We start from the raw sequence: 57,671 nt of genomic DNA on the forward strand, positions 1-57,671 counted from the left end.
TCATCTCGTCGGCGTGTGGTCCGTAGGGCAGGCTCCACCAGGTTTTCTGCTCGGTGGTGCCATCCGCTTCAATGCGCATCCAGGTGGCCGGCGCCAGTTTTTCGATGCCCGCCAGCAAGGTGCGTGGCGCGGGGACCACGGCGTGGAAGTTCAAGTAGTGATTGAGCGCGACCGGATCGAGGATCGGGTTGATGTCGCCGCCCTTGAGCAATGCCGGCAGCGACGAGGCGAAGCGCAGGCGCTGGCCGGTGAGCGACAGATACAGCGGCTTCACGCCGAGGCGGTCGCGAGCAATGAACAGACGTTTGGCATCGCGATCCCAGATGGCGAACGCGAACATGCCATTGAGCTTGGGCAGCAGCGCTTCACCCCAGGCGTGAAAGCCCTTGAGCAGCACTTCGGTATCACCGCCGGAATAGAAGGCATACCCCAGGCTTTCCAGCTCGGTGCGAAGTTCGGGGAAGTTGTAGATTGCGCCGTTGAAGGCCAGGGAAAGTCCCAGTTGATGGTCGATCATCGGCTGCGCCGAGCGGTTCGACAGGTCCATGATTTTCAGGCGTCGATGGCCCAGGGCAATCGGCCCCTGGCTGTGAAAACCCCAGGCGTCAGGACCGCGTGGCGCCAGGTGATGGGTGATTCGCTCAATGGCTGCAAGGTCTGCAGGTTGATCGTCAAAACGTAACTCGCCAGCTAATCCGCACATAATTTCCTTACCGGTTTTTCCGTTGGGGAGGGCAATCGATACCGCGCCAAATCAGCGGGTACTCAGAAACTGACCCGCCTCGGTAGTGGGAGTTTTAGACCGATCGGTTATAAGCAGGCGTTGTCGGACAGGCACAGGCGCGCAGGGCAGTGGCGGTAATTTATGATGTGATGCATGGGAATAGTTGCTTGGATGGGCTCCGATTCGACCCGGTATTGGAATTATCAATCGGCGGCCGAGCTTCATAAACTAAACGGCCCTCAACGCAATAAGGACATTGCTCATGGAGTCCACAACACCCAAGGCTGCCCCTGCGGCGGTACCAATGACACCCGGACAACGTTTGGAAGCGTTGTTGGAACACACAGGCGATCTGGACAAGGCCGAGGTGCTGCAAGCGTCCATTCCGGAATGGCTGGCGAATGCGGATCTGAACGGGGTGCAGGCGCTGAAATCCGCGTTTGAGCAGTCTTTTCTGGCTCAAGCCAGGGCCAGGACGGCGCTCGAAAAGCTCAAGCCGCTGGACGAGTTCTGCAAGGAGCAACTGACCGCTTTCCTCAACGGGACTGTTCCCTATCGGCTACTTGAACAACGCAGGCACTCTCTCACGCAGCTTGCTCCACGCGACCATGGAAAACTTCACTTCCGGGGAAGCGAAGATCGGTGGGATGGCGGCGGGATCAGTGATACGAATCGATGCCAAGTCTCAATCAGACACTGTGATTACCCCTGAAAAATTCGCGACGCTCTGTCGCGAACTCGACCTGGGTGCCCGTTATCAGCGCCATATCGACGAGGCCCTGGCGTTGCCGGCCAAACCGGTAAAAGGCGCACCTGTCGATGATCGAGCTTCCGCCGCTGACATCCGGCGTTTGAAGGTGCTGGACATGCAAGTCGCCCTTCACATGGCCTACCTGAAAAAGCACATCACCCAGGCTGCCTGCACGATGCTGCTGAGCGCAATCGAACAGGACGCCCCTGCGCTGCAGAAGCATCTGCTGAACTATCGACTTACATCAGTGGCCGCACGTTCTGGAGCGAATTCTTCGCGACAGCACCATGGCAAACAGTTCAACGACCCGACTGCGCCTTTTCACGTGCGGATGGAGACAGCCGCTGAAAACGCCCCGACGTTTGGCGTGGACTACCTAACAGAAGTGGGCAGTATTGCAGCCGAACAAAACAGGGCTGAGAACGCCTTGTTGAAGCGTCTGACCGAGGCAGCCATGCAGGCTGACGCGTCGAAGACCTGCTTTGCGCTGGATTGAACGTCTCAGGCCTTGCCTCGAATCAAGCGGCGCAAGGCAAAGCGGTTCGGATGACAGGCCTCTGCCACGGTCCTGGGCAATGGCAGCGGTTCGTTATCCAGCCACGCAGCGATCAATTCGCCTGACAACGGCGCGGTGATCAGTCCTCTGGAGCCATGGCCGCTGTTGACGTACAAGCCGTCCAGCCATGGGCAAGGGATGTCCGGGGTTTGCCGGGCATCCTTGCTCAAGACGCTGTAGGCGTCGACGAATGCCGAGCTGTCGGCCAAGGGGCCGACAATCGGCAAGTAATCCGGGCTGGTGCAGCGAAACGCTGCGCGACCTTCAAGTGCTTCAGGCTGCAAGGTGTCCGCGCCGAGCCGGGCGACCAGATCCAGCGAGATTTCTTCGAGCATCTGCAAGTTGCCGGCATGCTCGGCCGCTGTAGGTGTCAGGTCGTCATTGTTGAAATCGAAACTGGCACCCAGCGTATGTTCACCCAATCGTGCCGGAGCAACATAACCTTCGGCGCAGACCACGGTACTCAGGCTTTGGCTTTCAAGTGTCTGGTGCAAACGAGTGATCTGCCCGCGAATGCGTTTGAGCGGCAACTCGCTGCTGTACGGGAAGCGTTTGATCTCGGCAGCACCGGCCAATACCACCACAGGAGCATCGGCCAGTAACCTGTCGCCATCCCACGCTTGCCACCGCCCGTCCAAACGGCGCAGTTCCAGCACTTCGTGATGCGTCTGCAACTGAATGTTCGATTGCGCCGCCTGCCATTGGCACAAGGCAGGCGGATTTACCCAACCGCCTTCGGGGTAAAACAGGCCACCTGATGGCAGCGCGATACCGGCGCGAGCCTCGGCCTGGGCTTGATCGAGCCTGTGCAGCAAGCCTTCGGGAAAGGCTGCCGCCAATTGCGCCTGACGTTCGGCTTCCTTTTCGTTGAACGCCAGTTGCAAGACACCGCAATCGTCCCAATCCACGCCCCGTTGCAACTGCTCGAGCAAGCGTCGGGTGTAACCGAATCCACTGACAATCAGTTGCGACAACGCCGTGCCATGGGCCGATAGCTTGAGGTAAAGCACGCCCTGAGGGTTGCCCGAGGCTTCCTGCGCCAGTGCATCGTGACGCTCCAGCAGATTCACTTGCCAACCCCGTGCAGCCAGACTGGTCGCTGTCGCACAGCCGGCCAGGCCGGCTCCGATCACCAGTGCTCGACGTTTACCGGCCAGCGGCGCCGGGCGCGCAAACCACGGTTTGGCCACGGCAGGTGCCGGGATTTCTGCAGGCCAGCCGATGAACGTGCCCCGCAGGATTTCCCATTTGTGGCCAATGCCCGGCGTACGTTTCATCTTGAAACCGGCGGCGTTGAGCAAGCGCCGTACCCAACCGGTGCTGGTGAAGGTGCTGATGGTCGATTCGGGCGCCGCCAGCCTTGCCAGTTCGGCAAACAGTTCGGCGGTCCACATGTCCGGGTTTTTCGCCGGGGCGAAGCCATCGAGAAACCAGGCGTCGATTTGCGCATCCAGTTGTGGCAACTGCTCCAGTGCATCGCCGATCAGCAGGGTGAGGGTGACGCGACCGCCATCGAGCACCAGCCGCTGAAAGCCTTGATGAATGGCTACGTACTGCGCCAGCAGCTGGTCGGCAAACACCTTGAGTTCCGGCCACAACGCCAGCGCCCGTTGCAGGTCAGGCAGGCTCAACGGGTACTTTTCGACGCTGACAAAATGCAGTCGCGCATCGGTCGCCGCATGTTGTTCGAACACTTGCCAGGCGCACAGAAAATTCAGCCCCGTCCCGAAACCGGTCTCGCCGATGACCAGGCGACCGCCTTGCGGCAAGGCGGCAAAGCGCTCGGCCAAACGGTTCTGTTCGATGAACACGTAGCGGGTTTCGTCCAGCCCCGATTGATCGGAGAAGTACACATCATCGAACACTCGCGAATACGGGCGTCCCTGGTCGTCCCAGTCGAGCTGGGCGTGGGGCATTACAGGTTTCATGGCAGGCTCGGCAACGGCAAGGTGGCCATTCTAGCCGATCGCGGGCCAGGTGCCTGATCCCGTAGGAGCAAGCTTGCTCGCGATGGACGTTAACGATGACGCGTGCTTACTGAATAAACGCACCGCTCTTGAGTTCATCGCGAGCAAGCTCGCTCCTACAGGGTCTATCCGCTAGTCTTCTCACATCTGGAAGGGAGCCATCCATGTTCGAATCCGCCGAAATCGATCACGCCATCGACAAAGAAACCTACGAGGCCGAAGAGCCGGCCCTGCGCGAAGCCTTGCTCGAAGCACAGTTCGAACTTCAGCAGCAGAAACGCTTCCCGGTGATCATCCTGATCAACGGCATCGAAGGTGCCGGCAAGGGCGAGACGGTCAAGTTGCTCAATGAATGGATGGACCCGCGTCTGATCGAGGTCCGCACCTTCGATCAGCAAACCGACGAAGAGCTGGCGCGGCCACCGGCCTGGCGCTATTGGCGAATGCTCCCGGCCAAGGGCCGCATGGGGATTTTCTTCGGCAACTGGTACAGCCAGATGTTGCAGGGGCGGGTCCATGGGGAGTTCAAGGACCCTCGGCTGGATCAGGCGATCAATGCCGCCGAACGCCTGGAAAAAATGTTGTGCGATGAAGGCGCACTGATTTTCAAGTTCTGGTTCCACCTGTCAAAGAAACAGATGAAAGCGCGCCTCAAGGCGCTGGCCGATGATCCGCTGCACAGCTGGCGTATCAGCCCGCTGGACTGGCAGCAGTCGCAAACCTATGACCGGTTTGTGAAGTTCGGCGAACGGGTACTGCGTCGCACCAGCCGGGACTATGCGCCCTGGCATGTGATCGCGGGAATGGATGCGCACTATCGCAGCCTGGTGGTGGGGAAACTTTTGCTCGAAGGCCTGCAAGCCGCATTGCAACGTCCGAAAATCCACCCGGAAAAAGTCAGCGCCGCACCGGTGCTCCCCAGCGTTGACCAAGTGAGCCTGCTCGACAGCCTCGACCTGGCCTCGTGTCTCACCAAGGACGATTATGAAGAACAGTTGATCACCGAGCAGGCGCGGTTTTCCGGGTTGATGCGCGACAAGCGCATGCGCCGCCACGCACTGATGGCGGTGTTCGAAGGCAATGACGCGGCGGGTAAGGGCGGAGCGATTCGCCGGGTGGCGGCGGCACTGGATCCGCGCCAGTACAACATCGTGCCGATTGCCGCGCCGACCGAAGAGGAACGGGCTCAACCGTACCTCTGGCGTTTCTGGCGGCATATTCCGGCGCGGGGCAAATTTACCGTGTTCGATCGCTCCTGGTATGGCCGGGTGTTGGTCGAGCGCGTCGAAGGCTTTTGCAGCCCGGCGGACTGGTTGCGCGCCTACAGTGAAATCAACGACTTCGAAGAACAGGTCACCGACGCCGGGGTGATCGTGGTCAAGTTCTGGCTGGCCATCGACAAGCAGACGCAACTGGAGCGCTTCCAGGAGCGCGAGGAAATACCCTTCAAGCGCTTCAAGATCACCGAGGACGATTGGCGCAATCGCGACAAATGGGATGACTATCGCACCGCCGTCGGCGACATGGTCGACCGCACCAGCACCGAGATCGCGCCGTGGACCCTGGTGGAAGCCAATGACAAGCGCTGGGCACGGGTCAAGGTCCTGCGCACGATCAACCGTGCGCTGGAAGAAGCCTTCGAAAAGTCCGACAAACAAGCGCGCAAGGGTAAGAAGTGAGGCGATGGTTGCGCATACGCGGGGTGAATGATTGTCGCGGTCGGTAATTGGGTGGGCTTATGCTCGGTTCACTCTAAACCGACAACAACAATGAGGTATGCCATGCGTGAAGTGGTGATCGTCGACAGCGTGCGGACCGGCCTGGCCAAATCCTTTCGCGGAAAATTCAATCAGACCCGCCCGGACGACATGGCCGCGCACTGCGTCAATGCATTGCTGGCGCGCACCGGCATCGATCCGGCCAGCGTCGAGGACTGCATCGTCGGTGCCGGCTCCAACGAAGGGGCACAGGGCTTCAACATCGGTCGCAATGTCGCCGTATTGTCGCGACTGGGTATCGGCACCGCCGGCATGACGCTCAACCGTTTCTGCTCGTCGGGCTTGCAGGCGATTGCTATCGCCGCCAATCAGATCGCCTCGGGTTGCAGCGACATCATCGTCGCCGGCGGCGTCGAGTCGATCAGCCTGACCATGAAAAGCGTCAACACCGACAACCTGATCAACCCGCTGCTCAAGGAGCAGGTGCCGGGTATCTACTTCCCGATGGGGCAGACGGCCGAAGTCGTCGCGCGCCGCTACAACGTCAGCCGCGAAGAACAGGATCTGTACGCCCTGCAAAGCCAGCAGCGCACCGCCCAGGCGCAGGCCGCGGGGTTGTTCGACGATGAAATCGTGCCGATGGCGGTGAAATACCGTGTCGAAGACAAGGCTACCGGCCAGGTGCAGATCCTCGACGGTATCGTTGATCGCGATGACTGCAACCGCCCCGACACCACGCTGGAAAGCCTGGCCGGGTTGAAGCCGGTATTCGCCGAAGACGGTTCGGTCACCGCCGGCAACTCTTCGCAGCTGTCTGACGGTGCTTCCATGACGCTGGTGATGAGCCTGGAAAAAGCCCTGGCGCTGGGCTTGAAACCCAAGGCGTTCTTCCGCGGGTTCACCGTGGCGGGTTGTGAGCCGGATGAAATGGGCATCGGTCCGGTTTTTTCCGTGCCGAAGCTGCTCAAGGCCAAAGGCTTGCAGATCAGCGATATCGACTTGTGGGAACTCAACGAAGCGTTCGCTTCGCAGTGCCTGTACGCACGCAATCGATTGGAGATCGATAACGACAAGTACAACGTCAATGGCGGCTCGATTTCCATTGGCCACCCGTTCGGCATGACCGGTTCGCGTCAGGTCGGGCACATCGTTCGTGAATTGCAGCGGCGCAATCTGCGGTACGGCATCGTGACCATGTGCGTGGGCGGTGGGATGGGGGCTACGGGGTTGTTTGAGGCAGTGCGGTAACACCTTGAGCTTTTGCAGCGACTGACAAATAGCTTTCGCGAGCAGGCTCGCTCCCACAGGGATCTGTAGTGCGACAGAGATCCACTGTGGGAGCGAGCCTGCTCGCGAATGCAGACGCCGCGATCTACCTGTTCATACTCAAAGACTGCATCCGCGCGATATAAGCCTGGACTTCCCGCTCAGCTATCTCGGCATTCACAAACGGCCCCTCCAGCGTGTTTTCCCGGGTGCTGAAGTACAACTCCCCATTCACCCGACATAACCGGTCACTGCGAAAACGCGTGGCGGGGGCGTTGTCCTGGGCGCGCTTGCCGTACATGGCGATCTCCTGCTGGAGGTTGCGGTGAGTGGATCCAATGAGCTTATGCATGAACCGCTTGCGATGCCTGGTTATCGGATCGACGGCGTGTCGCCAATTTTATGTTGCGACCTGCACAGTTTCATTCGCGGCGAGGCGCGAACTGTCCCTGTGTGCCACGCGGCAGTGCGCCTAGAATGACGGTTCTTGACACTTGGCTATGGGGTTCGCATGCACATTTCATCCGGTCGCTGGGTTTACGGTCTGTTCCTGGCCTTGCTGACCGCGCTGCTGTGGGGAATCCTGCCGATCAAACTCAAACAGGTGTTGTTGGTGATGGACCCGGTCACCGTGACCTGGTTTCGCCTGATGGTCTCCGGTGGCTGCCTGTTCATTTACCTGGCCGCGACCAGGCGCTTGCCGAGCCGCAAAGTGCTCGGGCCGCGCGGCGGCTGGCTGGTGTTGATGGCGGTGCTCGGCCTTGTGGGCAACTACGTGCTGTATTTGATGGGGCTGAACCTGCTCAGCCCCGGTACCGCGCAACTGGTGGTGCAGATGGGGCCGATCATGCTGCTGATCGCCAGCGTGTTTGTGTTCAAGGAGCGTTTCAGCCTGGGGCAGGGGATTGGCTTACTGGTTTTGCTGATCGGTTTCGCGCTGTTTTTCAATCAGCGTCTGAGTGAGCTGCTCACCTCGTTGACCGATTACACCGCCGGTGTGTTGCTGGTGCTGTTGGCGTCCACGGTCTGGACCTTTTATGCGCTTGGGCAAAAGCAATTGCTGACGGTGTGGAATTCACTGCAGGTGATGATGGTGATCTACCTGTTCTGCGGGTTGTTGCTGACGCCGTGGGTGCATCCGCTGCAAGCGCTGCAACTGAATCCGCTGCAAGGCTGGCTGCTGTTGGCGTGCTGCCTGAATACCCTGATTGCCTACGGCGCCTTTGCCGAAGCCCTGGCCCACTGGGAAGCGTCCCGGGTCAGCGCGACACTGGCGATTACACCGCTGGTGACCTTCGGCGCCGTCGCCCTGGCCGCGTGGTGGTGGCCGGATTTTGTACATGCCGAGACGATCAATGGCCTGGGGTATGGCGGGGCCATACTGGTGGTGCTGGGGTCGGCGCTGGTGGCGTTGGGGCCGTCATTGATTGCGGGGCTCAAGGCCCGGCGGATGCGGATGGCAATAGGTCGCTAGACCGCGTCATCGTTCATCGCGGGCAAGCCACGCTCCCACAGGTTTTGTGTCGTTCACTGACATTGTGACCGGCACAAAACCTGTGGGAGCGGGCTTGCCCGCGAAGACTGACTCTCAGGCGCTACAAAAACTCAGCCCTTGGCCCCGGCGTCCAGCATATTCTCCGGCCTCACCCAGGCATCAAACTGCTCATCGGTCAGATATCCTAACTGCAACGCCGCCACACGCAACGTCAGCCCTTCGCTATAAGCCTTCTTGGCAATTTCCGCTGATTTGTCATAGCCAATATGCGGGTTCAGTGCCGTCACCAACATCAAGCCGCGTTCCAGATGTTCAGCCATTTGCCCGGCGTCCGGCTCGAGGCCGGCGATGCAATGCTGCTGGAAGTTGCTGCAACCATCGCCCAGCAGGCGAATCGATTGCAGCAGGTTGTGGATGATCACCGGTTTGAACACGTTCAGTTGCAAGTGCCCCTGGCTCGCGGCGAAACCGATGGTGACGTCGTTGCCCAGGACCTGACAGGCCAGCATCGACAGCGCTTCGCACTGGGTCGGGTTGACCTTGCCCGGCATGATCGAGCTGCCCGGTTCGTTGGCCGGCAGCTTCACTTCAGCGAAACCGGCACGTGGGCCTGAACCGAGCAGGCGCAAGTCGTTGGCAATTTTCATCAGGGCCACGGCGAGGGTTTTCAGCGCACCGGAGAGGGTGGTCAGCGGCTCATGGCCCGCCAGCGCGGCAAACTTGTTCGGTGCGGTGATGAAGGGCAGGCCGGAAAGCGCCGCCAGCTCGGCAGCGATCGCCTCACCAAAGCCGTGGGGCGAGTTCAGTCCGGTACCCACCGCCGTGCCGCCCTGGGCCAGTTCGCAGACCGCCGGCAGCGCCGCGCGGATTGCCCGTTCGGCGTAGTCCAGTTGCGCGATGAACCCGGATACTTCCTGGCCGAAGGTGATCGGTGTCGCGTCCATCATGTGGGTGCGCCCGGTTTTCACCAGTTTCATGTGCCGCGCCGACAGCTCGGCAAGACCCCCGGATAGCTCGGCGATGGCCGGCAGCAAGTGTTGCTGCACGGCCTGGGCCGCGGCGATGTGCATGGCGGTGGGGAAGCAGTCGTTGGAGCTCTGGGAGCGATTGACGTGATCGTTGGGGTGTACCGGGGACTTGCCGCCACGCGGGTTGCCGGCCAGTTCGTTGGCGCGCCCGGCGATCACTTCATTGACGTTCATGTTGCTCTGGGTGCCGCTGCCGGTCTGCCAGACCACCAGCGGAAACTGGTTGTCGTGGTTGCCGTCGAGCACTTCGTCGGCAGCCTGTTCGATCAGGCGGGCGATATCGGCGGGCAGGTCGCCATTGCGGTCGTTGACCCGTGCCGCGGCTTTCTTGATCAGCGCCAGGCCATGCAGCACCGCCAGCGGCATGCGTTCGCTGCCGATGGCAAAGTTGACCAGCGAGCGTTGCGTCTGAGCGCCCCAGTAGGCTTCATCCGGGACTTCAACCTGGCCAAGGCTGTCGGTTTCGATACGGCTCATCGGTCACACTCCTGTAGGTCTGAATGCGCAGTTTAGGCCGTGATCGACGGCCGGGGTTCCATCAGTCTCGATTCTGTCCATTGAACCCCTCTAAATCAGGCCCGACAAGGCTTGGGGTTGAGCGACACACTTTTTTAGGCGCAGAATGGTCGCCCTTGGGGTTTTACCTCGCCTGCTAGAAAAGGAAACTCGATGACTCGTCTTCGTGCCATCTGTACCGCGGTTGCATTGGTTTGTGCCAGCGGCCAGGTTTTTGCCGATACCGCCAGCCACAACGCCAGTGCCGAGGCTTTCCTGACCCTGGCACATGCTGACAAACTGGGCACTCCGGTGTACATGCAAGTCCAGCAGATGTTTGCTCAGCGCTTCCAGCAAACCAAAGCGCCGGACTCGAAAAAAGCCGTACTGGAAACCTACCAGGCCAAGGCCAATGCCGCCCTGGACCAGGCCATCGGCTGGAACAAGCTGAAACCGGACATGGTCAAGCTCTACACCACCAACTTCACCGAATCCGAGCTCAAGGACCTGGTGGCGTTCTACCAGTCGCCACTGGGCAAGAAAGTCCTGGAAAAAATGCCGCAGCTGACTCAGCAATCGGCCCAGATGACTCAGGCCAAGCTGGAAAGCGCGGTGCCTGTGGTCAACAAACTGCTGGCTGACATGACTGCCGAGCTGACGCCGAAAGACGCAGCAGCTCCAGCCAAGAAAAAGCCTTAAGCGGAGTCCGGTATGACCATGCAACAACGCATCGAATCGACGCTGGGCCTGCTTCAGCCCCAGCATCTGGAAGTGCTGGATGAAAGCCACATGCACAGCCGCGGGTTGCAGACCCATTTCAAGGCCGTGGTGGTCAGCCAGCAGTTCGAAGGGCTCAATCGCGTCAAGCGTCACCAGAAAGTCTACGGCACGCTTGGCGAGCTGATGGGCGAATTCCATGCGTTGGCGCTGCATACCTATACGCCTGAAGAGTGGGCGCAGGTCGACGCGGCTCCGGCCTCGCCGACCTGTGCCGGCGGCAGCAAGCACTGACACGCCGCACCGCTTGCTCCTACAGAGAAGCGTTTAATTTTGTTAGACTATGAAACGCGCCGCTAACCCGGCGCGTTTTTTTTCGCATCCGGTTCACCCCTTACGAGGGTAGCCACCTGGAGATTTACCCATGACACAACAGATTGTCGTGGCGGCACTGTATAAGTTCGTCACCCTGGAAGATTACGTCGCCCTGCGCGAGCCACTGCTGCAAGCGATGGTCGACAATGGCATCAAAGGCACGCTGCTGATTGCCGAAGAAGGCATCAACGGCACCGTGTCCGGCAGCCGTGAAGGTATCGACGGGCTATTGGCCTGGCTCAAGAACGACCCGCGCATGGACGACATCGACCACAAAGAGTCGTACTGCGATGAGCAGCCGTTCTACCGCACCAAGGTCAAGCTCAAGAAAGAAATCGTGACCCTCGGCGTTGACGGCGTGGACCCGAACAAAAAGGTCGGTACCTACGTTGATCCGCAGGACTGGAACGCGCTGATCAGCGATCCGGAAGTGCTGCTGATCGATACCCGCAACGATTATGAAGTGTCGATTGGCACCTTCGAAGGCGCGATCGATCCGAAAACCACCAGTTTTCGCGAATTTCCCGACTACATTAAAGCCAACTTCGACCCGGCCGTGCACAAGAAGGTTGCGATGTTCTGCACCGGCGGCATTCGTTGCGAAAAGGCGTCGAGCTACATGCTCAGCGAAGGCTTCGATGAGGTCTACCACCTCAAGGGCGGTATCCTGAAGTATCTCGAAGAAGTACCTCAGGAAGAAACCAAGTGGCAGGGCGACTGCTTCGTGTTCGATAACCGCGTGACGGTTCGCCACGACCTGAGCGAAGGCGACTACGATCAATGTCATGCCTGCCGCACACCGGTCAGCGTCGAAGATCGCGCATCCGAACATTATGTAGCCGGTATCAGTTGCCCGCATTGCTGGAACTCGCTGAGCGAGAAAACCCGCCGCAGCGCCATCGATCGGCAAAAACAGATCGAATTGGCCAAGGCTCGCAACATGCCTCACCCGATCGGCTACAACTACAAACAAGCATCCTCCGAGGCCTGAACCATGAACGCTGCGCGCCTGCTCTATGTGATGGACCCGATGTGTTCCTGGTGCTGGGGCTTTGCGCCGGTGGCCAATGCATTGGTCGAGCAGGCGGCTGCCGCGGGTGTGGACGTGCATCTGGTGGTGGGCGGTTTGCGCACCGGCAGCGGCTCGGCGCTGGAACCAACGACCCGGCGCTATATCCTTGAACACTGGCAGGCGGTCACCGAAGCCACCGGCCAGCCGTTCAAACTGGAGGGGGCCTTGCCCGAGGGATTCGTGTACGACACGGAACCTGCGTGCCGGGCACTGGTGACGGCACGCAACCTGGCGCCGGACTGTGCGTGGAAACTGCTCGGGCTTATTCAACATGCGTTTTACGCGCAAGGCCGGGATGTGACCCACGCCAGTGTTCTGGTTGAGCTGGCAGAACAGGCGGGTTTGCCGCGCATCGAATTCGCCGCCGCGTTTGATCGTGCCGATATGCATGCCGCAACGGCCGCCGACTTCACCTGGGTCCAGGATCTGGGCATTGCCGGCTTCCCTACCTTGCTGGCTGAGCGAAATGGTCAATTGGCATTGCTGACCAACGGCTATCAGCCGCTCAGTGTGCTGTCTCCACTGCTCGGCCGCTGGCTGGAGCGCGCCGCCTGTGCATGACCTGCCCGACGACGTTCCAACCGCAAAACGTGTCGACCGCTTGAGCTGGGCGGAAATCCGCCGTCTGGCCCTTCATCACAAGAAATCCCTGTGGATCGCCAACGGCGTGGCCGTGCTGGCGACCCTGTGCAGCGTACCCATCCCGTTGCTTCTGCCGCTGCTGGTGGACGAAGTGCTGTTGGGGCATGGTGACGCGGCGCTGAAAATCATGAACCTCGCACTCCCCGAGGTCTGGCAAAAAGCCGCAGGCTACATCGGCCTGATGCTGCTGGTGACCCTGGCCCTGCGTTGCGCGGCATTGCTGTTCAACGTGGTGCAGGCGCGGTTGTTCGCCGCACTGGCCAAGGACATCGTGTACCGCATTCGCATCCGCCTGATCGAACGGCTCAAACGCATCTCGCTCGGTGAATACGAAAGCCTCGGCAGCGGCACGGTGACCACCCACCTGGTGACCGATCTCGACACCCTGGACAAATTCGTCGGCGAAACCCTCAGTCGCTTCCTCGTGGCGATGCTGACGCTGGTCGGCACCGCAGGGATCCTGATGTGGATGCACTGGAAGCTGGCACTGCTGATTCTGTTGTTCAATCCGCTGGTGATCTACGCCACCGTGCAGTTGGGCAAAAAGGTCAAGCACCTGAAGAAACTCGAGAACGACAGCACCTCGCGTTTCACCCAGGCACTGACCGAAACCCTGGATGCCATCCAGGAAGTCCGCGCCGGTAACCGCCAGGGCTTTTTCCTCGGCAGACTGGGACTGCGCGCCAGGGAAGTTCGCGATTACGCGGTCAGTTCGCAGTGGAAAACCGACGCTTCGAACCGTGCCAGCGGCTTGCTGTTCCAGTTCGGCATCGATATTTTTCGCGCCGCCGCCATGCTCACCGTGCTGTTTTCCGACCTGTCCATCGGCCAGATGCTCGCAGTGTTCAGCTACCTGTGGTTCATGATAGGTCCGGTGGAGCAATTGCTGAACCTGCAATATGCCTACTACGCAGCCGGCGGTGCGCTGTCGCGGATCAACGAGCTGCTATCCCGCGCCGATGAGCCGGAGTACCCCAGCGGCGTCGACCCATTCCACGGCCGCGAGACCGTGGGCATCGAGGTTCAGGGGTTGAGCTTCGGTTATGGCGACGAGTTGGTGTTGAATCAGATGAACCTGTTCATCGCCCCGGGTGAAAAAGTGGCGATCGTCGGTGCCAGCGGTGGCGGCAAAAGTACGCTGGTGCAGTTACTGCTGGGTCTGTACACGCCGCTGGCGGGAACCATCCGCTTCGGCGGTTCTACCCAGCAGGAAATCGGCCTGGAAACCGTGCGCGAAAATGTCGCCGTGGTCCTGCAGCACCCGGCACTGTTTAACGACACCGTACGCGCCAACCTGACCATGGGACGTTTACGCAGTGACGAGGCCTGCTGGCAGGCCCTGGAAATTGCGCAACTGCATGCCACGATTCGTGAACTGCCCAACGGTCTGGACAGTATCGTCGGGCGTTCCGGTGTGCGTTTGTCCGGTGGCCAGCGGCAACGCCTGGCCATCGCGCGGATGGTTTTGGCTGAACCGAAAGTGGTGATCCTCGATGAGGCCACTTCAGCGCTGGATGCCGCCACCGAATACAACCTGCACCAGGCGTTGTCGCGTTTCCTGAGCAACCGCACCACGTTGATCATTGCGCACCGGTTGTCAGCGGTTAAACAGGCCGATCGGGTACTGGTGTTCGATGGCGGGCAAATTGCCGAAGATGGCGACCATCAGCAACTGATTGCTGATGGAGGGCTGTACGCCAAGCTGTATGGGCATTTGCAGCAGCACTGACAGATCTCGCGCTGTCTGCTTTTTTGCAATTGTCGTATCGTGCCATCGATTTTCAGGGCTGTTGTTTGCATGGTAGGCCTTCTCTTGTATTGTTTTGGGCGGTTCCCTGCGGCTCTGCAAGGGGGATCGCTACCGATTACAACGACCAGCAAGAGAATCCGTGCGGTACAGGTATATTGAGTGGGGGCTCAAGGATGGATTTTTATTCATCCCTCGGTCGCTCGCTGGTGACGACAGGTTCTTACTTGCCGGGACTTGGAACGCAACCTAGTCTCGTTGTAGCGATTTCGTCCGGAAGACGATCAGGCAGTGCTAATGCAAGGGAACTCATGAATCAAACGCGGACTCTCGGAACGCCCCGGTTGTTGGGCATCGTCTGGCCATTTATCGCCGTTGTGGTGTTTCAGGCCTTGTTGGGCGGTGTCAGCCTTTATGTTCTTTCGGCTGTTCGTGGCTACGTTGCCGGCGAAAGCCTATGGTCCAAGGGCCAGAAAGACGCCATCTATTATCTCAATCTGTATGCCGACAACGGCGATGAAGCTATTTTTCATAAATACCAGAACGCCATTGCCGTGCCCCAGGGCGGTCACGAATTGCGTGTGGCACTGGATCACCAGCCACCGAATATCGAAGCGGCACGCGCGGCGATCCTCAAGGGCGGCAACCATCCCGATGACGTCTCCAGCCTGATCTGGCTGTACCTCAATTTCCGTCACTTCAGCTACCTCGAAAAGGCCATCGATCTCTGGACCGTGGGTGACGCGTATCTGGTCAAGCTCGATGACGTTGCGCAGGACATGCATCGGCTTATCACTGCCAGCCCGGCCTCCGATTCGGACATCCAGCGCTGGAAGGCGCAGATTTTCGCAATCAACGATGAGGTGACGCCGGCGGCGAAAGCCTTCAGCGATGCGTTGGGGGAAGGGTCGCGGGTCATTCTTCGTTTGCTGCTGGTGATTAACCTTGCCACGGCCCTGGGCTTGATTGCGTTGGCCCTGATGCGCACCCGTAAACTGCTCAAGCAGCGGCATGCCTTTGCCGACGCCCTTCAGCTGGAAAAAGACCGGGCGCAGATCACTCTGCAATCGATCGGTGACGGGGTGATCACCACCAATGTGGAGGGTGCCATCGCCTACATGAACCCGGCCGCCGAGGCATTGACCCACTGGAAAGCGGAGCAGGCGACCGGTTTGCCGTTGGCGGCGTTGTTCAATCTGTTGGACGACAACGCGCAGACCGATGGCTTCACCCTGATCGAACGCATTTTGAGCGGCCAGCTCAGCGGCGGCAGCGAGCATTCCAAGCTGATTCAGCGCCTGGACGGCAGCACAGTGTCGGTGACGCTGGTTGGCGCGCCGATCCGCAACGCAGGCAAGGTCAGCGGCACGGTGCTGGTGTTGCACGACATGACCCAGGAGCGGCAATACATTGCCAATCTGTCCTGGCAAGCAACCCATGACGCCTTGACCGGCCTGGCCAACCGCCGCGAATTCGAGTATCGCCTGGAGCAGGCGCTGCACAACCTGACGCGGCAGCCGGGGCGGCATGCCTTGATGTTCCTCGATCTGGACCAGTTCAAACTGGTCAACGATACCTGCGGCCATGCGGCAGGTGACGAACTGCTGCGGCATATCTGCGCGTTGTTGCAATCAGGTCTGCGTGAGGGCGACACACTGGCGCGGCTTGGCGGCGACGAGTTCGGCATTTTGCTGGAGAACTGTGGGCCAGAGGCGGCGGAGAAAATTGCCGAGGGGCTGCGTCAGACCGTGCAGAACCTGCACTTTGTGTGGAAGGGGCGGCCTTTCGTGACCACGGTGAGCATCGGTCTGGTCCATGTCGCGCACAATCCGACGACCCTTGAAGCTTCGTTGCGTGCTGCCGACATGGCCTGCTACATGGCCAAGGAAAAAGGTCGCAATCGGGTTCAGGTCTATCACCCCGACGATTCGGAACTGTCCCTGCGCTTCGGCGAAATGGCCTGGGTGCAGCGCCTGCACATGGCGCTGGAAGAGGATCGCTTCTGCCTGTACGCCCAGGAAATTGCGCCGTTGGGCAGCACCGAAAGAGACGGCGGGCATATCGAAATCCTGTTGCGTCTGCATGATGAAACCGGCCGCATGATTCTTCCCGACAGTTTCATCCCGGCCGCCGAACGCTATGGTTTGATGACGTCCCTTGACCGCTGGGTGGTGGAGAATGTTTTCAAGATCATCGCCCAATGTCGCATCGAGAAACGGCAGGGGCCGCTGGCCATGTGTGCGATCAATCTGTCAGGCACGACCATTGGAGATGAGGCATTTCTGGACTTCCTGCGGGAGCAGTTCGTAGCTTATTCCATTCCGCCTGAAATGATTTGTTTTGAAATCACCGAAACCAGTGCAATTTCCAATCTTGGCAGCGCAATTCGTTTTATCAATGAACTCAAAGGCTTGGGATGCCATTTTTCGCTGGACGATTTTTGCGCCGGTATGTCTTCATTCGCTTACCTGAAACATTTGCCTGTAGACTTCCTGAAGATCGACGGGAGTTTCGTAAAGGATATGCTGGACGACCCGATTAACCGCGCCATGGTCGAGGTGATCAATCACATCGGCCATGTCATGGGTAAACGTACGATTGCCGAGTTTGTAGAGACGCCCCAGATCGAGCAGGCATTACTGGAGATCGGGGTGGATTACGCTCAAGGGTATGTCATTGAACGCCCGCAACTGTTTACCTGCGACAGTTTGCAAAGTCGTCCTGCCAGGCCTCAGCCTCTTTTGTTCAAGGCGCCTGGCACGTTCCGTTGAAGTCTCTTGCCGGTCAAAACAATCACAATCAAAAGGAGCTCGACAGTGATCGACACATTCAACAGAACCGGACCCCTCATGGAAGCTGCAAGTTATCCTGCCTGGGCCCAGCGCCTGATCCAGGATTGCAGCGAGAGCAAGCGCCGGGTTGTCGAACACGAACTGTATCAGCGCATGCGTGACAACAAGCTCAGCGCAAAGACCATGCGTCAGTACCTGATCGGTGGCTGGCCGGTGGTCGAACAGTTCGCGTTATATATGGCACAAAACCTGACCAAGACCCGTTTTGCCCGTCATCCGGGCGAAGACATGGCGCGTCGCTGGTTGATGCGCAACATTCGCGTCGAATTGAACCATGCCGACTACTGGGTGAATTGGAGCCGCGCTCACGGTGTCAGCCTGGAAGACCTGCAGGCGCAACAGGTGGCTCCGGAACTTCACGCCTTGAGCCACTGGTGCTGGCACACCAGCTCTGCGGATTCTCTGATCGTCGCCATTGCTGCCACCAACTATGCCATTGAGGGCGCGACCGGAGAGTGGTCGGCAGTCGTCTGTTCCAATGGTGTGTACGCGGCATCGTTCCCCGAGGAAGATCGCAAGCGCGCCATGAAGTGGCTGAAGATGCATGCGCAGTACGATGATGCCCATCCATGGGAAGCGCTGGAAATCATCTGCACGCTGGCGGGCATGAACCCGAGCAGGGCACTGCAAGTGGAATTGCGCCAGGCCGTGTGCAAGAGCTACGACTACATGTACCTGTTCCTGGAACGCTGCATGCAACTGGAGCACGCGGAAAAAATGCCGGTGGCCCGTGAGCGGCTGGCGCTTGCTGAAAGCTGATTCAATTACCAGGCAATAAAAACTGTGGGAGCGAGCCTGCTCGCGATGGCTGCCTGACATTCACCAAAGATGTTGAATGTTAGAAAGCTTTCGCGAGCAGGCTCGCTCCCACGTTGGTTTTGCAGTGCTGTTAAAAGCTCACCCTGCCATCGTCAACCGATTACGCCCCTCGCGTTTGGCGACGTACAGCGCGTTATCGGCCCTTCGCAACAGGCTCTCGGCGGATTCGCCGGGCAGCAAGGTCGAGCAGCCCAGGCTCACGGTCAGCAGGATCGAGCGTTCCTCGGCCACATACTCTTCGGCCTGTATCGCAAATCGCAGCCGCTCGCCGACCAGGGCCGCTGCTTCGCGGCTGGTGTTGGACAGCACGATCAGGAACTCTTCGCCACCAAAGCGAAACACCATGTCCACATTGCGCAATTGGTGCTTGATCGAGGCGGCGACCGCTTTGAGCACGTCATCGCCGACACTGTGCCCGTGGGTGTCGTTGATCTGTTTGAAGTGATCGATGTCCAGCATCAGCAGCGACAACGGTTGCAGATGACGTCGCGAGACTTCGATCTCCCGCAGCAGTGTCTGGTCCATGGCGATGCGGTTGCCAGTATCCGTGAGCGGATCGCGCAATGCGCTTTGGGTCGCGGCGCGGTAGAGCAAGGTGTTGCGCATCGGGTAGAGCAGCGCGGCCAGCAGCGATTCGAGGTTGCCCTGTTCCTGCTCGCTGAAACGCTGATTGCGGCGAAACACCAACTCTCCCAGATGCTCGCCTTCATGGCTGAGGCTGTAGCTGATCGAGTGGTGGCCGCGTTGGCCGAATTCCAGGCGCAGGTCACTGCTCTTGTGCTCATAGCTCAAGGCATCAAGCGGTATGAGGCGCTGAACCTCGCGGAAAAAAAGCCCGAGAATGCGTTGTGGCTCAAGACTGGTTTGCAGCTGCATGCTCAATTGCTGGCGCAGTTGCGCAAGACTGACTGGTCTTTCCAGAGTCGGTTGCTGCTGACCAAAGCCCAGGCGTTGCAATTTGGCGCTATCGAAGTCAATTGCGTTGGTCTGGGAAGGTGATTTCATATGGCGTGCGCCCTTGAGCAGTAAGGCTGTCTTACAAGCTGGGTGAGAGCGGCTTTGGGCTGCGCGTCATACTGGTCCGTCAGTCCCGTAGGACATTTCGTACAAGTTTAATCTGCTTTGTACAAGAATAGGTTGCTCAAATGCCGCGACGGGAAGTCGGCGCGGCACAAAAGCGACGTACGGCATTACTGGGCGTTGAATGCCTGGCCGTTGATGCCGGTGCTGTCCGGCCCCATCAGGTACAGGTAGACCGGCATGATCTCCTCGGGCGTTGGATTGTTCAGCGGGTTTTCCCCTGGATACGCCTGGGCACGCATGCTGGTGCGAGTGGCGCCCGGGTTGATGCTGTTGGAGCGCACCGGCGCCACGGTATCGACCTCGTCGGCCAGGGTCTGCATCAGGCCCTCGGTGGCGAACTTGGAAACGCCGTAAGCGCCCCAGTACGCACGCCCCTTGCGTCCGACGCTGCTGGAAGTGAATACCACCGAGGCATCCTGGGACAGTTTGAGCAGCGGTAACAGGGTGCTGGTGAGCATGAACATGGCGTTGACGTTGACTTGCATCACACGCATGAAGTTCTCGCCGGAGAGCTGCTCGATCGGCGTGCGCGGACCAATGATCGAGGCGTTGTGCAGCAAACCGTCGAGGTGGCCGAATTCGCTTTCGATCATCGCCGCCAGTTCATCGTATTGGTGGGGCAGGGCGGTTTCCAGGTTGAACGGAATCACGGCCGGTTGCGGGTGGCCGGAGGCTTCGATTTCGTCGTAGACCTGGGTCAGGTTGGCTTCGGTCTTGCCCAGGAGCAGCACGGTCGCGCCGTGGGCAGCATAGGTTTTTGCCGCGGCGGCACCGATGCCGCGACCGGCGCCGGTAACGAGAATGACCCGGCCATTGAGCAAGTCGGGGCGGGCGGAATAATCAAACATAAAAACCTCAACAAAAAATATTCAGGTCAAGCGCTATCCCTGTGGGAGCGAGCCTGCTCGCGATGGTCGTCAACGATTACACGATAAGCCTGGTGCCCTGTGGCGCTCTCAGGTTTTTCGCGAGCAGGCTCGCTCCCACAAGGGTCGGTCTCAAAAAACTCAGCAGCCGCAGAGGGCGCTGTCCAAAACCTTGCGCAACTCCAGCGGATGATCGACCACCACATCCGCCCCCCAATGCCGCGGATTATCGTCCGGGTGGATATAGCCGAAGGTGACCGCAGCGGTTTTGGTGCCGGCATCGCGACCCGATTCGATATCGCGCAGGTCATCACCCACGAACAGCACGCTGGCCGGGTCGAGGTCGAGCATTTTGCAAGCGAGGATCAGCGGCTCCGGGTCCGGTTTGCTGTTCTTCACATGATCCGGGCAAATGAGCAGCGCCGAACGTTCGGCCAGCCCAAGCTGTTGCATGATCGGCTCGGCAAAGCGCAGCGGCTTGTTGGTCACCACGCCCCAGATCAGGTTGGCCTTTTCGATGTCGGCCAGCAGTTCGCCCATGCCGTCGAACAGTTTGCTGTGGATTGCACAACCCACGAGGTAGCGCTCCAGGAATTCCAGGCGCAGCTCCTCGAACCCTGGCGATTCCGGGTCCATGGCGAAAGTCACGGCGACCATCGCCTTGGCGCCACCGGAGATTTCGTCGCGGATGTGTTTGTCGTTCATTGGCGGCAAGCCACGGTCGGCACGCATCGCCTGACAGATCGCGATAAAGTCCGGCGCGGTGTCGAGCAGAGTGCCGTCCATGTCGAAAAGAACTGCTCTGATTGGCATCGGCTTACTCCTCGCGCAGGGTCTGGATCATGTAGTTGACGTCCACGTCGGCCGCCAGTTTGTAGTGCTTGGTGAGCGGGTTGTAGGTCAGGCCGATGATGTCCTTGACGGTCAGGCCGGCCATGCGGCTCCAGGCGCCGAGTTCGGAAGGACGGATGAATTTCTTGAAGTCATGTGTGCCGCGGGGCAACAGCTTCATGATGTATTCGGCGCCGACGATGGCGAACAGGTAGGCCTTCGGGTTGCGGTTGATGGTGGAGAAGAACACCTGGCCGCCGGGCTTGACCATGCGGAAGCAGGCGCGGATCACCGAGGATGGGTCCGGCACATGCTCAAGCATTTCCAGGCAGGTGACCACGTCGAATTGCTCCGGCATTTCCTCGGCCAGGGCTTCGGCGGTGATCTGCCGGTACTCGACGTTCACGCCGGACTCCAACTGATGCAACTGCGCGACCGCCAACGGCGCTTCGCCCATGTCGATGCCCGTCACGGTGGCGCCGCGCTGAGCCATGGATTCGCTGAGGATGCCGCCGCCGCAACCGACGTCGAGGACTTTTTTGCCGGCCAGATTGACGCGCTCATCAATCCAGTTGACCCGCAGCGGGTTGATGTCGTGCAGCGGTTTGAACTCGCTTTCGCGGTCCCACCAGCGATGGGCCAGGGCTTCGAATTTGGCGATTTCGGCGTAGTCGACGTTGCTCATGGTTTAAGTCCTCGAAAAACTTGAAAAATCCTGATGTCCCGGCGTTGAATCCGGGGTGCTATCTATTCGGTGCGACCGCTGATGCGTTGGCCCCATGCCTTGGCGGTGGAGACCAGCTGTTGTTCATCCAGGCGTGTCAGGCGACGATCGTCGAGCAGTTGCTTGCCGGCGACCCAAAGGTGTTTCACGCAGTCCCGGCTCGTGGCGTATATAAGCTGCGAAACCGGGTCATAAACCGGTTGCTGGGCAAGGCCCGAGAGGTCGAACGCGACGATGTCGGCGGCTTTGCCGACTTCCAGCGATCCGACTTCAGCTTCGATCCCCAGGGCGCGGGCGCCGTTGAGGGTGGCCATGCGCAGGGCGCGATGGGCATCCAGGGCGGTTGCCGAGCCAGCCACGGCCTTGGCCAGCAGGGCAGCGGTGCGGGTTTCGCCGAGCAGGTCCAGATCGTTGTTGCTGGCGGCGCCATCGGTGCCGACGGCGACATTGACACCGGCTTGCCACAAGCGCTCTACCGGGCAAAACCCGCTGGCCAGCTTGAGGTTCGACTCCGGGCAATGAATCACGCTGGTGTTGCTTTCTACCAGCAGGGCCAAGTCTTCATCGCTGATCTGGGTCATATGAACCGCCTGGAACCGCGGCCCCAGCATGCCCAGCCGAGCGAGGCGGGCCAGTGGGCGTTCGCCACGCTGCTCGACCGATTGCTGCACTTCGAAAGCGGTTTCATGCACGTGCATGTGGATTGCAACGTCCAGTTCTTCGGTGATCACCCGGATTTTTTCCAGGTTTTCATCGCCCACGGTGTAGGGTGCATGGGGGCCGAAGGTGATTTTTATGCGCTCGTGGTGCTTGAGATCGCCAAATAACTCGACGCCCTGACGAATGGCTTCGTCCGCCGTGCTGGCGCCTGGAATCGGGAAGTCGAGGATCGGAACCGCGATCTGTGCCCGAATACCGCTGTTGTGTACGCGTTCGCTGGCAACCTTCGGGAAGAAATACATGTCAGAGAAGCAGGTGATGCCACCCTTGAGTTGTTCGGCAATGGCCAGGTCCGTGCCGTCGCGAACGAAATCCTCGTCAACCCATTTGGCCTCGGCCGGCCAGATATGGTTTTCCAGCCAGGTCATCAGGGGCAAATCATCGGCCAGACCACGGAACAGGGTCATTGCCGCATGCCCGTGGGCATTGATCAGGCCGGGGCTGAGCAACATGTCCGGCAATTCGCGGGTTTCGGTTGCGTTAAGCTTCAGTGCGGCGGAGCGTGGGCCGATGAAGACGATACGCCCGTCGCGGATGCCCAGGCCATGGTCCTTGAGGACAACGCCGGCGGGTTCGACGGGTACCAGCCAGGTCGGCAGCAATAACAGGTCGAGCGCAGCGGCGGTGTTCGGCATCGAGGGTCGGTTCCAGTGCTTTTGTAAAGGATGGCGAAGTATACCCGAGCGTCTTCGCGGGGGGATCGCTATAATCGGCGGCTTTTGTTCATGAGTGCGGGGTGTGGGATGCGCGATCGACTGTTGGCTGCGGAGAAAGTGAAGGCCATCGATTGGCGTGATGGCGCCCTGTACCTGCTGGATCAGCGTATTTTGCCGTTCGAGGAAACCTGGATTGCCTATACCAGCGCCGCTGGTGTGGCTGAGGCCATTCGTTCGATGGTGGTACGCGGTGCGCCGGCGATTGGTATCAGTGCCGCCTATGGCATCGTACTGGCAGCCCGTACCCGGATTGCTGAAGGGGGCGACTGGTACGCGGCGCTGGAAGAGGATTTCATGCTGCTTGCCGATTCCCGCCCAACCGCGGTCAATCTGTTCTGGGCCCTGGGTCGCATGCACGATCGGCTGGATCGCTTGAAAGACAATGCCGATCCGCTGGCAGCGCTGGAGGCTGAAGCGATCGCTATTCACGAAAGTGATCGCGAAGCCAACCTCACCATGGCGCAACTGGGCGTCGATCTGATCCGCAAGCATCAGGGTAATGCTCAGGCGATCCTGACCCATTGCAATACGGGCGCGCTGGCCACCGGTGGCTTCGGTACGGCACTGGGGGTGATTCGCGGGGCGTTCATCGAAGGCATGGTCGAGCGTGTCTACGCCGACGAAACCCGTCCATGGCTGCAGGGCTCGCGGCTGACGGCCTGGGAACTGGCCAACGAAGGCATCCCGGTGACCCTCAATGCCGACTCCGCCGCCGCCCACATCATGAAAACCAAGGGTATTACCTGGGTGATCGTGGGTGCGGACCGGATTACCGCCAATGGCGACGTGGCGAACAAGATCGGCACTTATCAATTGGCGGTCAACGCCATGCACCACGGCGTGCGTTTCATGGTGGTGGCACCGAGTTCGACCATCGACATGAACCTGGCCAGCGGCGACGACATTCCGATTGAAGAGCGTGATGGCCGTGAGTTGCTGGAGGTCGGCGGCAAGCGGGTCGGGGCTGAAGTCGATGCGTTCAATCCTGTGTTCGACGTGACGCCCGCGGACCTGATCGATGCCATCGTCACCGAAAAAGGCATCGTCGAGCGGCCGGATACAGCGAAGATGGCGCAGTTGATGTGCCGCAAGCGTCTGCATTGACGGTTTCTCGCGTCTGAAATATCGCCTTCGCGAGCAGGCTCGCTCCCACAGTAATCGAGGTGTGACTACAGTAGTCGGCACAACGAGGCCCCCTGTGGGAGCGAGCCTGCTCGCGAAGAGGCCCTTAAAATCAGCAAATCAGCCCGAATCAGACCTGGTTTCTACATTCAATCCGGCTCTAAGCCCCTCTGATCCCCTATCAGCCTGCCATCAGTCAACTAACTACACTCCATGCGCATCTGGGGGATAGGTGCGTGGCGGCTCTTGTGATAACATCCGGCGGTTTCCAGAGTTGCCCGGCAGGGCAACCTTTACTGCGCAGATCCATGGCATAACTCGTTGATTTGTCGTAAGTCGGTGCATGGCACTCAGCCTGCAGCGGCGAGCTTCGTTCGTCCCATATGGATGTGACGAAGTTTCACCAGAAAAAGGAATCAGGCTTCTCATGGGCGAACTGGCCAAAGAAATCCTCCCGGTCAATATCGAAGACGAGCTGAAGCAGTCCTACCTCGACTACGCGATGAGCGTAATTGTCGGGCGGGCACTGCCGGATGCGCGCGATGGCTTGAAGCCCGTGCACCGGCGCGTGCTGTTCGCGATGAGCGAGCTGGGTAACGACTTCAACAAGCCGTACAAGAAATCTGCCCGTGTTGTCGGTGACGTGATCGGTAAGTATCACCCGCACGGTGATACCGCGGTGTACGACACCATCGTTCGGATGGCGCAGCCGTTCTCGCTGCGCTACCTGCTGGTAGACGGCCAGGGCAACTTCGGTTCGGTGGACGGCGACAACGCCGCGGCCATGCGATACACCGAAGTGCGCATGACCAAGCTGGCGCACGAACTGCTGGCTGACCTGCACAAGGAAACCGTGGACTGGGTGCCGAACTACGACGGCACCGAGATGATCCCGGCGGTCATGCCGACCCGTATCCCCAACCTGCTGGTCAACGGTTCCAGCGGTATCGCCGTGGGCATGGCGACCAACATTCCGCCGCACAACCTCGGTGAAGTCATCGACGGTTGCCTGGCGCTCATCGACAATCCCGAGCTGACCGTCGATGAACTGATGCAATACATCCCCGGTCCGGACTTCCCGACCGCCGCGATCATCAACGGTCGCGCCGGCATCATCGAAGCCTACCGCACCGGTCGTGGCCGCATTTACATGCGCGCCCGCTCGATCATCGAAGATATCGACAAGGTCGGTGGCCGTCAGCAGATCGTCATCACCGAACTCCCTTACCAGTTGAACAAGGCGCGTCTGATCGAGAAGATCGCCGAGCTGGTAAAAGAGAAGAAACTCGAAGGCATCACTGAACTGCGCGACGAGTCCGACAAGGACGGTATGCGCGTCGTGATCGAGCTGCGTCGTGGCGAAGTGCCGGAGGTCATCCTCAACAACCTCTATGCCCAGACCCAGTTGCAAGCGGTGTTCGGTATCAACATCGTCGCGCTGATCGACGGCCGTCCGCGGATCCTGAACCTTAAGGACCTGCTGGAAGCGTTCGTCCGTCACCGTCGCGAAGTCGTGACCCGTCGTACCGTGTTCGAACTGCGCAAGGCGCGTGAGCGCGGTCACATCCTGGAAGGTCAAGCGGTTGCCCTGTCGAATATCGATCCGGTCATTGCCCTGATCAAGGCCTCGCCAACCCCGTCGGAAGCCAAGGAAGCGCTGGTCAGCACCCCTTGGGAGTCCTCCGCGGTGGTGGCGATGGTCGAGCGTGCCGGCGCCGATTCGTGCCGTCCGGAAAACCTCGATCCGCAATACGGCCTGCGCGACGGCAAGTACTTCCTGTCGCCAGAACAGGCGCAAGCGATTCTGGAACTGCGTCTGCACCGTCTGACCGGTCTGGAGCACGAAAAGCTGCTGGCCGAGTATCAAGAGATCCTCAACCAGATCGGCGAGCTGATCCGCATCCTCAACAGCGCCACGCGCCTGATGGAAGTGATCCGCGAAGAGCTGGAAGTGATTCGCGCCGAATACGGCGACGTGCGCCGCACTGAAATCCTCGATGCCCGCCTCGACCTGACCCTGGGTGACATGATCCCGGAAGAAGAGCGCGTCGTGACCATCTCCCACGGCGGCTATGCCAAGACCCAGCCGCTGGCTGCGTACCAGGCCCAGCGTCGTGGCGGTAAAGGCAAGTCGGCTACCGGCGTCAAGGATGAGGATTACATCGCTCACCTGCTGGTTGCCAACAGCCACACCACGCTGCTGCTGTTCTCCAGCAAGGGCAAGGTGTACTGGCTGAAAACCTACGAAATCCCTGAAGCATCCCGCGCTGCCCGTGGTCGCCCACTGGTCAACCTGCTGCCACTGGATGACGGTGAATACATCACCACCATGCTGCCGGTCGAGGAGTACACCGAAGGTCACTACATCTTCATGGCGACCGCCAACGGCACCGTGAAGAAGACCCCGCTGGAATCCTTCAGCCGTCAGCGCAGCGTTGGTCTGATCGCGCTGGAGCTGGACGAAGGTGACGTGCTGATTTCCGCTGCGATCACTGATGGCGAACGTGAAGTCATGCTGTTCTCCGATGGCGGCAAGGTGACTCGCTTCAAGGAATCCGACGTTCGTGCGATGGGCCGTACCGCTCGTGGTGTGCGCGGCATGCGTCTGCCGGAAGGCCAGAAGCTGATTTCCATGCTGATCCCGGAAGAAGGCAGCCAGATCCTCACCGCTTCCGAGCGTGGCTACGGCAAGCGCACGGCGATCACCGAGTTCCCAGAGTACAAGCGTGGCGGTCAGGGCGTTATCGCCATGGTCAGCAACGAGCGTAACGGCCGTCTGGTCGGCGCGGTCCAGGTGCTCGACGGTGAGGAAATCATGCTGATTTCCGACCAGGGCACCTTGGTGCGCACCCGTGTCGACGAAGTCTCCAGCCTGGGTCGTAACACCCAGGGCGTGACCCTGATCAAACTGGCCAAGGATGAAACCCTGGTTGGCCTCGAGCGGGTTCAGGAGCCTTCGGAAGTCGAGGGTGAAGAGCTCGAAGGTGAAGGTTTTGAAGGTGAAGAGGGTGCAGGGTTCGTCGGTGAGGTCGTGATCGACGACGCCGCAGAAGACCAGCAACTCGACGCCGCTGCTGACGAAGAGCCACAAGAGTAAGTGGACATGAGGGGGCGGATGAAAATTCGCCCCCTTGTTGTTTGTCCGAACGGAAATATCGACGCCCATGAAAATCCCCTGTGGGAGCGAGCCTGCTCGCGAAGCAGGCGCCGCGGTACCTCTGAAGCACCGCGGTGATGCATTCGCGAGCAGGCTCGCTCCCACAGGTTGCCTGCTTCGGCAGGAATCCTGTGTCGATTGATATTGTGATTTATCGCGTGTTACTACCAAATCAGAGCGAGATTGGATGTGAGCAAGAGAGCCTATAACTTCTGTGCCGGTCCTGCGGCGCTTCCCGAAGCTGTCCTGCAGCGCGCCCAGGGTGAACTCCTTGATTGGCACGGCAAGGGCCTGTCGGTCATGGAAATGAGCCATCGCAGCGATGAGTTCGTGTCCATTGCCACCAAGGCCGAGCAGGATCTGCGTGATCTGCTGAATATCCCCTCGAACTATAAAGTCCTGTTTCTGCAAGGTGGCGCCAGCCAGCAATTTGCTCAGATTCCTCTGAACCTGTTGCCGGAAAACGGCACTGCCGACTATATCGACACCGGTATCTGGTCGCAGAAAGCCATCGAAGAAGCCTCGCGCTTCGGCCGCGTCAACGTAGCCGCTACCGCCAAGCCTTACGATTATTTCGCCATTCCCGGCCAGAACGAGTGGAAGCTGTCCAAGGACGCTGCCTACGTTCACTACGCACCGAACGAAACCATCGGTGGCCTGGAGTTCCAGTGGGTTCCGGAAACCGGCGATGTTCCTCTGGTCGCCGACATGTCTTCGGACATTCTCTCGCGTCCGATGGATGTCTCGCGCTTCGGCATGATCTACGCCGGCGCCCAGAAAAACATCGGCCCGAGCGGCATCGTGGTCAACATCGTGCGCGAAGACCTGTTGGGTCACGCCCGTTCTTTCTGCCCGACCATGCTCGACTATAAGGTCGCGGCCGATAACGGCTCGATGTACAACACCCCGCCGACCCTGGCCTGGTACCTGTCCGGTCTGGTGTTCGAGTGGCTGAAGGAGCAGGGTGGCGTCGAAGCCATCGGCAAGCTCAACGAAGTGAAGCAGCGCACGCTGTATGACTTCATCGATGCCAGCGGCCTCTACAGCAACCCGATCAACAAGTCGGACCGCTCGTGGATGAACGTTCCGTTCCGCCTGGCGGACGACCGTCTGGACAAGCCGTTCCTGGCGGGTGCCGACGAGCGCGGCCTGTTGAACCTCAAGGGCCACCGCTCCGTGGGCGGCATGCGCGCCTCCATCTATAACGCCGTCGACATCAACGCGATCAACGCGCTGGTGGCGTACATGGCAGAGTTCGAGAAGGAACACGGCTAATGTCTGAGCAAGAACTCAAGGCACTGCGCCTGCGCATTGATGCCCTGGACGAGAAGGTCCTGGAGCTGATCAGTGAGCGTGCGCGCTGCGCCCAGGAAGTCGCGCGAGTAAAGATGGCCTCGCTGGCCGAAGGCGAAGTGCCGGTGTTCTATCGTCCTGAGCGCGAAGCTCAGGTGCTCAAGCGTGTCATGGAGCGCAATCAGGGGCCGCTGGGCAACGAAGAGATGGCGCGGTTGTTCCGCGAAATCATGTCGTCGTGCCTGGCGCTCGAGCAGCCGCTGAAAGTGGCGTACCTCGGCCCTGAAGGCACCTTCACTCAAGCCGCTGCGATGAAGCATTTCGGTCACGCCGTGATCAGCAAGCCGATGGCGGCGATCGACGAAGTGTTCCGCGAAGTGGCGGCCGGTGCGGTGAACTTCGGTGTGGTTCCAGTGGAAAACTCCACCGAAGGCGCGGTCAACCATACTCTCGACAGTTTCCTCGAGCATGACATGGTGATCTGCGGCGAAGTCGAGCTGCGCATCCACCATCACCTGTTGGTCGGTGAAAATACCAAGACCGACAGCATCAGTCGTATCTACTCCCATGCCCAGTCCCTGGCTCAGTGCCGCAAGTGGCTGGACGCCCATTATCCGAATGTCGAGCGCGTGGCGGTGTCCAGCAACGCCGAAGCGGCCAAGCGGGTCAAGGGTGAGTGGAACTCGGCGGCGATTGCCGGCGACATGGCGGCCGGCCTGTACGGCTTGACCCGCCTGGCTGAGAAAATCGAGGACCGTCCGGATAACTCCACGCGTTTCCTCATGATCGGCAACCAGGAAGTGCCGCCGACCGGCGACGACAAGACCTCGATCATCGTTTCCATGAGCAACAAGCCAGGTGCGCTTCACGAGTTGCTGGTGCCATTCCATGACAACGGCATTGACCTGACGCGAATCGAGACCCGTCCGTCGCGCAGCGGTAAATGGACCTACGTGTTCTTCATCGACTTTGTCGGCCACCACCGCGATCCGCTGGTAAAAGGTGTGCTGGAAAAGATCAGTCAGGAAGCAGTAGCACTGAAGGTGCTGGGTTCCTACCCGAAAGCAGTTCTCTAAGGGCGGTAGCAAATGAGTGGCAATTTCCTCGCTCTGGCACAGCCGGGCGTGCAACAACTTTCTCCTTACGTTCCGGGCAAGCCTGTGGACGAGTTGGCGCGTGAACTGAACATCGATCCGGCCAGCATCGTCAAACTGGCAAGCAACGAAAACCCGCTGGGCGCGAGCCCCAAGGCCCTGGCTGCCATCCGTGAAGAGCTGGCCGAGCTGACCCGCTATCCGGACGGCAACGGTTTTGCGCTGAAGACATTGTTGGCTGACCAGTGCCGCGTCGAGCTGAATCAGGTGACATTGGGCAACGGCTCCAATGACATTCTTGAGTTGGTCGCCCGTGCCTATCTGGCGCCAGGCCTCAATGCAGTGTTCAGCGAGCACGCGTTTGCGGTCTACCCGATCGTGACCCAGGCCGTCGGCGCCCAGGCCAAGGTGATCCCGGCCAAAAATTGGGGGCATGATTTGCCAGCCATGCTGGCGGCGATTGACGCCAATACCCGCGTGGTTTTCATCGCCAACCCGAATAATCCTACCGGCACCTGGTTCGATACCGAGGCGCTGGACGAATTCCTGCAGGACGTGCCGGAGCATGTGCTGGTGGTGCTGGACGAGGCGTACATTGAGTACGCCGAGGGCAGCGACTTGCCGGACGGTCTGGATTTCCTCGCGGCCTACCCGAACCTGCTGGTTTCGCGGACGTTCTCCAAGGCCTATGGCCTGGCAGCGCTGCGGGTCGGTTACGGTTTGTCCACCGCTGTGGTCGCCGACGTCCTGAATCGTGTGCGTCAGCCCTTCAACGTCAACAGCCTGGCCCTGGCCGCTGCCTGCGCGGCCTTGCAAGACGCCGAATACCTGGCCGAAGGCCGTCGCCTGAACGAAGCCGGTATGCAGCAACTGGAAGCAGGGTTCCGCGAGCTGGGGCTGAGCTGGATTCCTTCCAAGGGCAACTTCATCTGCGTTGATGTCGGGCGTGAAGCGGCCCCTGTGTTCCAGGGCCTGCTGCGCGAAGGCGTCATCGTACGCCCGGTGGCCAACTATGGCCTGCCGAATCACTTGCGCATCACCATTGGGTTGCCGGCGGAAAACAGCCGCTTCCTCGAGGCGCTGACCAAGGTTCTGGCTCGTGGTTGATGTCACTGCGCTGCAATCTGCTGAACCTATGATCGGTCGCCTGGTGGTGGTCGGTCTGGGTTTGATCGGTGGGTCGTTTGCCAAGGGCTTGCGTGAAAGTGGCCTGTGCCGCGAAGTGGTCGGGGTCGATCTCGACCCTCAGTCGCGCAAGCTCGCGGTTGAGTTGGGCGTGGTGGATCGCTGTGAAGACGACCTGACAATGGCTTGTCAGGGGGCGGACGTCATTCAGTTGGCCGTACCGATCCTCGCCATGGAAAAACTGCTCGCTCGACTGGCGGGCATGGATCTGGGCGCAGCCATACTGACCGACGTCGGCAGTGCCAAGGGCAATGTCGTGCGTGCCGCTACCGAAGCGTTCGGCGGCATGCCGTCGCGTTTCGTGCCGGGCCATCCGATTGCCGGCTCCGAACAGAGCGGGGTGGAAGCCTCCAATGCCGAGTTGTTCCGCCGCCATAAAGTGATTCTGACGCCGCTGGATCAGACCGATCCAGAAGCCTTGGCCGTGGTCGACCGCTTGTGGCGCGAATTGGGCGCCGATGTCGAGCACATGCAGGTCGAGCGCCACGATGAAGTATTGGCTGCTACCAGTCATTTGCCGCACTTGCTGGCGTTCGGCCTGGTCGATTCGTTGGCCAAGCGCAATGAAAACCTTGAGATCTTCCGTTACGCTGCGGGCGGTTTTCGCGATTTCACAAGAATCGCCGGAAGCGACCCGGTGATGTGGCACGACATCTTCCTCGCTAACCGCGAAGCTGTCCTGCGCACACTCGATACATTTCGCAGCGACCTCGACGCCTTGCGCGACGCGGTCGATGCAGGGGATGGGCACCAATTATTGGGCGTTTTCACTCGCGCCCGGGTTGCCCGCGAGCATTTCAGTAAAATCCTGGCCCGCAGGGCCTATGTGGACGCTATGAATTCCAACGATCTGATTTTCCTGGCTCAACCTGGTGGCCGCCTGTCCGGTCGGATTCGCGTACCAGGTGACAAATCGATTTCCCACCGTTCGATCATGCTTGGCTCCCTGGCCGAGGGCGTCACTGAAGTGGAAGGTTTCCTCGAGGGCGAAGATGCCCTGGCGACACTTCAGGCTTTCCGTGACATGGGTGTCGTGATCGAAGGTCCGCACCACGGTCGCGTGACCATTCACGGCGTCGGCCTGCATGGCCTGAAGCCTGCGCCGGGTCCGATCTATCTGGGCAACTCCGGTACTTCGATGCGTCTGCTGTCCGGTCTGTTGGCCGCGCAGAGCTTCGACAGCACCCTGACCGGCGACGCTTCGCTGTCCAAGCGCCCGATGAATCGCGTAGCCAATCCGCTGCGTGAAATGGGTGCCGTGATCGAGACCGCCGCTGATGGCCGTCCACCGATGACCATTCGTGGTGGCAACAAGCTCAAGGGCCTGACCTACACCATGCCGATGGCCAGTGCCCAGGTGAAGTCCTGCCTGCTGCTGGCGGGTCTGTACGCCGATGGCAAGACCACCGTCACCGAACCTGCACCGACCCGTGACCATACCGAGCGCATGCTGCGCGGCTTTGGCTACCCGGTCACGGTCAACGGCGCAACCGCATCGGTCGAGTCCGGCAACAAGCTGACTGCGACCCACATTGAAGTACCGGGCGACATCTCGTCGTCGGCGTTCTTCCTGGTGGCAGCATCTATTGCCGAGGGTTCGGAGCTGGTGCTCGAGCATGTCGGTATCAACCCGACCCGTACCGGGGTGATCGACATCCTGCGTCTGATGGGCGCTGACATCACCCTGGAAAACCAGCGTGAAGTTGGCGGCGAGCCAGTGGCTGACCTGCGTGTACGTGCAGCTAAACTCAAAGGTATCGAGATTCCGGAAGAGCTGGTTCCGCTGGCTATCGACGAATTCCCGGTGCTGTTCGTGGCTGCTGCCTGCGCTGAAGGGCGCACCGTGCTGCGTGGCGCCGAGGAATTGCGCGTCAAGGAATCGGACCGTATTCAGGTCATGGCCGATGGTTTGCTGGCGCTGGGCGTCAAATGCGAGCCGACTCCGGACGGGATCATTATCGATGGTGGTTCGATCGGTGGTGGCGAAGTGCACGGTCACGGCGATCACCGGATTGCCATGGCGTTCAGCGTTGCCTCGCTGCGTGCCACTGCGCCGATCCGCATCCATGATTGCGCCAACGTTGCGACGTCGTTCCCCAACTTCCTGGCGCTGTGTGCACAAACCGGCATTCGCGTGGCACAAGAGGCTCAGTCGTGATCAGCATTGCACCGGTCATCACTATTGATGGGCCAAGCGGCTCCGGAAAAGGCACTGTCGCCGGGATACTGGCCAAGCGCCTGGGCTGGAACTTGCTGGATTCCGGTGCACTTTACCGGTTGCTGGCGTTCGCCGCGCATAACCACGGCGTCGACCTGACCAATGAAGAGCTGTTGAAAAAACTTGCCGCTCATCTGGATGTGCAGTTCATTGCGGCGACCGACGGTCAGCTGCAGCGCATCATTCTGGAAGGCGATGAAGTCAGCGACGTGATTCGTACCGAAAGCGTCGGCTCCGGAGCCTCCCAGGTGGCTGCATTGCCGGCGGTACGTGAAGCGCTGCTCCAGCGCCAGCGCGCCTTTCAGGAAGCACCGGGCCTGGTTGCCGATGGCCGTGACATGGGTACGGTGGTTTTTCCGGATGCGCCGCTGAAGATTTTCCTCACCGCCAGTGCCGAGGAGCGTGCGCGCCGTCGATACTTGCAGTTGAAGGGCAAAGTCGATGGTGTTAGTCTGTCGAGTCTGCTAGATGAGATACGTGCACGCGATGAGCGTGACACCCAGCGAGCGGTAGCCCCGCTCAAGCCGGCGGCTGACGCCATACAGCTGGATTCCACGGAATTATCCATCGATCAGGTGCTGGAACGCATCATGAGCGAGATCGCCATTCGCGATATCGCCGGGTGACCAAGAGGGCCGCGGGGGACCAGTCATAGTCCTGCGGCGCTTCTTTTAAATGAAACTAACCCACATCGTCTGGGATGTGGAGATGGGCGTATTCTTCGCCCTCATCAACAGGAATTAAAATGAGCGAAAGCTTTGCGGAACTCTTTGAAGAAAGCCTAAAGACCCTGAACCTTCAGGCAGGCTCCATCATCACCGGTGTTATCGTTGATATCGATTACCAAGCTCGCTGGGTAACCGTTCACGCTGGCCTGAAGTCCGAAGCACTGATCCCGCTGGAGCAGTTCTACAACGACGCTGGCGAACTGAACATCAACGTCGGTGACGAAGTTCACGTTGCTCTGGACTCGGTTGAAGACGGTTTCGGTGAAACCAAGCTGTCCCGTGAAAAAGCCAAGCGCGCTGAATGCTGGATCGTTCTGGAAGCAGCCTTCGCAGCCGAAGAAGTGGTCAAGGGCGTTATCAACGGTAAGGTTAAAGGCGGCTTCACTGTCGACGTTAACGGCATCCGTGCGTTCCTGCCAGGTTCTCTGGTTGACGTCCGTCCAGTGCGCGACACCACGCACCTGGAAGGCAAAGAGCTGGAATTCAAGGTCATCAAGCTCGACCAGAAGCGCAACAACGTTGTCGTTTCCCGTCGTAGCGTCCTGGAAGCCGAGAACTCCGCCGAGCGCGAAGCTCTGCTGGAATCCCTGCAGGAAGGCCAACAAGTCAAAGGTATCGTCAAGAACCTCACCGATTACGGCGCATTCGTCGATCTGGGTGGCGTCGATGGCCTGCTGCACATTACCGACATGGCTTGGAAGCGTATCAAGCATCCTTCCGAAATCGTCAACGTTGGCGACGAGATCGATGTCAAGGTTCTGAAGTACGATCGCGAGCGCAATCGTGTTTCCCTGGGCCTGAAGCAACTGGGCGAAGATCCATGGGTTGCTATCAAAGCCCGTTACCCAGAAAGCACTCGCGTTACCGCTCGTGTAACCAACCTGACCGACTACGGCTGCTTCGCTGAGCTGGAAGAAGGCGTTGAAGGCCTGGTACACGTTTCCGAAATGGACTGGACCAACAAGAACATCCACCCTTCGAAAGTCGTACAAGTCGGCGACGAAGTGGAAGTTATGGTTCTGGACATCGACGAAGAGCGTCGTCGTATCTCCCTGGGCATCAAGCAGTGCAAGTCGAACCCATGGGAAGACTTCTCTGGCCAGTTCAACAAGGGCGACAAGATCTCCGGCACCATCAAGTCGATCACCGATTTCGGTATCTTCATTGGTCTGGACGGCGGAATCGACGGTCTGGTTCACCTGTCCGACATCTCCTGGAACGAAGTGGGCGAAGAAGCCGTACGCCGCTTCAAGAAGGGCGACGAGCTGGACACCGTTATCCTGTCGGTTGACCCAGAGCGCGAGCGCATCTCCCTGGGTATCAAGCAACTGGAAAGCGATCCGTTCTCCGAGTACGTCTCGGTTAACGACAAAGGCGCCATCGTTAAAGGCACTGTGAAAGAAGTTGACGCCAAAGGCGCCATCATCACTCTGGCCGACGATATCGAAGCAACTCTGAAAGCCTCCGAAATCAGCCGTGACCGCGTTGAAGACGCTCGTAACGTTCTGAAAGAAGGCGAAGAAGTAGAAGCCAAGATCATCAGCGTTGACCGCAAGAGCCGTGTAATCCAGCTCTCGATCAAGTCGAAAGACGTTGAAGACGAGAAAGAAGCCATCCAAAGCCTGCGCGACAAGCCAGTAGCTACGGATGCTCCAGTAGCCACCACTCTGGGTGACCTGCTGCGTGCTGCACAAGCGGAAAAACAGAACTAAGTTCTGACTTTCTGTAAAAAAGGGCGACTTCGGTCGCCCTTTTTTGTGTCTGTGAAAAACAGGCCGTCGACGCCCGAGCAACGCATCAAAGTGCTTAAAGAACAGTTGGCTCTGTCCGGTCAGAAGGTGTGCTTTTCGAGGCGGTCGTGGATATCTTGAAAAATGATTACGGTCTCTCTGTCGGAAAGAGCGTCCTGGCGAGTCCTTTCTCAAAAACGAATCCAAAGCCTGAATATCGGTAGGGCTTGGCAGTTTATCGGGATAAGCCGACAGGCTAACTACAGACTCAACCGCTCCTACGCTGCTCGTCAGGTTCAGGATCGGAAAGTAGACGATGGGCGCTAGGAGGCTGCATATTTGCTGCATCGCCTGCCTCAACTGCAACTGCAACTGCAACTGCAACTGCAACTGCAACTGCAGGGTGGGTCGAGATTGTCTGTTTTCGATTTTTCGGGAAAGGTGTTTATGGGTAGCCTGCAAACGGGCCTATCACAAGACGGCCAACAGCCATCATCGCTTCCGACGCCGCTTGAACCTACTCAAAACAGGTCGTGAGCAAGTCGCTTCAAGTAGTCCTGAGCAAGACTGAGTAGCTAATATCACTATGTACTCAGGTGGGTGTGGTTTATCTGAATCCGTGATGGATACTTTTTCGCGAAAGATCGTGGGTTGTCACGTCCATGAGAGCTTGCGCACTGAGTCGGTAGCGTATGAGTTATTCCGAGTAGTGAGTAAGCGTTATACCGAGCGGCCGCTGATACTTCGTTTGGATAGAGGCAGCCAAATTCGCTTGGAGGTTTACCAGGCATTACATGCGAAGTGCGACCGGTCATTCAATGACAGATGGTCAAGGCTGCTACCAAAGCGCAATGGCAGAGCCGTTCAGCGGGCATTGAGGACGAAACTTCTGCACCGGTTACTACAAGACGTGGTGTGGGCGAACAAAAGGGTGAATGACTCGGTAGTAGATCTACAATTGCGAGCATTCAGGCCTGTCCCTGGAATGCAAGCGTCCGATGCGGTGCATGGGTGTTGGAAGTGATTTGAAAACCGAACTAGTTTAATGTCGCTCCGGCAAAGGTTGGCGACCAATTCGAAGTTGGTGCTTGTGGAGAGGTATAAGTTGTGGCATTGCTTGCAGTAAGTGTCATGACTTGTTGATGAATGAAGCCGTGATCGGAGGGGGGTATGTATTTAATATTTCTCAAGCTCTGGTTTATTATCTTTCGGCTGTGATTGAGTTTTATTTGGTCAGAAGTTGTGTTTATCAATTTTGTTGGAGTTTCGTAGTGTACTGTCCTGTCTAATGTAATTATTTCGCAAATGAACTTGCACAGTGCTTCTGATAAAAGATGAATTTTCCCGACTGGTGGTCTATATGTTTCACATGTTTTTCTAGTTGAGTTTTGACCGGTATGTATACAGTTTGAGGGGGCGAGTAGGCAATGGCTTCCAGCTTGGCGTTCTCTGTGGAGTGAAGGGGGAGGGCAATTTTGATTAGGTAAGCCCAGATCACATTGGGTGGAAATCCATCGATACTCAGCAGAATAATTTGACTCAAACGAATCCTTCTCGTCGCTCATGGCGACCCTGTACAGTCTGTTTTGTTTGTTGTCGAGCATCAAATATGCGAGAATGCCGCGAAATTCGTATTGTATTGAGATTCGGATGAATAATAGTAATAGAGTTGAATTCGCGAATACACTCAGAGGTCTTGCGGCTTTAGTTGTGGTGATTTCGCACTATCTTGGTGCTTTTTGGACAAGTAGGGCTGCTGTTTCTCATCTCACTATATCTCCGGAACTTCCTTTAGATCAGTTTGCTACTCCTAGCTATGTGCGTCTGGTTGCGTCACTGCCTGTAATAAGCTTGGGTGGGTTTGGGGTGGCGTTGTTCTTTCTGATTAGTGGTTTTGTAATACCGTTCTCGATGAGAAAAGCAAGCGTTTCGGGTTTTCTCTTTAATCGTGTGATGAGGATTTATCCTACGTACATTGTTGGGTTTTCTCTGACGCTTTTTATGTTGTTTATTTCTACGACATATTTTAAGACGTATTTTAATATTTCGTTAATGGAAGTGTTGATTCATTTTTCGGCAGGATTGCGAGATGTTCTCGGTTCAAGGAATATTGATAGTATTATTTGGACGCTAGAAATTGAAATGAAGTTTTATGTTTTTGTTGCGGTGGCTTACTTTCTTGCTCGAAAAAATATATTTATATTTCTATTGTCGCCAATGTTGATGTTTGCTTTTAGTATGCTTTGCGCTGCTTACTATACCCCTATCGCGCAGATTAGCCCATCTCTTGCTGTGGCTGTAACAGCTATCGGGTTTTTTGGTCAATTTATAATATACATGTTCATTGGTACGGCTATTCATTTCATGTTTAAAAATGAGATTAAGCCAGAGGCGTGCTTTGGGTTTGTAGTTCTTTATATGATGCTTTTTTTGTTTCAGTGGAGTTCGACGCCACTCGTTAGCAATTTTTCTGTTGCGTGGAGCTATGGTATTGCGCTTCTTCTATTTTTGGTTTCGTACTCAAATAGGGAAAAGTTTGTTGGTGGTAAGTTTGTAGATTTTTTCGCCAATATTAGTTATCCGCTATACGTCATTCATGGCGTTGCTGGATATGTTGCGCTTCGGATACTGCTTGATCTTGGTATTAAGGCGTGGATATCAATCGTTATAGTTTTTTCGTCTGTCGTGCTGTTGTCGTGGATAATTCATATTTTTGTTGAAAAGCCAACTCAAGTTATAGGAAAGCGTTTGTCAAAATCATTAGAGTACGAGCATTCCCCTGCTAAACAGGCCATATAGGTGTATTGGCTTTTGCTCTTGGTAAGGTGCGAGCTGAACGCTAGAAAACGCTCGTGCGTCTGCTGTGGTGTGAGGTTCTCGAGAGTCGTGGCTGGCCAGAGCAAGTCTTGGGTATGATTCGCGGTCATCTGAACGATGGCAAGGAGAATTCGTTCAAGTGATAGGCGGTGTATAAAATTTTCAAGGCCGATTCTTGTACAGGTGGCTGAGTACACCCAACAGCGTGGATCAATGCCAGGGCGCATACGTCGGATGGCATACCATTTTTTGCGTGGTTGGGATAGTATCTCTAGTCTTGCATACCCTTGGTGCTGGATTCGCGAATGCATAAATTTTATGGGCAATTTGAGCCGCAAGTCGACAAGTTCATTTTCGAAAGATATTTCAAAGATGAAGGAATAAAAGGGGTCTTCGTCGAATGTGGGGCGTTCGATGGATTAACTGAGAACTCTTGCAAGTTTTTTGAAGAGACTATGGGTTGGAAAGGTTATAATGTTGAGCCCGTGCCCTGGGTTTATGAGAATTTGTGCAAAAATCGCCCGGAATCTACAAATCTTAATTTTGCACTTTCAGATAAGATTGGCACTGCAACCTTTACAGCCGTAGATCATCCAGATTTTGGTGTTGACTGTACAAATGGGTCGCTCGCGCACACTGAAAAGCATTTTTCGATACTGGAACAATCAGGTTGTAAATTTGTTCATGTTGAAGTGGATCTTTTGACGTGGCCTGAATTTATTAGGCGTAACAATATATCCCATGTGGATCTTCTTGTTTTAGATGTTGAAGGTCACGAACTGTCTGTTATAGATGGCATGTATGGCTGCGAGATTCTGCCTGATGTTTTCTGCATCGAAATTGGGCATCTGGACTTCATAGAAATACGTCGCAAGCTCTCAGATCTCGGTTATATTTATGACATATCTTCACATGTGAATGCTTTCTTCATACGGAAGGAGTCTATTTCCCTGTTCTCCTTTCGGGCCGCTCACTTTGAAAGCGCGCCGGTCCAAGTAATGCGCGAAGTAGTAAACGCTCCAGTTGTAGAGTCGCAGGATGCGGTACTGCAGAATTCAATAAATGCTGATCTCACCTTGGAAAATCATAAGCTGCGGAAAGAGATTGAAGTTCTTACCGAGCACCTCGGTAAAGTATCCAGTCTTTATAATGACGTGGTTTCATCTAAGGGTTGGCGTTTGATAGAGGCTGTTCGAAAGATAAAATCTTGAAGCGGATTTTATATCACCATTTTTAGTATAAACATTATGCCCGCTTTATGCGGGCGTTTTTTTCACCGGGATAAGCTCCCGAGGCGGAAAGTTTGTACAAGGGCAATTGCCATTGGCAATGTCGCTTTTGCCAGATCCACTTCTGATCTGCCGCGTTAAGCCGAGCGGCCGCTGGTACATCACTAGGATAGAGGTAGCTAGTTTTGCTCGTGGGTGCACCAGGCGCTGCACGAGAAATATTGTATCAGGTGCTCTCAGCCGGACGGTTATGGCTGCTATAAAGGCGCCTTGGCAGAACAGGTCGGCGGGATATTGAACGAAGAAAATGGTGGATGAGCGGGTAGCGATCTACAACTGTGAGCGTCCATACCCGGCCCTGGAGTACAAAACGCCCGATGCTGTGCATCGGGCGTTTTGGTTAAACAGGTGTGAATCTATTTTAGGAGTAGCCCCTCAGAACTCGGTAAAAACTACAAAACTGTCGGGAAGGAAGGAAACCAATTCTCGTGAATGGATGTCTGTTTTTTTAGTCGGATCAATCGCTTATTTGTAGCTAGTCTATAGCCTGAAGTGAATGATAGTCGGGTGGCGCGCCTGGCATAAGGTAGTGAATGAACAAGCTCATTGTCGTAATAGCGATGCTGGCACTGACAGGCTGTACCACTAACGCCAAGACTCACGCGGTGCGTGGGGTCAGTGGTATTGAGATCGATTGTTCGGGATTGGGATCTGGATGGGAGAAGTGTCGTAAGCGAGCTGCCAGGGAGTGCAAGGCGTCAGGATACAAGGTGGTGGCAAGGTCTGATGACGCTAAGGAAGAGGATGTTTTCCCCTTTGGCTTCAATCCGGCGGGCTTCCTGACACGCACGATGCTGGTTATTTGCAGGTGAGCACGTGATGGGAGAGGTCGTTTCGATGCTCTGAAAAACAAGCACGGTGCGAGGGGGGTGGGGATGTCAAAACTCGGGCTGTTCAAATTCGCCACGGCATGCTAAAACCTTTGAAGCGATTTTCCTAGCTGCTTGAAAAAGAAGGGAAAAATATGACGAAGTCGGAGTTGATCGAACGAATTGTCACCCATCAAGGGCTACTCTCATCAAAGGATGTGGAGCTGGCCATCAAGACCATGCTTGAGCAAATGTCCCAGTGCCTGGCTACGGGTGATCGCATCGAGATCCGTGGGTTTGGCAGCTTCTCCCTGCACTACCGCGCGCCGCGGGTAGGTCGCAACCCGAAAACCGGTCAGTCCGTCAGTCTCGACGGCAAGTTCGTCCCACATTTCAAGCCAGGCAAAGAATTGCGTGATCGTGTGAACGAGGACGAGGAGGAAGGGCTTTGACAGTCGTCGCCATTCAAGGAGCTGCTGATGCGTAACCTCAAGCGTGTGTTGCTTGCAGTGTTTGTCCTGTTGCTGGTTTTGGCGATCCTCGCGTTCGTTCTTGAGAATCAGCAATCGGTTACATTACTGTTCCTTGGTTGGGCTGGGCCGCAACTACCTATTTCGTTGGTCATGGTGCTTGCGCTGTTGATCGGCATGGTGATCGGGCCGGTTATTGGCTGGCTTTTGGGGCGTGCATCGAGAGCTTCACGCAGGCGTCTTGCTTGATTGAATGCGTGTCACTGCTAGCCCATATCCAATTACCGAGCCGACACGAAGCCATAGATGCCGCTCAATAGCGGCGTGAAAGGTTCTGCGCGTCAGATTGGCGATGCAATCAGTAACTTAAGGGTGTGGATTCGCGTGAAAATTCTAGTTACTGGCGGCGCGGGCTTTATTGGTTCGGCGCTCATTCGCCATATCATTTCCGACACTGGCGACTCCGTGGTCAACGTCGATAAACTGACTTACGCCGGTAACCTTGAATCCTTGGCTGAGGCCAGCCAAAACCCGCGCTATGTTTTCGAGCGAATCGATATCTGCGATCGTGAGCAGATGGATCGCATTCTGCGTCAGTACCAGCCAGATACCATCATGCATTTGGCCGCAGAGTCTCATGTCGACCGCTCGATCTCCGGACCGGCTGAATTCATTCAGACCAATATCGTAGGTACCTACACCCTACTGGAGGCAGCACGTCACTATTGGGCGGCGCTGGATGACACTCGCAAAGCCACCTTTCGCTTCCACCATATTTCGACGGACGAAGTTTACGGAGACCTCGAAGGTCCGGAAGACCTCTTCACCGAAACCACTCCATACCAGCCAAGCTCTCCCTATTCCGCCAGCAAGGCCAGTTCCGATCACCTCGTTCGCGCCTGGGGTCGTACCTATGGTTTGCCGACGTTGATCACCAACTGCTCAAACAATTACGGTCCTTGTCACTTCCCCGAGAAGCTCATTCCTTTGATCATTCTCAACGCGCTGGAAGGCAAGCCCCTGCCGGTATACGGTGATGGCAAGCAGGTTCGGGACTGGCTCTACGTCGAGGATCATGCTCGGGCGCTTTATAAGGTTGTAACCCAAGGTGTGGTGGGGCAGACCTATAACATTGGTGGTCACAATGAAAAGCAAAACATTGAAGTGGTGCGTGCAATTTGCGCGTTGCTCGATGAACTCTGTCCAGGCTCCTTGCATCGACCTCATTCCAGTCTGATCACTCACGTTCAAGACCGTCCTGGTCACGACCACCGTTATGCGATCGATGCCGGTAAGGTGCAGCGCGAATTGGGTTGGGTTCCCGAGGAAACCTTCGAATCCGGACTTCGCAAGACTGTCAGGTGGTACCTCGACAATGCTGAGTGGGTTGCTCATGTGAAGAGTGGTAGCTACCAGCAGTGGATCGATCAAAACTACGCCGATCGATTGAGTAAGGTATGAAAATCCTCTTGTTGGGGAAAAACGGGCAGGTGGGCTGGGAGTTGCAGCGCTCTCTCGCGCCCCTTGGTCATCTGATTTCCCTTGATCGGCACACAGTGGATGGCTTGTGCGGTGATCTGGCTGATCTGGTTGCGTTACGCGCGACGATCCGGCAAGTGAAGCCAGACGTTATCGTCAATGCTGCCGCTTACACGGCCGTTGATAAAGCTGAAACCGACACTGAATTGGTCAGTCGTGTGAATGGCCTGGCATGTCAGGTGTTGGCTGACGAGGCGGCGTCATTGGGGGTCTGGCTGGTTTATTACTCATCCGATTATGTTTTCAATGGTCGGAACTCCACGCCATGGCGAGAGTCCGATGCAGTCGCACCGTTGAACCACTACGGAGTCAGCAAGCTGGCTGGCGAGCGGGCGATTATCTCGAGTGGATGCAAACATCTGATTTTCCGCACCAGTTGGGTTTACAGCTCCCGCGGAAATAACTTTGCGCTCACCATGCTGCGCCTGGCGAGGGAGCGAGAGTCTCTGAACGTTATCGCCGATCAGTTCGGTGCCCCAACCGGGGCCGACCTGATTGCCGATGTTACCGCGTTGGCCATTCAGCAGGTGCTGTGGCGTCCTGAGCTGTCGGGTTTGTATCATCTTGCGGCCAGTGGAGAAGTGTCCTGGTACGGCTATGCAAGCCATGTAATCGATTTTGCCCGATCCAATGGTGAGGCATTGGCAGTCACGTCAATCAATCCCATCGAAACCAGCGCATATCCGACGCCTGCGTGCCGCCCGCTGAACTCGCGTCTGGATACGCAAAAGCTGCGTGACAACTTTTCTCTCAACTTGCCTGATTGGCAGAGTGGTGTGACCCGAATGCTCAGGGAAGTTCTGAACAAATGACAGTGATAAATCGTAAGGGCATCATTCTCGCGGGTGGTTCGGGCACGCGTTTGCATCCGTTGACCTTGGGCACGTCCAAACAGATGCTGCCAATCTACGATAAGCCGATGATTTTCTATCCGCTGTCGGTGCTGATGCTCGCGGGCATACGTGAAATTCTGATCATTTCTACGCCCGTAGATCTACCAAATTTTCGTAAACTGCTGGGGGACGGCAGTCTTTACGGGATCGAGCTGAGTTATGCGGAACAGCCAAGTCCTGATGGGTTGGCACAAGCCTTCATCATTGGTGAGGCATTTATCGGTAAAGACCCATGCTGCCTGATTCTGGGCGATAACATTTTCTATGGTCACTACTTCTCGGAAAGCTTGCGCTCCGCTAGCAAGCAGGAGCACGGGGCGACTGTTTTTGGTTATCACGTGTCTGATCCGGAGCGTTTCGGGGTTGTGGAGTTCGATGCGAATGGCCAAGCCTTAAGCATCGAAGAGAAACCCGATAATCCAAAATCCAATTTCGCTGTCACTGGCCTGTATTTCTACGACAATCAGGTGGTTGAGATCGCGAAGAGCATCAAACCGTCCGGGCGAGGTGAGCTGGAAATAACGGATGTCAATCTCGCTTATCTCAGGCAGAAGGCGCTTAAGGTTGAAATCCTCGGGCGCGGTTTTGCCTGGCTTGATACCGGAACGCCCGATTCGCTGCTTGAGGCCAGCCACTTCGTGCATACCATCGAAAAGCGCCAGGGCTTGAAGGTGGCTTGCCTGGAGGAAATCGCCTACAACAGTGGATGGATTTCCAGCGAAGAGCTGTCAGTTCAAGCAAATCGTCTTGAAAAAACGGCGTACGGGGATTACTTGAAAAAGCTGCTGAAGGTGCCTGGTCCAAGGGCTCATAATTGAAGCTCTTATTTGTTTTCAAATGATTTTTTGTCTCTCGTCGGCGCGTGAGTTATTAATTATCGATACTCCCTGTAGAATGGCCGGCAGGCATATCTGACCTGATTCGGCATTGCATCTCGATCTCAATTGACTTGCTTTCCCTTCGATGGGGTCTCCATGTCGAGCTGTAACCACTGGGGAGGCTAGGGCAGGGGAGGGATCGATCAAGGGGGGAGCAGGACATCAGGGATGTGAGTTCGGGAAGACTCGATAGGTGTGGATCGACATTGAGCTGTCACCTTTGCATTTACTCCAAGTAAAATTTTTTGCATTGATTACGATGCAGGAAATGACTGGAAACATAACTGAGCCCCGCTTGCTGGCCGTACCTGCCAGAAGGGGATTAAGGATTTAGAGCATGGAACTGATTCCTGTAATTTTGTCTGGCGGAGTGGGCAGCCGGTTGTGGCCGGTTTCTCGGGAGGCGCATCCGAAGCCGTTCATGGAACTGCCGGATGGTCAGAATCTCATCCAGAAAACCTTCCTGCGTGCAGCGCGCCTGGAAGGTGTTGTGGAGATTCTGACGGTCACCAACCGCGAGCTCCTGTTCAAGACTGAAGACGAGTACGGCGCGGTCAATAATGCCAAACTTGCTCAAGGGTTCATTCTGGAACCTTTTGGTCGTAATACAGCTGCCGCCGTCGCAGCCGCTGCGCTTCAACTGGAGGCCACCCATGGGCCTGATGCCCAGATGCTGGTGTTGGCCGCAGACCATCTGATCCAGGACGAAAAAGCGTTTGCCGCAGCCGTGGCAAATGCCATGGCGTTGGCTTCCGAAGGATGGTTGGTCACATTTGGTATCCAGCCAACGTACCCGGAAACCGGGTTCGGCTACATCGAAGCGCAAAAGAATGCACCATTGAAGGGAGGCCTGAAAGTCGCCCGCTTTGTCGAAAAACCCGACCTCGACACCGCTCAAGGTTATGTCAGCGCAGGCAACTATTACTGGAATTCCGGTATGTTCTGCTTCCGGGTTGGCACGGTTCTCGAAGAACTGCGCGAGCATGCACCGGACGTCGTGGCCGCGGTCAGCAGTACCATCGAGCAATCACGCCTCACCTCATCTTCCAAGTATCGCTGCCTCGCGCTCAATGCCGATGCGTTCGCCGAGGTGCCGGATATTTCCATCGACTATGCGTTGATGGAGCGCTCTTCCAAAGTGGCCACCATTCCATGTGATATCGGTTGGAGCGATATCGGTTCGTGGAATGCTGTCAGTGAGTTGACCGAACCTGATGAGAACGGCAACCGCTTTGAAGGAGAGGTGCTCTCTCACGGATCGCGTAACAATTACGTGAGCAGCGATGGTCGTCTGACGGCGCTGGTTGGCGTTGAAGACTTGTTGGTCATCGATACCCCCGACGCGGTGATGATCGCGCACAAGAACCACGCTCAAGATGTAAAGCATATTGTTAGCCAGCTGAAGGCCAGCAGCCATACGGCCCACCTGCTGCATCGGACTGTGCACCGCCCATGGGGAACTTACACGACCCTTGAAAACGGCGAACGATTCAAGATCAAGCGCATTGTGGTGAAACCCAAGGCGTCCTTGTCCCTGCAGATGCACCATCATCGAAGTGAGCACTGGATCGTCGTCAGTGGCACGGCCGTGGTCATCAACGACAAGCAGGAGCTGATGCTGCACACCAATGAGTCCACCTTTATCCGGGCTGGTCATCAGCATCGCCTGATGAATCCAGGGGTCATAGACCTGGTGCTCATTGAGGTGCAAAGTGGCGACTATCTGGGCGAAGACGATATCGTGCGCTTCGAAGATAATTACGGTCGCACCGACAAGTAAGGCCATCGCAAGCCGGGTCGGTGAGGTATTCATCGACCAGGTTTTTTTGCAATTTGCCAAGGCCTGATACATTTCCATCCTGACGCATGCGTGGAGGTCCGGTTTGGCCCTCTCATCGCCTATACCTCAGCAAGAGAGTGGTATGAACACCCCTATCAAAACCCAGTGTTTCAAAGCCTATGACATTCGTGGCCAAGTGCCTTCCGATCTCAATGAAGACGTCGCGTACCGTATAGGCCGGGCAATGGTTGCCGAGTTACAGGGCAAGAACATTGTGCTGGGACGGGATATGCGACTTGAAAGTCCCATGCTGGCGCAAGCTATGACTCGCGGATTGCTCGATGCGGGTGCAAACGTGATCGATATCGGTTTGTGCGGAACCGAAGAAGTCTACTTCGCGACCAGTGCCTTTGAGGCGGACGGTGGCGTGATGATCACGGCGAGCCACAATCCCAAGGGCTATAACGGGATGAAGCTGGTGAAGTCCGAATCGCGACCTATCAGCGGTGATACAGGGCTCAATGCCATACGTGACCGGGTGGAGAGCGGTGATCTGGGACCGATTGCCACTACCCTCGGGGAGGTTCGATTCGAGCTGGATAAGACCCGATACATTGATCACCTTCTTACCTACATCAATGTTGCGGACCTGAAGCCACTGAAAATACTTGCTGACCCAGGCAATGGCGCGGCCGGCCCTGTGTTGCAGGCTTTGATTCCAAAGCTGCCATTCGAGTGGGTGATGATCAATGTCGAGCCCGATGGCAACTTTCCCAACGGAGTGCCTAATCCGCTGCTACCAGAGAACCGCAGCCTGACACGGCAAGCGTTGCTGGATAACGGTTGCGATTTGGGTTTGGCCTGGGATGGTGATTTCGATCGTTGCTTCTTTTTCGACCAGGACGGCCGTTTCATCGAGGGCTATTACCTGGTGGGCCTGCTGGCAGAAATGCTGCTCAAGAAGAACCCGGGCTCCAGGATCATCCATGACCCGAGATTGACCTGGAACACAATCGACCAGGTTCGATTGGCGGGGGGTGTTTCAGTACAATGCAAGACCGGGCACGCCTTCATAAAGGAATGCATGCGTCTGGAGGATGCGATCTACGGCGGCGAGATGAGCGCTCATCATTATTTCCGGGATTTTGCCTACTGTGATAGCGGCATGATTCCCTGGCTGTTGGTGACGGCGTTGATGTCTGTCTCGGGCAAGAAATTATCGCAGCTTGTTGATGAGCGCATCGCCGCTTATCCATGCAGTGGTGAGATCAACTATCGAGTGAGCGATGTAGCGGCGGCGCTGGAGGAAGTGTTGAAGCACTACATGCCTCAAGCGCCTCACCTCGATCAAACGGATGGAATAGGTCTGGATTTTCCTGACTGGCGATTCAATCTCCGAGGTTCAAATACCGAGCCTTTGTTGAGATTGAATGTGGAAAGCAGAAGAGATCCAGCGTTGGTGGCGTTAAAAGTCAAAGAAATTGAGGGATTGCTGAACAGTAAGCATATGGAATGAAAAAACGAGTCTCACTTCCAGATGGAAGGGGAGGGGCAGCGAACAAGCTGACCCTCCGGTCGAGATTTACTGTTCTATTGATTAATTCAAATTGGTGAAAAAATGAGCGATAAGAAAGTAGCGTTGATTACGGGTATTACTGGTCAAGATGGTGCTTACCTTGCTGAGTTCCTGCTCAAGAAAGGTTATTCGGTACACGGCATCAAACGCCGCGCCTCCCTGTTCAATACTCATCGTATTGACCATCTCTACCATGACCCGCATAAGAAAGGCTATGATCTGAATCTGCACTACGGTGACCTGACTGATTCGAGCAGCTTGATTCGCATCGTGCAGGAAGTACAACCGGACGAAGTCTACAACCTCGGGGCGCAAAGCCACGTTGCCGTTTCCTTCGAGTCACCAGAATATACTGCTGACACTGATGCCATGGGCACCCTGCGCATCCTTGAAGCAATCCGCATCGCCGGGCTGGAAAAGAAGACCAAGTTCTATCAGGCATCCACCTCCGAGCTGTACGGTCTGGTTCAGGAAATTCCTCAGAAAGAAACCACGCCTTTCTATCCACGCTCCCCGTATGCCGTCGCCAAGATGTATGCCTACTGGATCACCGTGAACTATCGCGAGTCTTATGGCATGTATGCCTGCAACGGCATTCTCTTTAACCACGAATCCCCGATCCGTGGTGAAACCTTCGTAACCCGCAAGATCACCCGCGCCCTGGCACGTATCAAGGTTGGTCTGCAAGATTGCCTGTACCTCGGCAACATGGACGCCCTGCGTGACTGGGGTCATGCCCGTGACTACGTGGAAATGCAATGGCTCATGCTGCAACAGGAAACACCGGAAGACTTCGTGATCGCGACCGGCGAACAACATTCCGTGCGGGAATTTGTTGAAGTCGCAGCGAATGAAGCCGGTATCAAGATTCGCTGGGAAGGCAAAGGCGTAGACGAGAAAGGTTACGACGTCGAAACCAACAAATGCATCGTTGCCGTCGACCCACGTTATTTCCGTCCTGCCGAAGTTGAGACGCTGTTGGGTGACCCAAGCAAAGCCAAAGCCAAACTGGGCTGGGAACCTACTACCTCCTTCAATGAGCTGGTAGAAGAAATGATGCGTGAAGACTTGAGTGAAGCCAAACGCGACAAACTGGTCGCTGAACACGGCTTTAAATACTTCAAAGGCCAGGAATAAAGGGGGCTGGGATGATTCCGGTATATCAGCCCTTCTTGGGCGGTCGTGAAAAAGAATACGTAAACCAGTGTCTTGATTCGACCTGGATTTCTTCTCGCGGAGAGTTTATCTCTCGTTTTGAGAGCGAATTTGCCCAATACATTGGTGCAGAACACGCGACCACTGTGAGCAATGGCACCGTTGCCCTTCATCTGGCAATGGCTGCGTTGGGGCTTGGGCCTGGCGATGAAGTGATTGTTCCGACGCTGACCTACGTCGCGTCCGTCAACACCATCATGCAAACAGGCGCGAGCGTCGTATATGCCGAGTCTCTGGCAGATACCTGGAACGTCAGTGTTGAAGACATTCGCAGCCGCATCACGCCGAAAACCAAAGCGGTCATGGTCGTGCACCTGTACGGCTTGAGCTGTGACATGGATGCAGTCGTCGCTCTGTGTAAAGAGCACAACCTGCTGTTGATTGAAGACTGTGCAGAAGCCTTCGGCTCCCTGTACAAGAATCAGCATGTCGGTACTTTTGGTGATGTCGCTACCTTCAGTTTCTTCGGAAACAAAACCATTACCACCGGTGAGGGTGGGATGGTGGTTTGCAAAAACAAGGACATTCACGAAAGAGCCTGTCACCTCAAGAGCCAGGGCGTGTCCAAGACCCGCGAATACTGGCATGACGAGTTGGCATACAACTACCGGATGACCAACATCTGCGCAGCCATTGGCCTGGCTCAATTGGAGCGTGCAGACGAGATCATCGCTCTGAAGCGCCAGGTAGCGGACTGGTATCGTGAAGCGCTCGAAGGTCTTCCATTGCAGATGCATGCAGAGCAACCAGGAACACGTCACTCCTATTGGATGTGCTCGGTACTGCTGGATGACGCTAGCCAGCGTCAGGCGCTGCGTGATCACCTGAAAAACAAAGGCATCGAGACACGTCCGCTGTTTGCTCCCGCTAACACCATGCCGCATTGCAAGACGGATGAAACCTTTCCGGTCGCGCAGGACCTTAGTTCACGAGGGATGAACCTTCCGAGCTACCCGACGCTGACCCGCGAACAGGTGCAGTGCGTAGTTGACGAGATTCGAAGCTACTTCGCCGACTAAAATGCAGGAAATCGGGGGTTGAGTAATCAACCCCGATTGCCAAGTGGAATTCAGAAAGTCCAGTAGTAACTGGACTTTTGAATTTAATATATTTACTCAGGTGAAGTAATGTTTTCCTATTTTTCTCGTGTTTGGGCGGCCCGGTATTTTTGGATTCACCTTTCTCTAGCTGATCTTAGATCACGGTGGAGACGATCTTTTTTTGGAATGACCTGGTCAATCATCCAACCGCTAGGGTTGACCCTGCTGCTGACGTTGGTGTTCAGCAGGCTTTTTAATACAGATATTGTTACTTATGCACCTTATATTCTCTCCGGAATTATAGTTTGGGAGTATATTTCTGCTAACACCGTGGCCGGTTCATTGTCGCTTGTTCAAGCGGATGCTTATATAAAACAATGTAACCACCCACTGGCAATATATACACTTAGAACCGTAGTCGGCAGTGCCATCGTGTTGATGTTGGCCAGTATCTCTTTGTATGGTTGGGTTGCGGTTGTTCTCCCACAAAATATTGGTTGGAGCTGGTTGGCTTCATTCACTATTTTCCCCATATTGGCGATGATTGCTTGGCCAGTATCCACATTGTTGTCTTATGTCAGCACCCGGTTTCGAGATGTCCCGCATGCATTGGGACTAGTGATGCAGTCATTGTGGTTTGTCTCCCCCGTATATTTTGAAGCCAAAATGTTCAAGAACGGCGGGCTTCATGCTCTGGTCGATTACAATCCGATTTATCACCTTTTGCAGTTGATACGCGCTCCGCTGCTTCAGGGGGAGTGGCCGACGTGGCAAAACTACGCGTTCAGTATTGGTACTGCGATATTCTTTGGCGTATTAGCTATCATCATTGGCAGCAGGGTTGAGCGGAAAGTGATTTTTTACCTATGAAAAATAACCGAATTTTACTTGAAAACGTTAACCTTCATTATGCATCGGTTGCGTATAAGGAACGTTCACTAAAGTCTCTGATGGCTAGCGTGTTCAGCAAAAAGTCCGCCAGTGCCAATGTTGCGGATATTCATGCGTTAAAAAATATTAGTGTTGAGATAAAAAGTGGTGAGCGCGTTGGCTTGCTTGGACACAATGGGGCAGGCAAAAGCACTTTTTTGAAAACGGTTGCCGGTCTTTATCCGGTTTCGAGTGGTCTTCTCAAGGTAGAGGGTCAAGTTCGGTCTCTGTTTGATTTGAGTCTCGGTTTTGAACCTGACGCGACGGGCCGGGAAAATATTTTGTATCGCGGTTTGTTGTTAGGCCTCTCCCCACGATTTATGCGTGAAAAAGCGGACGAAATCGTTGATTTCGCAGGACTGGGCGAGTTCATCGACTACCCAATTAAAACCTATTCTGCGGGCATGCAAGTCAGGTTGGCGTTCGCCATCTCTACCACGGTGGGTGGAGATATTCTGCTCCTTGATGAGGTGATCGGTGCAGGTGATGCGAATTTCATGGCCAAAGCCAAGGAACGTATTACAAGCCTTATTGAACAAGCGGAAATCTTAGTTCTGGCGACACACGACTTCGGTGCGTTACGTTCGATCTGCAATCGAGGATTGGTTTTTCATCACGGTGACCTGGTTTTTGATGGGCCATGTGATGAGGCAGTCGCTGAATATAAAGTTATAAACGGACTGGATTAATTTTGAAGACGCTAAGAGTCCTTTGGTTGCTCAACCATACAACATTACGAAAATTCGAAGTTGATCAGCTGAAAGCGTTAGGAGTGAATGAGATATTCATGCCGAAAAGCTTTCCTTATGATGAGGGAAATCTTTCAGCGAATGTCGACTCTAGTTTCGATGCCGGTTTAACGATACCGAAGTCGGAACTGGATATTCTTAATGCGCAGGATTGGTACTCCAATCCCAGCGAGGAAGCTTGGCGAATTGCAAATCTCTACTTTGATGTTGCAATCATTGGGTTCTTTCCACTTCAAATTAATAGCGCAGTACGTCACTTTCAGGGCGCCATTATATTGCGGGTTTTTGGGCTGTCGAAAGGCTACTCCTATTCGCAGTTGCTTTACGAGGAGGCTGGTGAAGCACTAGTTCGTAATATAAAGTCTATCGGCTCGCGCTTTTGGTTCGGAGCAGGCTATGAGCATCTAAAAGATTCGGAGCAAAATTTTTTAGCCAGCCGAGATTGTTTTCTTCCTGTAGGTTTGAAGGGGGATGCTGCACCTGAGTTGTGGGAGGGAGGCCTGGAGAAGATACTTTTCGTTTGTCCTCGAATCGGATCGTCTCCCTATTTCGAAACTATCTATAAAGACTTCGTTCGTGATTTTTCGGATATAGGTTACACGATAGGTGGGGCACAGCCTATTGCAGTTTCTGATAAAAATGTTTTGGGTTTTGTGTCCAGCGAAGAGCATGAATATAATATGAAACAGCATAGAGTGATGTTTTATCATTCTACTGAGCCAAATCATATTCACTATCACCCCTTCGAGGCGATTCGTGCGGGCATGCCATTGTTGTTTATGGCAGGAGGCATGCTTGATAAAATGGGCGGGATTGGTTTGCCTGGTCGTTGCAAGACAGTCGCAGAGGCGAAAGCTAAAGCAAAGCAACTGATGAGTGGTGATCAAAAGCTTATAAAGAATATCCGTGAATCCCAGATGATTTTGCTTGAGCCGATGAAAGCAAAAAACTGCGAACAGGCTTGGCAAAATGGATTCAAAAAAGTACTCGCAGAACTTGAGTCGGTAAAAAAAGAAAGCATTGATCGTCCTGTTCGTCGTAAGCGAATTGCAGTCATCGTTCCTGTTGAATATAGAGGTGGTAGCCTGCGAGGTGCAAAACTCCTAGCTAATGCCTTATATCATGGAAGTCGCCAAGCGGGCGAGCCAGCCGATATTGTCTTTCTACACTTGGATAAGCCAGAGAGTTATCCTTCTGAAGAGTTTACAGATCTTTCAGATGAGATCCGGATTCGTCCATTTCATTGGAAGTCATTAAATGCAGCCACGGCTCGTAGAGCTATGCGATATTCCGGGCACGAAGGTTGGGAGCCTAAAGAAAATCGTTACATGGTCATCGACGATGGTATAAATCATCTTCAGGATTGCGATGTCTGGCTTGTCGTATCGGATCGTCTGGAAGCTCCATTGTTACCTATGCGCCCGTCAGTACTTATTATTTTTGATTATCTACAGCGATATGTTCCAATACTTCCATTTGGTGCAGATCAGCCGTATTTAGATGCGGCGAGATCTGCCTCAAAAGTCTTGGTGACGACTGAATTCACTAAACAAGACGCTCTTAACTATGCAGGAATTTCAGCTGATAAAGTATTTAAATTACCGATGCTTGCTCCTGATTTTTCCTGTTTGAAAGGTAGTTATGCTGACAGTGCGAATTATTTTCTGTGGACAACTAACACTGCTATACACAAGAATCATGTAAATGCTTTGAAAGCACTAAAGTTTTATTATGAAGAGTTGGGTGGGACACTGGAATGCAGGATTACAGGTGTCAATACCAAGGATTTGTTTAAAAGCTCTGTCCCGCATCTTAAGCCTTTGGCTGATTTGCTGGCGCAAAGTCGTTTGTTAAAGAAAAATATCAAGCTTGTAGGTGAGCTGCCAGATCGAAATTACCAAAGTATGTTGGCCAGTGCAGCGTTTTTATGGCATGCGGGTTCGATAGATAATGGTACTTTTAGTGTTGTTGAGGCTGCCGGTCTCGGTGTTCCCTCATTAAGCAGTGATTACCCTGCTATGAGAGAAATTGATCAGCAATTCTCCTTGAGTTTAAGTTGGATGAAGTCTGACCAGCCAAAGCACATGGCAAGTCAGCTGAAAGAAATGGAGCTCTCATGTTTGGAGCGTCGTAATTTTCTTCCATCTAGTGAAGTGTTGGGTGAGCAGAGCATAGAAAAGTTGGCGAGCGCCTATTGGCAAGTAGTAAGGGAGTGCGTATGAAAAAGTTTGGGATTTACTTGGCATACGCTCCAGGGCTGGACCTCCGACATGAGGGGCTAGGTCGGTACCTTGCTGCATTTCTTAAGGGTGCGGCTGGACGAGATGATGTGAAGTTTGTATTGGTTTGCCCGAGCTGGTCGAAAAAAGGGCTTCAAGATCTGTTTCTGAGTGAAGGTGTCCAACAGGACTTGTTTGAAGTCGTTTCTCCTTCAAATGCGCCTATGATCTTGCGAATTTACGAAGCGTACGTCGCCAGAAAGAAAAAACTGAAAAACCTTAGTATTAAACAAAGACTTGTCAAAAAGTTGTTTTTCTTGAAGGCGAAGTTGGCAGGTAATATTGAAAGTCGTTTGATCTCTATCGATTCCTATGCCGGTGTGTTTCGATTGGGGGTCGAGGCTGCAGCTCTGCTGTTGTTTTTTGCTTTATTTAGCCCGCTATTAATATTTGTTCCAATATATGCTCTTCTACTGAAACTGAAAATTGTTGTGCGTCGCGCTCTAAGGCCCGTGATGAGGCAAACTAACCGCCTGCGCGCGGCTGCGGGTGCACCTAAAGAAGACGCGTTTGTACTTCGCCTATATCGGGGGTTGGAACAAGTCGAGTCTGACCGCATGCTACAGCTCATCGATAAAATGACGGAAGTAAAAGCCTGGTACAGCCCAACAGCCTTTTGGCCTGCATTTAATAAAATTCAAGCGCCACGCTTGATGTGTGTTCCTGATGTAGTGCTTTCAGATTTTCCTATCGGATTTTCAAAAGTGGGTGGAGAGCGCTTCCTGCAAGTCTATGAGAGGGTCGAGGCCGCAATTCATGGCGGACACCATTTTGTCACTTATAGTAAAAGTGTTAAATGGGAAACTCTCGTCGAAAGGTACGCCGTAAAGCCTTCAGCTGTTTCAGTGGTTCATCATGCACCTAATGATTTAAGTGGTCGGGTGACTGTCCATGGCTTCTCCAATGTAGAAGCTACTTCTAATAATTACTGTACAACTCTTTTCAAGAGAGCACTAAAGAAGTCGTCAAATTATTCATATTCGTCGACGTTTGCTAATGGTGATGCAAAGTTTATTTTTTATGCTAGCCAGTTTCGCCCAAATAAAAACGTAATTTCGTTGCTTAGGGCTTACAAGTACCTTCTTCGTAATGATTTTATCCGCCATAAGTTGATTCTGACGGGGCATGCTGACGGCTTTCCTGTGGTAAAGGATTTTATCCGGGATAATCATCTTGAAAATGATGTTCTGTGTGTGCATGGATTAACGGTTCAGGAGTTGGCGGCGTGTTACAAGTTAGCGGATCTAGCCGTGAACCCGAGCTTGAGCGAAGGAGGGTGTCCGTTCACTTTCACTGAGGCGCTATCTGTTGCAACGCCTGTTGTCATGGCCCGTATCCCTGTCACAGAAGAGGTCTTGGTGGGCTCTGATTTACAAGAAATGACTTTTTTCAACCCATATGATTGGAAGGATATCGCCGACCGTATTCAGTGGGGGATTTTGAATCGCGACGAGTTGCTCGCTGTTCAAAAGGACGCTTATGAATTGCTCTCCAAGCGCAGCTGGACGGACGTTGTGAACGAGCATATTGATATATTGGAAAAAATTTCAAGACCGGAAATTTCTTGAAAGGAACGAGGCCCATGACTTTTTTATCTGGTTTACTCATTCTTGGTTTTGGTGGTCACGCTCGCGCAGTGGCTGATGTTGCGTTGGCATCAGGTATAAAACAACTTTGCTTTATCGATAGCAACGCTCGTCCAAATGAAACTTTTGGGGAATTTCCAGTCCTACGAAGCTGGGACGAAGAACTGCCGGATGGATGGTCTGTCATGCCTGCTTCGGGTGATGGCGTTAGCCGTCAAACCCAGTGTGATTGGGTAACGGGGCGTGGCTGGCCGCTCGCTACGCTAGTCTCGCCAGTGGCGACGGTGGGTTTTGGTGCGACAGTTGGTCCGGGAACGCTGGTAGCTCATCATGCTCATGTTGGTCCTATGGCCTCTGTAGGGGCTGGGTGTATTGTAAATACCGGTGCGATTATTGAGCATGAGTGCGTAGTGGGTGACTTTACTCATGTTTCTATAAAAGCAGCTGTAGCGGGACGATGCCATATAGGACGTTTTTGTTTTATTGGCGCGGGATCGACTGTTATTGACGGTATTAGGGTTCATGATGGTGTGACTTTGGGAGCAGGTGCTTGCGCACATCGTAATCTGGAAGAGCCGGGAGTTTATGTTGGAGTGCCGGCGAAGAAAATTGCAGGGAAAACAGCAAATTGAAAGTTCTCCATTTCTTTAAAACCTATTATCCGCAAACTATGGGGGGGGTTGAGCAAGTCATCTTTCAGCTTGCGGAAGGGGGAAGGGAACATGGTATTACTGCGCAAGTACTGTCTCTGAGTGCGCAAGGGGCTACACGTAACGTGAAAGTCGGTGAGCACTTGGCTCATACCTCAAAGCTGGATTTGCATTTGGCCTCTACTGGCTTTTCATTGTCAGCATTCAAGGATTTTGCCGAGTTGGCCAAAGAGGCCGATATTATCAACTATCACTTTCCATGGCCTTTCATGGATGTGGTGCATTTTGTATCGCGCGTACGTAAGCCTACGGTTGTTAGCTATCACTCGGATATTGTAAAGCAGAAAACCCTGCTGAAGTTGTACCAGCCTTTAATGCACGGTTTTTTAGGTAGCGTAGATCGAATTATCGCATCCTCTCCAAAATATATAGAAAGCAGTCCGACACTCCAGCGGTTTAAGGATAAAGTCACTGTCATCCCGATTGGTTTGGACAAAAATACTTATCCAGATGTTCCTTCGGAGAAGTTGAGTTATTGGAAGGCGCAGCTGGGAGAGCGGTTTTTTCTTTTTGTCGGGGCCCTGCGTTATTACAAAGGTCTGGATTATCTGCTCGAGGCCGCTTGCAAGGCACGGTTTCCGATCGCTATTTTGGGGCAGGGACCTATGGAGGCCGAGTTGAAGGCCAAGGCCATGAAATTGGGTCTTACCAATATTCACTTTCTTGGTGGCCTGCCAGACGTTGATAAAACTGCATTGCTGATGTTGTGCTGCGGCTTGGTGTTCCCCTCTCATCTTCGTTCTGAAGCATTCGGTATTTCGCTTCTTGAAGCCGCAATGTTTGGCAAGCCGCTTATCTCTTGTGAGATTGGCACGGGCACAACCTACATAAACATTGCCGGTGAAACCGGACTCGTCGTCCCGCCCCGTGATCCCGATGCATTGGCGCAGGCTATGATTACGCTTTGGGAAAATCCTGAAGAAAGCAGTGCGATGGGCCGACGGGCCGCATTGCGTTTTGAACAGGTATTTACAGCGGAGCGAATGGTTGACTCTTATGCGAAGGTTTATCGATCTTTGTTGAGTTGAATCATCTACACACCCTCGAGTTTAAAGATGATCTCCAAGTCCATTCTAGTTACTGGCGGTTCCGGCTTTTTAGGAAAGGCTGTTGCTCTGCGTCTCGCATCGATGGGGGGGAATAATCTCATTCTGCCCCTCAGAACGCTTGGCGAGGTTCTGCCCCAAGGGGTGAATGCAGTACAAATCTCCGATATTGATGGCCAGACCGACTGGAAGGCGCTACTCAAGAGCGTCGATGTTGTTGTGCATGCTGCCGCCAGGGTTCATGTGATGCGTGAGCAGGCTGCTGACGCCCTTGCTGCATTTCGCAAGGTGAACGTCGAGGGCACTCTGAATCTCGCTCGCCAGGCTGCCGACGCTGGAGTAAAGCGGTTTATTTTCATCAGCTCTATCAAGGT

Annotated in this window: 48 protein-coding genes and 1 pseudogene (2 of these 49 running past the window's edge); 40 read left to right on the top strand and 9 right to left on the bottom strand. The window is 55.6% G+C overall.

Annotated features, from left to right (window positions below):
* A protein-coding gene (locus BJ917_RS15275; protein ID WP_121103755.1) for an N-acetylglutaminylglutamine amidotransferase crosses the window boundary here: on the bottom strand, positions 1–703 show its beginning. 1,070 nt of this gene lie to the left of the window's left edge; the window shows 703 of its 1,773 coding nt (coding positions 1–703); its start codon is at positions 701–703; its stop codon lies off the left edge, out of view.
* A 283-nt stretch (positions 704–986) separates the two neighbouring features.
* On the opposite strand from BJ917_RS15275, the gene BJ917_RS32025 reads away from it, so the two are divergent.
* Positions 987–1,436: a hypothetical protein gene (locus tag BJ917_RS32025; RefSeq protein WP_177435589.1), complete on the top strand. Its 450-nt coding sequence runs from the start codon at positions 987–989 to the stop codon at positions 1,434–1,436.
* A complete protein-coding gene (locus BJ917_RS32030) occupies positions 1,333–1,971 on the top strand; it encodes a dermonecrotic toxin domain-containing protein (RefSeq protein ID WP_372237722.1) in 639 nt (212 codons plus the stop codon). The genes BJ917_RS32025 and BJ917_RS32030 overlap by 104 nt, the downstream gene beginning before the upstream one ends.
* 5 nt (positions 1,972–1,976) lie before the next feature.
* Here BJ917_RS32030 and mnmC read toward each other — a convergent pair whose 3' ends face one another.
* Complete coding sequence (gene mnmC / locus BJ917_RS15285; protein WP_121103756.1) at positions 1,977–3,959, bottom strand: bifunctional tRNA (5-methylaminomethyl-2-thiouridine)(34)-methyltransferase MnmD/FAD-dependent 5-carboxymethylaminomethyl-2-thiouridine(34) oxidoreductase MnmC; 1,983 nt, start codon at positions 3,957–3,959, stop codon at positions 1,977–1,979.
* Positions 3,960–4,162: 203 nt separating this feature from the next.
* Between mnmC and pap the strand changes: the two genes are divergently transcribed.
* Both pap and BJ917_RS15295 read left to right on the top strand, forming a co-directional pair.
* Entirely contained in the window at positions 4,163–5,677 is a 1,515-nt protein-coding gene (gene pap, locus BJ917_RS15290) for a polyphosphate:AMP phosphotransferase (RefSeq protein WP_121103757.1), read from the top strand.
* A gap of 102 nt (positions 5,678–5,779) precedes the next feature.
* A complete protein-coding gene (locus BJ917_RS15295) occupies positions 5,780–6,964 on the top strand; it encodes a thiolase family protein (RefSeq protein WP_121103758.1) in 1,185 nt (394 codons plus the stop codon).
* A 124-nt stretch (positions 6,965–7,088) separates the two neighbouring features.
* Here the strand turns inward: BJ917_RS15295 and BJ917_RS15300 are convergent, their stop codons facing one another.
* Positions 7,089–7,283 (bottom strand): DUF6316 family protein, encoded by a 195-nt coding sequence (locus BJ917_RS15300; RefSeq protein ID WP_121103759.1) that lies wholly within the window; start codon positions 7,281–7,283, stop codon positions 7,089–7,091.
* Between the two features lie 210 nt (positions 7,284–7,493).
* On the opposite strand from BJ917_RS15300, the gene BJ917_RS15305 reads away from it, so the two are divergent.
* Positions 7,494–8,456 carry a DMT family transporter gene (locus BJ917_RS15305; protein WP_096512833.1) on the top strand — a complete coding sequence of 321 codons (963 nt, stop codon included), beginning with the start codon at positions 7,494–7,496 and terminating at the stop codon, positions 8,454–8,456.
* A gap of 131 nt (positions 8,457–8,587) precedes the next feature.
* Here BJ917_RS15305 and BJ917_RS15310 read toward each other — a convergent pair whose 3' ends face one another.
* On the bottom strand, positions 8,588–9,982 hold the full coding sequence (locus tag BJ917_RS15310) for a class II fumarate hydratase (protein ID WP_121103760.1): 1,395 nt from the start codon (positions 9,980–9,982) through the stop codon (positions 8,588–8,590).
* A 192-nt stretch (positions 9,983–10,174) separates the two neighbouring features.
* Between BJ917_RS15310 and BJ917_RS15315 the strand changes: the two genes are divergently transcribed.
* The 7 genes from BJ917_RS15315 to BJ917_RS15345 all read left to right on the top strand — a co-directional run bounded on the left by BJ917_RS15315 (position 10,175) and on the right by BJ917_RS15345 (position 18,164).
* Positions 10,175–10,699, top strand: coding sequence for a DUF2059 domain-containing protein (locus BJ917_RS15315; RefSeq protein WP_096512831.1), 525 nt, complete (start codon positions 10,175–10,177; stop codon positions 10,697–10,699).
* 12 nt (positions 10,700–10,711) lie between these two features.
* The gene (locus BJ917_RS15320; protein WP_096512830.1) at positions 10,712–11,011 is read left to right on the top strand and encodes a BolA family transcriptional regulator; all 300 of its coding nucleotides are present in this window, start codon (positions 10,712–10,714) and stop codon (positions 11,009–11,011) included.
* A 130-nt stretch (positions 11,012–11,141) separates the two neighbouring features.
* Positions 11,142–12,083 (top strand): rhodanese-related sulfurtransferase, encoded by a 942-nt coding sequence (locus BJ917_RS15325; protein WP_096512829.1) that lies wholly within the window; start codon positions 11,142–11,144, stop codon positions 12,081–12,083.
* Between the two features lie 3 nt (positions 12,084–12,086).
* Positions 12,087–12,725, top strand: a complete 639-nt coding sequence (locus BJ917_RS15330; protein ID WP_096512828.1) for a DsbA family protein — start codon at positions 12,087–12,089, stop codon at positions 12,723–12,725.
* Positions 12,718–14,535: an ABC transporter ATP-binding protein gene (locus BJ917_RS15335; protein WP_121103761.1), complete on the top strand. Its 1,818-nt coding sequence runs from the start codon at positions 12,718–12,720 to the stop codon at positions 14,533–14,535. The genes BJ917_RS15330 and BJ917_RS15335 overlap by 8 nt, the downstream gene beginning before the upstream one ends.
* Before the next feature lie 329 nt (positions 14,536–14,864).
* Entirely contained in the window at positions 14,865–17,324 is a 2,460-nt protein-coding gene (locus BJ917_RS15340; protein ID WP_096512826.1) for an EAL domain-containing protein, read from the top strand.
* A 78-nt stretch (positions 17,325–17,402) separates the two neighbouring features.
* Entirely contained in the window at positions 17,403–18,164 is a 762-nt protein-coding gene (locus tag BJ917_RS15345; RefSeq protein WP_372237723.1) for a TenA family transcriptional regulator, read from the top strand.
* A 138-nt stretch (positions 18,165–18,302) separates the two neighbouring features.
* Here BJ917_RS15345 and BJ917_RS15350 read toward each other — a convergent pair whose 3' ends face one another.
* The 5 genes from BJ917_RS15350 to BJ917_RS15370 all read right to left on the bottom strand — a co-directional run bounded on the left by BJ917_RS15350 (position 18,303) and on the right by BJ917_RS15370 (position 23,083).
* Complete coding sequence (locus tag BJ917_RS15350) at positions 18,303–19,229, bottom strand: GGDEF domain-containing protein (protein WP_096512824.1); 927 nt, start codon at positions 19,227–19,229, stop codon at positions 18,303–18,305.
* 185 nt (positions 19,230–19,414) lie between these two features.
* Positions 19,415–20,155, bottom strand: coding sequence for a YciK family oxidoreductase (locus BJ917_RS15355; protein ID WP_096512823.1), 741 nt, complete (start codon positions 20,153–20,155; stop codon positions 19,415–19,417).
* 159 nt (positions 20,156–20,314) lie between these two features.
* Positions 20,315–20,986: an N-acetylmuramic acid 6-phosphate phosphatase MupP gene (gene mupP / locus BJ917_RS15360; RefSeq protein WP_096512822.1), complete on the bottom strand. Its 672-nt coding sequence runs from the start codon at positions 20,984–20,986 to the stop codon at positions 20,315–20,317.
* Between the two features lie 4 nt (positions 20,987–20,990).
* Entirely contained in the window at positions 20,991–21,689 is a 699-nt protein-coding gene (gene ubiG, locus BJ917_RS15365) for a bifunctional 2-polyprenyl-6-hydroxyphenol methylase/3-demethylubiquinol 3-O-methyltransferase UbiG (RefSeq protein ID WP_096512821.1), read from the bottom strand.
* Positions 21,690–21,751: 62 nt separating this feature from the next.
* Positions 21,752–23,083 (bottom strand): TRZ/ATZ family hydrolase, encoded by a 1,332-nt coding sequence (locus BJ917_RS15370; RefSeq protein WP_096512820.1) that lies wholly within the window; start codon positions 23,081–23,083, stop codon positions 21,752–21,754.
* 108 nt (positions 23,084–23,191) lie between these two features.
* Here BJ917_RS15370 and mtnA point away from each other — a divergent pair, with 108 nt between their 5' ends.
* The 28 genes and pseudogenes from mtnA to BJ917_RS15510 all read left to right on the top strand — a co-directional run.
* Complete coding sequence (gene mtnA, locus BJ917_RS15375) at positions 23,192–24,268, top strand: S-methyl-5-thioribose-1-phosphate isomerase (protein ID WP_096512819.1); 1,077 nt, start codon at positions 23,192–23,194, stop codon at positions 24,266–24,268.
* Between the two features lie 445 nt (positions 24,269–24,713).
* Positions 24,714–27,383, top strand: coding sequence for a DNA gyrase subunit A (gene gyrA / locus BJ917_RS15380; RefSeq protein ID WP_096512818.1), 2,670 nt, complete (start codon positions 24,714–24,716; stop codon positions 27,381–27,383).
* Between the two features lie 249 nt (positions 27,384–27,632).
* Positions 27,633–28,718, top strand: coding sequence for a 3-phosphoserine/phosphohydroxythreonine transaminase (gene serC, locus BJ917_RS15385; RefSeq protein ID WP_096515522.1), 1,086 nt, complete (start codon positions 27,633–27,635; stop codon positions 28,716–28,718).
* Positions 28,718–29,812, top strand: coding sequence for a prephenate dehydratase (gene pheA / locus BJ917_RS15390; RefSeq protein WP_007939916.1), 1,095 nt, complete (start codon positions 28,718–28,720; stop codon positions 29,810–29,812). Before serC ends, pheA begins: the two co-directional genes overlap by 1 nt.
* A gap of 12 nt (positions 29,813–29,824) precedes the next feature.
* On the top strand, positions 29,825–30,937 hold the full coding sequence (gene hisC, locus BJ917_RS15395) for a histidinol-phosphate transaminase (RefSeq protein ID WP_096512817.1): 1,113 nt from the start codon (positions 29,825–29,827) through the stop codon (positions 30,935–30,937).
* Positions 30,938–30,965: 28 nt separating this feature from the next.
* The gene (locus BJ917_RS15400; RefSeq protein ID WP_254007538.1) at positions 30,966–33,173 is read left to right on the top strand and encodes a bifunctional prephenate dehydrogenase/3-phosphoshikimate 1-carboxyvinyltransferase; all 2,208 of its coding nucleotides are present in this window, start codon (positions 30,966–30,968) and stop codon (positions 33,171–33,173) included.
* Positions 33,170–33,859, top strand: coding sequence for a (d)CMP kinase (gene cmk, locus BJ917_RS15405; RefSeq protein WP_007939921.1), 690 nt, complete (start codon positions 33,170–33,172; stop codon positions 33,857–33,859). The genes BJ917_RS15400 and cmk overlap by 4 nt, the downstream gene beginning before the upstream one ends.
* A gap of 119 nt (positions 33,860–33,978) precedes the next feature.
* A complete protein-coding gene (gene rpsA, locus BJ917_RS15410; protein ID WP_096512815.1) occupies positions 33,979–35,673 on the top strand; it encodes a 30S ribosomal protein S1 in 1,695 nt (564 codons plus the stop codon).
* A gap of 1,668 nt (positions 35,674–37,341) precedes the next feature.
* Complete coding sequence (locus BJ917_RS15420) at positions 37,342–38,490, top strand: acyltransferase (protein ID WP_158602485.1); 1,149 nt, start codon at positions 37,342–37,344, stop codon at positions 38,488–38,490.
* A gap of 323 nt (positions 38,491–38,813) precedes the next feature.
* Positions 38,814–39,719, top strand: coding sequence for an FkbM family methyltransferase (locus BJ917_RS15425; protein WP_121103765.1), 906 nt, complete (start codon positions 38,814–38,816; stop codon positions 39,717–39,719).
* A gap of 201 nt (positions 39,720–39,920) precedes the next feature.
* Positions 39,921–40,134, top strand: a pseudogene (locus BJ917_RS32335) (IS3 family transposase); the annotation flags it as partial.
* 196 nt (positions 40,135–40,330) lie between these two features.
* Complete coding sequence (locus BJ917_RS15430) at positions 40,331–40,609, top strand: hypothetical protein (protein ID WP_096512814.1); 279 nt, start codon at positions 40,331–40,333, stop codon at positions 40,607–40,609.
* A 152-nt stretch (positions 40,610–40,761) separates the two neighbouring features.
* Complete coding sequence (gene ihfB, locus BJ917_RS15435; RefSeq protein ID WP_003369729.1) at positions 40,762–41,058, top strand: integration host factor subunit beta; 297 nt, start codon at positions 40,762–40,764, stop codon at positions 41,056–41,058.
* Positions 41,059–41,085: 27 nt separating this feature from the next.
* Positions 41,086–41,325, top strand: a complete 240-nt coding sequence (locus BJ917_RS15440; RefSeq protein WP_121103766.1) for a LapA family protein — start codon at positions 41,086–41,088, stop codon at positions 41,323–41,325.
* Positions 41,326–41,460: 135 nt separating this feature from the next.
* On the top strand, positions 41,461–42,537 hold the full coding sequence (gene rfbB, locus BJ917_RS15445) for a dTDP-glucose 4,6-dehydratase (RefSeq protein ID WP_177435593.1): 1,077 nt from the start codon (positions 41,461–41,463) through the stop codon (positions 42,535–42,537).
* Positions 42,534–43,427 carry a dTDP-4-dehydrorhamnose reductase gene (rfbD, locus tag BJ917_RS15450; protein ID WP_121103768.1) on the top strand — a complete coding sequence of 298 codons (894 nt, stop codon included), beginning with the start codon at positions 42,534–42,536 and terminating at the stop codon, positions 43,425–43,427. The genes rfbB and rfbD overlap by 4 nt, the downstream gene beginning before the upstream one ends.
* Positions 43,424–44,326 carry a glucose-1-phosphate thymidylyltransferase RfbA gene (gene rfbA, locus BJ917_RS15455; protein WP_096512810.1) on the top strand — a complete coding sequence of 301 codons (903 nt, stop codon included), beginning with the start codon at positions 43,424–43,426 and terminating at the stop codon, positions 44,324–44,326. The genes rfbD and rfbA overlap by 4 nt, the downstream gene beginning before the upstream one ends.
* Positions 44,327–44,723: 397 nt before the next feature.
* Complete coding sequence (locus BJ917_RS15460; RefSeq protein ID WP_096512809.1) at positions 44,724–46,166, top strand: mannose-1-phosphate guanylyltransferase/mannose-6-phosphate isomerase; 1,443 nt, start codon at positions 44,724–44,726, stop codon at positions 46,164–46,166.
* A gap of 142 nt (positions 46,167–46,308) precedes the next feature.
* Entirely contained in the window at positions 46,309–47,682 is a 1,374-nt protein-coding gene (locus tag BJ917_RS15465) for a phosphomannomutase (RefSeq protein WP_096512808.1), read from the top strand.
* 102 nt (positions 47,683–47,784) lie between these two features.
* Complete coding sequence (gene gmd / locus BJ917_RS15470; protein WP_096512807.1) at positions 47,785–48,879, top strand: GDP-mannose 4,6-dehydratase; 1,095 nt, start codon at positions 47,785–47,787, stop codon at positions 48,877–48,879.
* A gap of 11 nt (positions 48,880–48,890) precedes the next feature.
* Positions 48,891–49,976, top strand: coding sequence for a DegT/DnrJ/EryC1/StrS aminotransferase family protein (locus BJ917_RS15475; RefSeq protein ID WP_121103769.1), 1,086 nt, complete (start codon positions 48,891–48,893; stop codon positions 49,974–49,976).
* A 108-nt stretch (positions 49,977–50,084) separates the two neighbouring features.
* Positions 50,085–50,867 (top strand): ABC transporter permease, encoded by a 783-nt coding sequence (locus tag BJ917_RS15480; protein ID WP_121103770.1) that lies wholly within the window; start codon positions 50,085–50,087, stop codon positions 50,865–50,867.
* Positions 50,864–51,616 carry an ABC transporter ATP-binding protein gene (locus BJ917_RS15485; protein ID WP_121103771.1) on the top strand — a complete coding sequence of 251 codons (753 nt, stop codon included), beginning with the start codon at positions 50,864–50,866 and terminating at the stop codon, positions 51,614–51,616. The genes BJ917_RS15480 and BJ917_RS15485 overlap by 4 nt, the downstream gene beginning before the upstream one ends.
* A gap of 98 nt (positions 51,617–51,714) precedes the next feature.
* Positions 51,715–53,898 (top strand): glycosyltransferase, encoded by a 2,184-nt coding sequence (locus tag BJ917_RS15490; protein ID WP_256658549.1) that lies wholly within the window; start codon positions 51,715–51,717, stop codon positions 53,896–53,898.
* Positions 53,895–55,523 carry a glycosyltransferase gene (locus BJ917_RS15495; RefSeq protein WP_256658550.1) on the top strand — a complete coding sequence of 543 codons (1,629 nt, stop codon included), beginning with the start codon at positions 53,895–53,897 and terminating at the stop codon, positions 55,521–55,523. The genes BJ917_RS15490 and BJ917_RS15495 overlap by 4 nt, the downstream gene beginning before the upstream one ends.
* A gap of 14 nt (positions 55,524–55,537) precedes the next feature.
* A complete protein-coding gene (locus BJ917_RS15500; protein ID WP_121103773.1) occupies positions 55,538–56,173 on the top strand; it encodes an acetyltransferase in 636 nt (211 codons plus the stop codon).
* Positions 56,170–57,279, top strand: a complete 1,110-nt coding sequence (locus tag BJ917_RS15505) for a glycosyltransferase family 4 protein (RefSeq protein WP_121103774.1) — start codon at positions 56,170–56,172, stop codon at positions 57,277–57,279. Before BJ917_RS15500 ends, BJ917_RS15505 begins: the two co-directional genes overlap by 4 nt.
* Positions 57,280–57,306: 27 nt before the next feature.
* Positions 57,307–57,671 carry the 5' end (the start) of an SDR family oxidoreductase gene (locus tag BJ917_RS15510; protein ID WP_121103775.1) on the top strand. The gene runs 607 nt beyond the window's last position, so 365 of the gene's 972 nt are visible here — the first part of the coding sequence; the start codon lies at positions 57,307–57,309; its stop codon lies beyond the right edge, outside the window.

This window comes from Pseudomonas sp. WPR_5_2, assembly GCF_003634475.1.
GTDB classification, from domain to species: Bacteria; Pseudomonadota; Gammaproteobacteria; order Pseudomonadales; family Pseudomonadaceae; genus Aquipseudomonas; species Aquipseudomonas izuensis.

Excerpts from the sequence above, each read along its gene's own strand:
- BJ917_RS32025 (WP_177435589.1), top strand. The coding sequence starts at position 987 with ATGGAGTCCACAACACCCAAGGCTGCCCCTGCGGCGGTACCAATGACA.
- BJ917_RS32030 (WP_372237722.1), top strand. The coding sequence starts at position 1,333 with ATGGAAAACTTCACTTCCGGGGAAGCGAAGATCGGTGGGATGGCGGCG.
- mnmC (WP_121103756.1), bottom strand. The coding sequence starts at position 3,959 with ATGAAACCTGTAATGCCCCACGCCCAGCTCGACTGGGACGACCAGGGA.
- pap (WP_121103757.1), top strand. The coding sequence starts at position 4,163 with ATGTTCGAATCCGCCGAAATCGATCACGCCATCGACAAAGAAACCTAC.
- BJ917_RS15295 (WP_121103758.1), top strand. The coding sequence starts at position 5,780 with ATGCGTGAAGTGGTGATCGTCGACAGCGTGCGGACCGGCCTGGCCAAA.
- BJ917_RS15300 (WP_121103759.1), bottom strand. The coding sequence starts at position 7,283 with ATGTACGGCAAGCGCGCCCAGGACAACGCCCCCGCCACGCGTTTTCGC.
- BJ917_RS15305 (WP_096512833.1), top strand. The coding sequence starts at position 7,494 with ATGCACATTTCATCCGGTCGCTGGGTTTACGGTCTGTTCCTGGCCTTG.
- BJ917_RS15310 (WP_121103760.1), bottom strand. The coding sequence starts at position 9,982 with ATGAGCCGTATCGAAACCGACAGCCTTGGCCAGGTTGAAGTCCCGGAT.
- BJ917_RS15315 (WP_096512831.1), top strand. The coding sequence starts at position 10,175 with ATGACTCGTCTTCGTGCCATCTGTACCGCGGTTGCATTGGTTTGTGCC.
- BJ917_RS15320 (WP_096512830.1), top strand. The coding sequence starts at position 10,712 with ATGACCATGCAACAACGCATCGAATCGACGCTGGGCCTGCTTCAGCCC.
- BJ917_RS15325 (WP_096512829.1), top strand. The coding sequence starts at position 11,142 with ATGACACAACAGATTGTCGTGGCGGCACTGTATAAGTTCGTCACCCTG.
- BJ917_RS15330 (WP_096512828.1), top strand. The coding sequence starts at position 12,087 with ATGAACGCTGCGCGCCTGCTCTATGTGATGGACCCGATGTGTTCCTGG.
- BJ917_RS15340 (WP_096512826.1), top strand. The coding sequence starts at position 14,865 with ATGAATCAAACGCGGACTCTCGGAACGCCCCGGTTGTTGGGCATCGTC.
- BJ917_RS15345 (WP_372237723.1), top strand. The coding sequence starts at position 17,403 with ATGGAAGCTGCAAGTTATCCTGCCTGGGCCCAGCGCCTGATCCAGGAT.
- BJ917_RS15350 (WP_096512824.1), bottom strand. The coding sequence starts at position 19,229 with ATGAAATCACCTTCCCAGACCAACGCAATTGACTTCGATAGCGCCAAA.
- BJ917_RS15355 (WP_096512823.1), bottom strand. The coding sequence starts at position 20,155 with ATGTTTGATTATTCCGCCCGCCCCGACTTGCTCAATGGCCGGGTCATT.
- mupP (WP_096512822.1), bottom strand. The coding sequence starts at position 20,986 with ATGCCAATCAGAGCAGTTCTTTTCGACATGGACGGCACTCTGCTCGAC.
- ubiG (WP_096512821.1), bottom strand. The coding sequence starts at position 21,689 with ATGAGCAACGTCGACTACGCCGAAATCGCCAAATTCGAAGCCCTGGCC.
- BJ917_RS15370 (WP_096512820.1), bottom strand. The coding sequence starts at position 23,083 with ATGCCGAACACCGCCGCTGCGCTCGACCTGTTATTGCTGCCGACCTGG.
- mtnA (WP_096512819.1), top strand. The coding sequence starts at position 23,192 with ATGCGCGATCGACTGTTGGCTGCGGAGAAAGTGAAGGCCATCGATTGG.
- gyrA (WP_096512818.1), top strand. The coding sequence starts at position 24,714 with ATGGGCGAACTGGCCAAAGAAATCCTCCCGGTCAATATCGAAGACGAG.
- pheA (WP_007939916.1), top strand. The coding sequence starts at position 28,718 with ATGTCTGAGCAAGAACTCAAGGCACTGCGCCTGCGCATTGATGCCCTG.
- hisC (WP_096512817.1), top strand. The coding sequence starts at position 29,825 with ATGAGTGGCAATTTCCTCGCTCTGGCACAGCCGGGCGTGCAACAACTT.
- BJ917_RS15400 (WP_254007538.1), top strand. The coding sequence starts at position 30,966 with ATGATCGGTCGCCTGGTGGTGGTCGGTCTGGGTTTGATCGGTGGGTCG.
- rpsA (WP_096512815.1), top strand. The coding sequence starts at position 33,979 with ATGAGCGAAAGCTTTGCGGAACTCTTTGAAGAAAGCCTAAAGACCCTG.
- BJ917_RS15420 (WP_158602485.1), top strand. The coding sequence starts at position 37,342 with ATGAATAATAGTAATAGAGTTGAATTCGCGAATACACTCAGAGGTCTT.
- BJ917_RS15425 (WP_121103765.1), top strand. The coding sequence starts at position 38,814 with ATGCATAAATTTTATGGGCAATTTGAGCCGCAAGTCGACAAGTTCATT.
- BJ917_RS15430 (WP_096512814.1), top strand. The coding sequence starts at position 40,331 with ATGAACAAGCTCATTGTCGTAATAGCGATGCTGGCACTGACAGGCTGT.
- ihfB (WP_003369729.1), top strand. The coding sequence starts at position 40,762 with ATGACGAAGTCGGAGTTGATCGAACGAATTGTCACCCATCAAGGGCTA.
- BJ917_RS15440 (WP_121103766.1), top strand. The coding sequence starts at position 41,086 with ATGCGTAACCTCAAGCGTGTGTTGCTTGCAGTGTTTGTCCTGTTGCTG.
- rfbD (WP_121103768.1), top strand. The coding sequence starts at position 42,534 with ATGAAAATCCTCTTGTTGGGGAAAAACGGGCAGGTGGGCTGGGAGTTG.
- rfbA (WP_096512810.1), top strand. The coding sequence starts at position 43,424 with ATGACAGTGATAAATCGTAAGGGCATCATTCTCGCGGGTGGTTCGGGC.
- BJ917_RS15460 (WP_096512809.1), top strand. The coding sequence starts at position 44,724 with ATGGAACTGATTCCTGTAATTTTGTCTGGCGGAGTGGGCAGCCGGTTG.
- BJ917_RS15465 (WP_096512808.1), top strand. The coding sequence starts at position 46,309 with ATGAACACCCCTATCAAAACCCAGTGTTTCAAAGCCTATGACATTCGT.
- gmd (WP_096512807.1), top strand. The coding sequence starts at position 47,785 with ATGAGCGATAAGAAAGTAGCGTTGATTACGGGTATTACTGGTCAAGAT.
- BJ917_RS15475 (WP_121103769.1), top strand. The coding sequence starts at position 48,891 with ATGATTCCGGTATATCAGCCCTTCTTGGGCGGTCGTGAAAAAGAATAC.
- BJ917_RS15480 (WP_121103770.1), top strand. The coding sequence starts at position 50,085 with ATGTTTTCCTATTTTTCTCGTGTTTGGGCGGCCCGGTATTTTTGGATT.
- BJ917_RS15485 (WP_121103771.1), top strand. The coding sequence starts at position 50,864 with ATGAAAAATAACCGAATTTTACTTGAAAACGTTAACCTTCATTATGCA.
- BJ917_RS15490 (WP_256658549.1), top strand. The coding sequence starts at position 51,715 with ATGCCGAAAAGCTTTCCTTATGATGAGGGAAATCTTTCAGCGAATGTC.
- BJ917_RS15495 (WP_256658550.1), top strand. The coding sequence starts at position 53,895 with ATGAAAAAGTTTGGGATTTACTTGGCATACGCTCCAGGGCTGGACCTC.
- BJ917_RS15500 (WP_121103773.1), top strand. The coding sequence starts at position 55,538 with ATGACTTTTTTATCTGGTTTACTCATTCTTGGTTTTGGTGGTCACGCT.